The organism is Mesorhizobium sp. B3-1-8, assembly GCF_006439495.1.
GTDB lineage: Bacteria > Pseudomonadota > Alphaproteobacteria > Rhizobiales > Rhizobiaceae > Mesorhizobium.
Map to the genome: position 1 here is coordinate 54,624 of NZ_VFTK01000012.1, position 56,326 is coordinate 110,949.

Below are 56,326 nucleotides of genomic sequence, written 5' to 3' on the forward strand. Positions count from 1 at the left end.
CGCGGGCACGAAAGTCAGCGATCGAAAACGGCGCCGGCGTCACTTGGTCCATCACGCGCTCAGCCGCTTCAGTTTCTCGGCCGGCATGATCGGATAGACCTCGCCGCCCGAGCGGACGGCGAACATCGCCCTGCCGTCGATGTCGATCTCCTCGCCATGCTCGACCAGTTCATACATCACCGGCCGCGCCACCAGCGCCTCCAGCCGTCCGCGCACCAACACATAGGGCTTCAGTCCGCCGGTTTCGTCTTCGTCGACGAAGCGCAGCGGATGGCCGGGGCCGGCGGCGACGACGTCGCCGACATTGGTGCGGAAGGTGATAACCTGGTCGTTCCCACTTCCGGACACGTTCATTTCGACGGCGATGAAGGGGGCGTCGACGACGCGGATCCCGACCCGCTCGACCGGCGTCACAAGGTAGGTCTTTCCGTCGGCATCCTTGCGCAGCACGCTGGAAAAGAGCTGCACCAGCGGCATGCGGCCGATCGGCGTGCCGAGATAGAACCAGGTCCCGTCAGCCTTGATCTCCATGTCGAGATCGCCGCAGAATTCCGGATTCCAGCGCTCGACCGGCGCCGGCCCCTTGCCGGCCCGGGCCGCGCGCGAGATCAGCGCCTCCAGGCCGCGTGCCTCGGTGGCGCCGGTCAGGCTCTGCTCGCCCGGGCTCCGTTCGCCCAGTGTTTGTTCACGATGTTCGCTGCGTTCGGCCATGGTCACGAAATAGTCACTGTTGTCCCGATTGTCAGCCTTGTCCGTCCAAGTCTGTGATTTAAGTTCGAATACAGGCGCCAGGCGAGGCCGAATCGCGGCATTCTGCGGCATTGAGAATGCAGGCCGGTATTTCCAACCACAAGGATCGAACGGCATGAGCGTGATGATCAAGGAAAGCCCGATCAGCGAAAAAGCGATGATCGAGGAAGCCGAAAAGGCGCTGGCCGACATCTCCAGGGTCCGCGACGCGGTTGGCCGGGTGATCTTCGGCCAGGAGGCGGTCGTCGAGCGCACGCTGGTGGCGCTGCTGGCGGGCGGCCATGCGCTGCTGGTCGGCGTGCCCGGCCTCGCCAAGACCAAGCTGGTCGAAACGCTGGGCATCGTGCTCGGCCTCGATTCGCGCCGCGTCCAGTTCACGCCCGACCTGATGCCGTCGGACATCCTCGGTTCCGAGGTGATGGAGCAGGACGAGTTCGGCAAGCGCTCCTTCCGCTTCATTTCCGGACCGATCTTCACGCAATTGCTGATGGCCGACGAGATCAACCGCGCCTCGCCGCGCACGCAATCGGCGCTGCTGCAGGCGATGCAGGAATATCACGTCACCATCGCCGGCGCCCGCCACGACCTGCCCGCGCCCTTCCACGTGCTTGCGACGCAGAACCCGCTGGAACAGGAAGGCACCTACCCGCTGCCGGAAGCCCAGCTCGACCGCTTCCTGATGCAAGTCGACATCCTCTATCCGGAGATCGAGGCGGAGCGCCGCATCCTGCTCGAAACCACCGGCGTCGACGAAGCCAAGGCCGACAATGTGCTGCAGCCGGCCAGACTGAGGGAAATCCAGACGCTGATCCGTCGCATGCCGGTGCCGGAAAGCGTCGTCGAGGCGATCCTCAAGCTGGTGCGCTCGGCCCGGCCCGGCCAGGGCAATGCCGAGACGGACAAGCACGTCGCCTGGGGGCCAGGGCCCCGCGCCAGCCAGGCGCTGACCCTGTGCGCCCGCGCGCGCGCCCTATATGATGGCAGGTTGGCACCTTCGGTCGACGACGTCCGCGCCTTGGCCGAACCGGTGCTGCAGCATCGCATGGCGCTGACTTTCGCCGCCCGCGCCGAAGGCACTTCCGTGCGTGACGTGGTGGCGAAGCTGGCAAAAGGCATCTGATGGGTCGAATAGGCGAGGTCCAGGCACCGGTTGCGACGCGCGATGCGCTCGCCCGTGGCCGGTTGCGGGCTTCATTGGTGCCGGACCTGCTGGTCGAGGCGCGCCGTATCGTCAACACGGTGATCGCCGGCTGGCACGGCCGCCGCAAGCGCGGCATCGGCGAGAATTTCTGGCAGTTCCGGCCCTATGTCGAAGGCGATTCCTCGCGCATCGACTGGCGCCGCTCCGCCAGGGACGACCACACCTATGTGCGCGATCGCGAATGGGAGGCCGCGCACACCGTCTGGCTGTGGGCCGACCCATCGCCTTCCATGCTCTACAAATCGGCCGGCGCCGGCGTTTCCAAGGAATCGCGCGCGCTGGTGCTGGCGCTCGCCTTGGCCGAGCTCTTGTCGCGCAGCGGCGAGCGCATCGCCTGGCCGGGCCTGACGGACCCGTTCACAGCCCGCAACGGCGCTGAGCGCATCGCCGCCCAACTGAGCCACGCCGCCGCGCTTCCCGCCAAGCCCGATCTGTCGGCCATCCGCCGTTTCTGCGACATCGTGCTTGTCAGCGATTTCCTCGATCCGGTCGAGGAAACCATGGCCTGGCTCGACGTGCTGGCGCGCCACGGCGTGCGCGCGCATCTGATCGAGGTGGCCGATCCGGCCGAGGAAACCTTCCCCTATGCCGGCCGCACCGAATTCACCGATCCCGAGACCGGCGACAAGCTGACCGCCGGCCGCGCCGAGATGCTGGCCGAGGAATACCGCCTGCTTTACCGGGCCCGCCGCGAGGAATTGGCCGCCTGGTGCAAGCGTCTCGGCTGGAGCTATACCGTCAACCACACCGACCGCCTCGCCTCCGAGGCGCTGGTGCGCATCCACATGGCGCTGACCGCCGACGGTAGCAATAATGTCGGAAAGGCGGTCGCATGAGCTGGCTGCCGCTTTCCTTCGGGGCGCCCATGGTGCTGTGGGGACTTCTGGCGCTGCCGGTGATCTGGTGGTTGCTGCGGCTCACCCCGCCCAAGCCGCAAACGGAAGTGTTCCCGCCGTTGAAAATCCTCGCCCGGGTCCTGAGGCGCGAGGAAACCCCGCAGCAAAGCCCGTGGTGGTTGACGCTGCTTCGGTTGCTGATGGCGGCGCTTGTCGTGATGGCGTTGGCCGAGCCGGTCTTCAATCCGCGCGAAAAACTGCCGGCGGAAGGCGCGGCCCTGGCGCTTGTCATCGACAATGGCTGGGCAAGCGCCGCCGACTGGAACAAGCGCGTGGCCACCGCCGAACGGCTGATCGCCGATGCCGGCTCGAACGGCGTGCCGGTCGTCATCGCCTTCACCGCCGAGAAGCCCAATGCCGAGATCGGCCCCTTCGATGCCTCGGCCGCGCTCGACCATCTGCGCGCGGCAAAGCCGCGGCCAATCCCCACCGACAGGCCCGCCGTCTACGCCCGCGTCGCCGCCGCGTTGGAGCGCCTGCCCGGCGCCAGCGTTGCCGTGCTCGCGGATGGCCTTGCCGCCAAAGGCGACGAGGCCGCTTTCAAGACGCTGCTCGAAAAGAACGCGACACGGCTGGTTTGGGCCATTTCCGACCGGCCTTCGCTGACCGGCCTGATTGGCGCCGACAACCAGGTCGACGGCTTCGCGCTGACCGCCATCCGCGCGCCGGGCGATCCGGCCCCGGCGCAGGTCACCGCGGGCGCCTTCGACGACAAGGGCCGCCGCATCGCCGATGCGACGCTGACCTTCGCGCCTGGCGAGGCCGCGACCACGGCCACGATGGCGGTCCCGTTCGAACTGCGCAACGATTTCGCCTCGATCGCGCTCGACGGCGAGCACCAGGCCGGCGCCGTGCGCGTGCTCGACGAGAGTTCGAAACGCCGGCGCGTCGGCCTGCTGTCGCAGGCCGAGGCCGACCAGGCGCAGCCGCTTCTGTCGCCGCTCTACTATATCCGCCGCGCCCTGCAGCCCTTTGCCGATCTGGTCGAGCCGTCGAGCGCCGATCTCGCCGACGCCATTCCGCAGCTTCTCGACCAGAAGCCGGCGATGATCATCATGGCCGATGTCGGCACCATCCCGGAGCAGGTCAAGCAGCGGCTGGTCGACTGGGTCGACAAGGGCGGCACGCTGGTGCGCTTTGCCGGCCCGCGTCTTGCCGCGGCCGGCAACGACGACGACCTTTTGCCGGTCCGGCTGCGCAGCGGCGAGCGCGCGCTGGGCGGCGCGCTGTCGTGGACGACGCCGCAGGCGGTGACCGAATTCCCGAAGAACGGCCCTTTTGCCGATCTTTCACCGCCCTCCGAGGTGACGGTCAGCCGGCAGGTTCTGGCCGAGCCGACGCCCGACATCGTCGAGCGCACCTGGGCGACGCTTGCCGACGGCACGCCGCTGGTGACGGGCATGAAGAAGGACAAGGGCACGCTGGTGCTCTTCCATGTCACGCCCGAGGCGACCTGGTCGAACCTGCCGATCTCCGGCAGCTTCGTCGAGATGCTGCGGCGTGTCGTGCAATTGTCGCGCAACCAGGGCGCCGCGATCGCCAATGCCGAAGCCGCCGCGGCATCGCTCGCGCCCTACCGCATGATCGGCGCCGACGGCACGCTGACGCCGCCCTCGCCCGATGCGCGACCGCTGGTGCCCGGCGCCGGTCCGCTGCCGGTGACGCTGGAAAACCCACCAGGCCTTTACGGCTCGGAGACCGGTGTGTTCGCGCATAATCTTCTCAACGCTTCGAGCACATTCGCGCCGCTGGCGCGCCCGCAGGTTTCGCTGCCGGTGACAACCGTCCCCTATGCCTTCGACGAATCGGAGAACCTCAAAGGGCCGTTGGTCGCCATCGCGCTCCTGTTGATGGTGCTCGACACCTTGGCGGTGTTCTGGATGGGCGGGCTGCTGGCGCGCCGGCCGCGCCGCGCTAGAGCTGTAGCAACCGCCGCGGCCGTTCTGGTCGTGCTCGGTGGGCTCTTCGGCCACGCCGACGTTGCCCGCGCCGACGATTCGAAACCAGGCGACGCCCAGGCGATCGACGACATTTCGAAAACCCGCATCGCCTATGTGATCACCGGCGAGCCCGGCGTCGATTCGATCAGCCGCGCCGGCCTCGAAGGCCTCACGCGCTTCCTCATCGAGAAGACCGCGCTTGAGCCCGGTCCGCCGGCGGGCGTCGACATCGCCAAGGACGAGCTGTCCTTCTTTCCGCTGATCTATTGGCCCATCGACGCGTCGGCGCCTATGCCCAGCCAGGCGGCGATCGCCCGCATCGACGCCTATATGCAGCAGGGCGGTACGGTTCTGTTCGATACGCGCGACCAGTTCTCGAACGGCATCGGCGCCGGCTCGGCAAGCCCGGCGACCGAGCGGCTACGCGACATCCTCGGCAATCTCAACGTGCCGCCGCTGGAGCCGGTGCCGTCGGACCACGTGCTGACCAAATCCTTCTTCATCCTTCCGGAGTTCCCCGGCCGCTTCAATGGCAGCCCGCTCTGGGTCGAGGCCTCGCTCGAGGCCAGCAACACCGAGAACCGCCCGGTGCGCACCGGCGACGGCGTCTCGCCGATCATGATCACCGCCAATGACTTCGCCGGCGCCTGGGCCATCGACGAGAACGGCGATCCGATGCTGCCGACCGTACCGCCGGATCCGATGCAGCGCGTCTATGCGCTGCGTGCCGGCGTCAACATCATGATGTACATGCTGACCGGCAATTACAAATCCGATCAGGTGCATGTGCCCGTGCTGCTCGAACGGCTGGGGCAGTAGGTCATGAACTGGTCGATCTCCTTCGAACCGCTGGTTTCCTGGCCGCTGTTTGGCCTTCTCTTCGTGCCGTTGCTGCTGCTGGCGCTGGTCGGCCTGTGGTTCCGCCAACGCGGCTCGGCGCTGCGCTTCATCGCGTTGCTCGCGCTTGCCGCGGCATTGCTCAACCCGGTGTTCCTCGCCGAGGAACGCGAGGCGCTGAAGAGCGTCGTCGCTCTCATCGTCGATCGCAGCCAGAGCCAGGACATCGGCGACCGCGCCAAGCAGACCGACGAGGCGCTGGCCGGGTTGCAGCAGCGTCTTGCCCGCTTCAAGCAGTTCGATGTCCGTGTCGTCGAGGCCGGCAAGTCCGAAGCCGCCGACGAGCGCACCGAAACCAGGCTGTTCAGCGCGCTCGAGGGCACTTTCCGCGACGTGCCGCCGTCGCGCATCGGCGGCGCGATCATGATCACCGATGGCGAGGTGCATGATGCGCCGGCCGGCGCACCGGAGTTCAACGCGCCGCTGCATGCGCTGATCACCGGCAACGAGCACGAGAAGGACCGCCGCATCCGCTTCGAGAACGCGCCGCGCTTCGGCCTCGTGGGAAAGCCGCTCGACATGACCTACCGCGTCATTTCGACGGAAGGCGATGGCGCTCCGGTGGACGTGCGCGTCTCGGTCAATGGCGAGCAGGTCTCGGTCGAGCACGCGACCGTCGGCCAACCGATGAAGCTCTCGGTCACCATACCCAATGCCGGCCGCAACATCGTCCAGCTCGGCATCGACCGGGAGCCCGGCGAACTGACCGACGCCAACAACCGGGCGATCGCTTTGGTCGACGGCATCCGCGAGAACCTGCGCGTGCTCTTGGTTTCCGGCGAGCCGCATGCCGGCGAGCGCACCTGGCGCAATCTTTTGAAGTCGGACGCATCGGTCGATCTCGTCCACTTCACCATTCTGCGCCCGCCGGAAAAGCAGGACGGCACGCCGATCAACGAGCTGTCGCTGATTGCCTTCCCGACGCGCGAGCTGTTCGTCGAGAAGATCAAGGATTTCGACCTGATCATCTTCGACCGCTACCAGCACCGCGACGTGCTGCCGATCCTGTATTACGATTACATCTCCGAATATGTCGAAAAGGGCGGCGCGCTGCTGATTGCCGCCGGCCCCGAATATGCCGGCGAAAACTCCATTGCCCGCACGCCGCTGAACGCCGCGCTGCCGGCCATGCCGACCGGCGAGGTGGTGGACAAGGCATTCTATCCGCGCCTGACCGATCTCGGCCAGCGCCATCCGGTGACGCGCGGGCTCGACGGCTCGGCGAGCGAGCCGCCGCATTGGAGCCGCTGGTTCCGCACCATCGGCGTCAAGAATCCGGAAGGCGAAGTGGTGATGAAAGGCGCCGACGATCGGCCCCTGCTCCTGCTCGACCGCAAGGGCGAAGGCCGTGTCGGCATGCTGCTCTCCGACCAGGGCTGGCTGTGGGCGCGCGGCTTCGAGGGCGGTGGACCGCATGTCCAGCTTTATCGCCGCATCGCCCACTGGCTGATGAAGGAGCCGGAACTGGAAGAGGAGCGGCTGACCGCCGACGGCCGCGGCATGATGCTTGAAATCCGCCGCCAGACGATGAGCGACGACCCGGGTCCCGCCCAGGTCATCACGCCGTCCGGCAAGGCGATGACGGTCAAGCTCGAGAAAGCCGAGCCCGGCATCTTCACCGGCAGTCTGCAGACCGGCGAGATCGGCCTCTACCAGATCGGCAATGGCGACCTTACCGCGCTTGCCCATGTCGGCCCGATCAACGCGCCGGAATTTTCCGACGTGATCTCGACCGAGGACAGGCTGAAGGCGCCTGCCGAGGCGACCGGCGGCAGCGTGCGGCGGCTGGCTCCGTCGTCGACGCTCGGCAATCTCGCCGGCGGCGTGACGCTGCCGTCGATCATCCCTGTCCGCTCTTCCGCGGCCGCTTCGGGCGACGACTGGATCGGCCTGCGCACCACCGACGACAGCACGCTCAAGGCCGTATCGCGCGTGCCTCTGTTCGGCGGCTTCCTAGGCCTCGGCCTGCTGCTGCTCGCCATCGGCTCGATGTGGTATCGCGAAGGGCGGTGACACCACTTTCTTCCTTCTCCCCTTGTGGGACCCCCTGTGGGAGAAGGGAAACTTCTCCGCCCTACTCTTCGGGCTCGGTGGTGAACAGCAGCGGATAGCCCTTGGCCTTGCCGGCGTCGGTCGCCCGCGTCGCCTTGGTCTCGGCGATATCCTTGGTGAACACCGCGACGACGCAGACACCGCGCGTATGCGCGGTGATCATGACGCGGTGCGCCTGGTCCTCGCTGAGTTTGAACTCGCCCTTGAGCACTGTCACCACGAACTCGCGCGGCGTGAAATCGTCATTGACGAGGATGACCTTGTAGAGTTTGGGCCGCTCGGTCTTCGGCTGCGGCTTGACGCGGGGCTTGATGACGGTTTCTGGCATCGGATCCGGCGGCGAGGAACTGAGTTCTCGCTCTCATTTTGTCACGCTGAAAAACACCCGTCCAACCCTCCGCGTGGATAGCGACGGATTGGACGTTCGATATTATGTGGGGAAGCGCCGCCGATGGGTCAACGGTCCTGGCGTCCGACCGGACGACGCAACGGGGTGCCCGATCTGCCTGAACCGACGTCGCCATCCATGCCCGAGCCGCGCTCCATGAAAGCAAAGAATATCCAGCCGGCCAGGCCGATCAGCGTTATGCCGGTCAGCACGAGCAGCATCCAGGACTGTGCCGGGGTGATGTAGTCGAAGCTCGAGGAGATCAGTGGAGCGAAAAGCTCGGGTTCGGTCCTGCCGCTGGCGGGATCCGGCACGGGGCTTGCGGTAAAGATGATCAACGATCGTGCCGCCCCGGTGGCGATCAGGCCGCCGAGCGTCAGCGAGCGCATCAGGGACGAAAACCGCTTCCTCATGCGGATTGTCCTACAGCACCGGCATTGCGATCGGGTTAAGGATCGGGAGCGGCGCGGCGAAATCTGCCGACGTCAGGCTTCGGTCGCCGGAAGACCGCCCCAGCCGGAACTGGCCGGAGCGGTCTTGAAGGATCAGGAGTGAAAGCCTGGATTAGGACTTCTTCGCCGGAGCCTTCTTGGCCTTCTTGACCGGGCACTTGTGCGTCTTGGTCACCTTGCAGGCCTTCTTGGCAGCGACTTTCTTCATCGGCTTCGCAGCGGTGCTGTCGGCCGGAGCAGCCGTGGTGGTCGCGGTCGAGGCAGCCGGGGCGGCGGTCGTCGTGGCGGCGGCGTTGCCGAGAGCCGGCATCGCGAAAGCGAGAGCAACACCGAGGCCGAGGGCGGAGAGGATGGACTTCTTCATGGCTTCATTTCCTTTTTCTTGCAGGTCTGGATGAGCGTCACTGAGCAGGATCGATCGGTGTCACTCCAAGCAGCTTCAAAGCGTTTGCGAGCATCCGGATTCCCTGCGCCTGTTTCTTGTTGGCGCAGAACCGGTTTCCCTTTCTTTGCAGTGCTTTCGCCGCGGTGACCTGCGTTGCCGCGGCATGGGTTTCGAGGGCTTCGTCAACCTGACGGCTCAGATTGGTGCAACGCTCGGTCCGGGTGAGCGGCGCGACCTTAGCGGTGGAGGCGCCGGCCGCTGCTGTGATGAGCGATATGCTGAGCAAAGCACCCGTCACGCTGATCCAGAACCTCTGCATTGGTCTTGTCCGTTACTCCGGAAACTTGCGTCGCAGCCGATGACCTGACCGCCACGGCACCGGTTATGCTCTTGAAATTTTTCACCAGTTTTTCCCGACTGTAGAATTTTGTTTCTGGATTGTTTCTGGGGAATCCGGCCGGCGCGACGATCGAGGCCACTGGCCAAGATGTGGCCCGAATTCTATCGTGTGAGAGACCGGCGAGGGATGCACGGCCAACAGAATCATAGGTTTCGAGTGAAATCGGACGCACACATACTGATCGTCGACGACGACAAGGGCATACGCGACCTGCTGCAGGAGTTCTTCCAGAAGCGCGGGCTGCACACGACGGTGGCTGCCGACGGCATCGAAATGGAAGCGGTCCTGCGCCGCACGCCGGTGGACCTGATCGTTCTCGACGTGATGCTGCCAGGCAAAAGCGGGCTTGAGCTTTGCCGCGAGATCCGCGCCAACTACACCACGCCGATCATCATGCTGACCGCGGTCACCGAAACGACCGACCGCGTTGTGGGCCTTGAAATGGGCGCCGACGACTACGTGCCAAAGCCCTTCGACCCGCGCGAGCTTTTGGCCCGCATCCGCGCCGTGCTGAGACGCAACGGCAGCGCCGAGCCGCGTCGCCCCACGGCCAAGCAGATTTACCGCTTTGCCGGCTGGACCATGGATTGCGCGAGGCGCCGACTGACGGCGCCCGACGACGTCCGGGTGGAACTGACGATGGCGGAGTTCAACCTGCTGCAGACCTTCGTCAAGAGCGCGCAGCGCGTGCTTACCCGCGAGCAGCTGATCGAGCTCTCCGGCGGCGACACCGGCTACAGCTTCGACCGCAGCGTCGACATTCTGGTGAGCCGCCTGCGCCGCAAGATGGAAGACGATCCGAAGACGCCGAAACTGATCCTGACCGTGCGCAGCGGCGGCTATCAGTTCCTGCCCGAGACGACGTCCGAATGAGACGCTTCCTGCCGCAGACCCTGCCAGTCTGGGTGCTGCTCATCGTCATTGCCGGCCTCATGCTCAGCCAGGTGACGACGCTCTACATCGTCGCGCGCGACCGAGCCGCCGCCAACGGCGTCGTCGATCTCTACCGGCTGAACGACCGCGCCTATTCGCTGGTGCAGCTGATGCATGACGCCACGCCCGAAGAGCGCAAGGCGACCGCGTCCGGCCTGTTCAACTCGACCTACGCGCTGACGGTTTCGGACACGCCCGCCGTCACCTCTTCGATCGCCGGCGACGACCAGCTTGCCGAGTTGGAGGACATCCTGGTCGGCCGCCTGTCGAAGTTCGGCATCACCGATGCGCGCGTGCGGCGCGATCCGGCCACCCAGGAGGCCGATGTCCCGGACGGGCAGGCGGTGAACAAGGATGTCGGCCAGGTCGAGCGCGACCTGCTGGTCCTGGCCGCGGATTTCGCGCAAAGCGATAAGCTGACCGCCTCGCTGCGCTTTTCCGACGGGCAGTGGCTGAATTTCACCGAACCGATCACGCCGGCGGGACCGATTCTGAGCCTCGACAGCCTGCCGCTTTACTCACTGATCGCCGGCTTGATCATCATCATGTCGATCTGGTCGCTGCGCCGGCTGACCGCGCCCTATCGGATGATGGAAACGGCGGTGACGCGCATCGGCAATGACCTGAAAAGCCCGCCGATCGCCGAGAGCGGAAGCCGCGAGATCCGCGCGGCCGCAAAGGCGATAAATGCCATGCAGATGCGGCTGCGCGATTATGTCGAGGACCGCGAGCACCTCGCGGCGGCGCTGGCGCATGATCTGCGCACGCCGCTGACCCGGATGCGCCTGCGCCTCGAACTGTTGCGCAGGTCGCCCGCGCGCACGGCGCTGGCGCACGACCTTGCCGATATCGAAAGCATCGCGAGCTCGGTCATCGACTTCGCCAAATTCGAGGTAACCGAGGAAAAGGCCGAGCGGATCGATTTCTGGTCGCTGGTGGAATCGGTCGCGGACTCCTTCGACGGCGCATCCTTCGACGAAGACGTGGTCCCGTCGCGCGGCCTGATCTGCATCGCACGGCCGGTGGCGCTGCGGCGCTGCATCACCAATCTCATCCAGAACGCGGTGACCTACGGCAAGAAGGCGCATCTCGGCGTGCGGCGATCGGGCGACACGATCACGCTTTCGATCCGCGACGAAGGCCCAGGCATCCCGCAGGAGAAGTTGGCCGCTGTGTTCGGCTCCTTCGTGCGGCTGGAGGAATCGCGCAACCGTACCACCGGCGGCCTCGGCCTCGGCCTCACCATCGCCCGCAACATCGCCCGCGGCGCCGGCGGCGAGGTCGATCTTTCCAATCACCCCGGCGGCGGCCTGCTGACGGAGCTGCGGCTGCCGGTGGCAGCTTGAGTCAGGAGCGGCGTCGGTCCGCCGTCCGCGCCTCTGGATCAGTCGAACCATCCTTGTGATAGTGTGGTTCCGCCTGATCACGAGGGAAGACACGCCCATGTTCTACGCCGTCCTGGCCTATCACGTGGAAGACACTGTGCAGTCCTGGACGCCCGACGAGGACGCGGCGCTGATGAAGGACCTGCTGGAGGTCAACGACAGGCTGACTCGCGACGGCAAGCTTGGGCCTGCGGCAAGGCTTGGCCCGACGGCACAGGCGGTAACGTTGCGCGGCCCGGCCGACGCCATGGTGATCGATGGCCCGTTCGCCGAGACCAAGGAGCAGTTGCTTGGCCTCTATGTGCTTAACTGCGCGAGCCTTGACGAGGCGATCGCCGCCGCGCGCGATCTCAAGCGCGTCAACCCAAGCGCCGTCTACGAGATCCGACCGATCGCGCTTTATCTGCCCGGCGCGCCGCTGACGGTAAGCTGAGACAGGTTCCCGAGCGTGCCTCAGGCCGGTGTCGCGGCCTCGATTTCCCGTCCCAGCCGGAGCATCTCGCCGACCACCAGGTCGAGATCGTCGCGGCGCGTGCGGTGATTGGCAATCGCCACCCTCAGGCAGTGCCGGCCGTGCACGGTCGTGTCGGACAGGGCTGCGATGCCCTCCTCCTGAAGTCTCAGCATGATCTCGGTGTTGAAAGCCTTGAGCCGCTCTTCGGACGCGCCCGCCAGCCGGTGGCGGAAGCTGACGATGTTGATGGTGGTCGGCGCCATCAGCTCCAGCGCCGGCTCAGCCTCGATCAACCCGGTGAGGTGGCGGGCCTGGGCGATGTTCTGGTCGATCAGCCGGCCGAACTTTTCGACGCCATGCTCCTTCAGCGCCATCCAGATTTTGAGCGCCCGGAAGCCGCGCGATGTCTGCAAGCCGTAATCGTGCAGCCACTCTCCGGACGCGAGGCCGCGCGGCGTCGATTCCAGATATTCCGGCGTGACGGCAAATGTGTTGCGGTGCGCGGATGCGTCCCGCACCAACGCGCAGCCGGCTTCGAACGGCGCGTGCAGCCATTTGTGCGGATCGAGCGCGATGGAATCCGCCCGCTCGATGCCTGCGACGAGCGATCGGCTCTCGGGCGCGATCGCGATCAGCGCGCCGATGCACCCGTCGACATGGAACCAGAGGTCCTCTTCGGCCACCACGCTCGCCAGCGCCTGAAGGTCGTCGACGGCGCCGGTGTTGACGGTGCCGGCGGTGCCGATCACGCAGGCCGGCTTGAATCCCGCCGCGCGGTCCTCCGCGATTGCCGCCTTGAGCGCGGCGATATCGATGCGCAACGCGGCGTCGGTCGGGATCCGCCGCAACGCCCGATTGCCGAGGCCCAGCAGCTCCATGGCCTTGCGGTGGCAGGAATGCACCTGGTCCGAGGCATAGTAGCGCAGCGGCCTGGGGATGGCGCCGACCCCACGTTCGCGCACGTCGACGCCTGCCTTGACGTTGCGCGCCACGGTCAGGCCGATGATGTTGGCCATCGAGCCGCCGCTGACCAGCGTGCCGCTGGCAGAGGTCGGGAAGCCGACCATCTCCTTCATCCAGTTGACGACCTGGCTGTCCATCAGTCCGGCGGCATGGTTGCCGCCGCCGAGATTGGAACCCTGGATCGCCGCCAGGAAGTCGCCGAGCGCGCCGGTGAAGTTGCTGGACCCCATGTACCAGGACCAGAAACGCGGATGGACGTTACCCATCGGGTAAGGCATCAAATTGCAGGCGACGTCGTCATAGACGTCGGCCGCCGGCGCCGGCGAGCGCGGCAAGGGTGCGCCGAAGAATGCCCGCACCTCGGCCGGCATCCCGCGCCAGACCGGTCGGTCGCGGACATCCTTGAGATAGGCGATGGCATCGTCGAGGATCCGGTGCGACAGCGCTCCCACCTCGGCCCAATCCGGTGGATCGAGCGTTTCTTCCGCGTTCGTCGCTTCCTGAAATGTATCCATCTCGCCTCTCCCGCCGGCGCGGGTCGACCCGCGCGTAAAAGAATGACGCCGCCATGTGGGGCGGCGTCGCGGTCGGCGTTGTCAGGCTTCGAATTGACAGCTCGGCGTCGAGCGCGACAGCGCCGTTTCCTCGGCGTCCATGTCGGCCTCGATGCCGTCGAAAAGCGGCGTCGACATGTAACGCTCGCCTGTGTCGGGCAGCATGCACAGGATCACCGACCCGGCCGGCGCGGTGCCCGCGATCTGCCGCGCCACCGCAAACGTGGCGCCTCCGGAGATGCCGGTGAAAATGCCTTCCTGCTGCGCCAGCGCCTTCGCCCATTTGATGCCTTCGGGACCGGAGATCGGCACCACCTCGTCATAGTAGCGCTGGTCGATCGCCTCCTGCAGCACATTGGGAATGAAGTCCGGCGTCCAGCCCTGGATCGGATGCGGTTCGAAGGCCGGATGGCTGGCGGCCGGCGCGCCGCCGGCACCGCGCTCTTGGCGCTTGCCGCTGCCGATCAGCTGCGCATTCGCCGGTTCGGTCAGCACGATCTTGACCTCCGGCCGCTCTCGGCGCAGCACGCGGCCGACGCCGGCAACCGTGCCACCGGTGCCGTAGCCGGTGACCAGATAGTCGAGGCGCGACCCGGCGAAATCATTGATGATCTCGCGCGCCGTCGTCGCCTCGTGGATGGCGGCATTGGCCTCGGTCTCGAACTGGCGCGCCAGGAACCAGCCATTGGCTTCGGCGAGCTCGACCGCCTTCTTGTACATGCCGAAACCCTTCTGGGCACGCGGCGTCAGCACCACCTTGGCGCCAAGCATGCGCATCAGCTTGCGGCGCTCGATGGAGAAGCTGTCGGCCATCGTCACCACCAGCGGATAGCCCTTCTGCGCGCAGACCATGGCAAGGCCGATGCCGGTGTTGCCGCTCGTCGCTTCGATCACGGTCTGGCCGGGCTTGAGCTTGCCGCTGCGCTCGCCTTCCTCGATGATGTTGAGCGCCAGCCGGTCCTTCACCGAGGCCGCCGGGTTGAAGAACTCGGCCTTCACATAGATCGTCGCGTGACCCGGACCGAGATTGTTGATGCGGATGACCGGCGTGTCGCCGACCGTATCGAGAATGCTGTCGAACAAACGGCCGCGCCCGGACGTGGTTCTGATTTTCAATTGATGCAACATGGCTTTCTCCTCGATGTCCTCACGTGCCGGTTACAAACCGGCAGCTTTGGCGGCGCGGTTTCGACACCTGGCCGCGATAGGTTGCTTGATCTGCCGCAAAAGCGGCAACGGCGGCGTTCCGGCACGGAATGGGGCTGCCGGCTGCCTCCTGTCATCTTTGGTGATAGACTATGGACCAACTGGCCAGCGTTGGAGAAAGCGTGGAAACATACGTGGAATCCACCCGATCGAGCCTGAACGGCCCCGTTGGCCTGTCCGTAAGGCTGCTCGGGCAACTGACGATTGCACGCGATGGAGTGCCCGTTACCTTGCCCTCGTCGCGCAAGCTGCGCGCTCTGCTTGCCTATCTGGCGCTGGCGCCCCACCCTGTCAGCCGCAGCCGCCTTTGCGAACTTTTCTGGGACGTGCCCAACGATCCGCGCGGCGAGCTGCGCTGGTGCCTGAGCAAGCTGCGCGCCGCGCTTGACGACCCGGATCGGCGCCGGGTCGAAACCCATGGCGATACGGTGACGCTTCGCCTCGACGGTGTCCACGTGGACGCGCTGGATGCCGCCGCGGCGGTGGCCGAAGGTGTCGAGACGCTCGATCTCATGCGGTTAGAGGCGCTTTCGCAACATTTCGCCGGCGACTTTCTCGACGGTCTTGAGCTCGATCGCAGCCCGCATTTTGGCAGTTGGCTGACGGCGCAGCGCCGCCGTTTCAGCGCGTGCCATGTCGCCGTCCTGGAGCACATCATCGGTCTTGTCCCGCCCGGAGCCGACGAGGCCGGCGCCTATATCGACAAATGGCTGGAGCTCGCACCCTTCGATGGCCGTGCGCATGTGGCGCTGCTGGAAAATCTGGCCCGGCGCGGACAGATCGGCGCCGGCGAGGACCATCTTGCCACGGCGGCGGAACTGTTCCACTCGGAAGAGCTGGATTTCACGCCATTGCGCGAGGCGTGGCAGGAGATAAAAGCCCGGAACGCCGGCGCAATGCCATGCGCCCGCTCCGGGCCGGCTTTCCCGGTCTCGGAGCCGCCCGTCGCCGCTATCGAATCCGAGCCTGTTGCGACACGCCGGGCGTCGCTTGCGGTGATGCCGTTTGCGGAGAGCGCCGGCGCTGGCGACTTCCGCGGCGGGCTCGCCGACGGCCTCACGCATGACATCATCACGCGGCTTGCCAAGCTTCGCGATTTCTTCGTCATCGCCCGCGGCTCGGTCTTCGCGCTCGCCGAGAAGAATATCGCGCCGGAAGATGCCGGACGCAGGCTGAATGTCGACTATGTCACGACGGGCTCGGTGCGCAGCCGGCCGGGCCGTATCGTCGTTTCCATTGAGCTCGTCGAGGTGCGCACGGCGAGAATCGTCTGGGCCGAGACCTTCGAGCACAATCCCGACGACATCTTCATCGTTATCGAGGATATCGGCAACAGCATCGTCTCCTCGATCGCCGCCGAGATCGCGACGGTGGAGCGCAACCGCGCATTGCTGAAAGCGCCAAACTCGCTCAATGCCTGGGAGGCCTATCATCGTGGCCTCTGGCACATGTATCGCTTCACCCGCCAGGAAAACGAGCTGGCGCAGCATTTCTTCGGCGAGGCGTTGAAGCTCGATCCCACTTTCGCCCGCGCCTATGCCGGCATGTCCTTCACCCATTGGCAGAATGCCTTCCAGCGCTGGGGCGAGCGCGATCGCGAGACCGCGCTTGCCTTCGAAAGCGCCGGCCGGAGCCTTTTGGTCGACGACCGCAACCCTTCCGCCCATTGGGCCATGGGGCGGGCGCTGTGGCTGCGCGGCGAGCAGGACGGTTCATTGCTCGAGCTGGCGAGCGCCGTCGACCTCAGTCCCAATTTCGCGCTCGGCCACTATGCGCTGTCCTTCGTCCATTCGCAGTCGGGCGACCCGCAATCGGCGATCGGTTCGTCCGATCATTCGCGTCATCTCAGCCCCTTCGATCCGCTGCTGTTCGGCATGATGGGCGCCCGCGCCATGGCGCATGCGCGGCTCGGCGAACACAACGAGGCCGCGGAATGGGCGCTGAAGGCGGCCGCGAGGCCAAACGCTCATGTCATCATCCTGGCGATCGCCGCTCATTGCCTGGCGCTGGCCGGCCGGCGGGACGAGGCGCGGAATTACGCCGCCATGATCCGCAACACCTTTCCGAATTATCGCGCCGACGACTTCATCGCGACATTCCGTTTCGACCGGGATGGTGAGGCTCTCTTCCGGAATGGCGCGAAGCTGATCGGGCTGAATTGAATCCAATCGGGCCTAATGCATGTCGCGCGAAAGTGACCTCGGTTTTGCGACAACGACATGCATCAAGCAACGACCTAAAGCGCGTCGCGTGAATCCGTTTCGACGCGACGCGCTTTAATGTGACAGCGGCCCGCTGGCCTTGCGCCAGGCGTCGATGCCGCCCTGGATGTGGCGGGCACTGGCAATACCGACATCCTGCGCTGCCTGCACCGCCATCGCCGAGCGCTCGCCGAAGGCGCAATAGAACAGGATCTGCTTGCTGGTAGACTTCGCCAGTTCATGCAGCATGCCACCGGCGGCGATGTTTTCCTGCAGCCGCGCATAGGGCAGATGGATCGCGCCGGGAATGACGCCGTGCCGCTCGCGTTCTGTCTGCTCGCGCAGGTCGATCAGCGCCACGTCGGGCCGCCCGATCATCGCCAGCGCCTGCTCCGCGCTTACCGCCCAGCCGCGGCTGGCGATATCGTCCTGGTGCAGCCCGACCCGCATGTTGGCCGGCACGGCCACATCCATCATTTTCGGGTTGGACAGATTGAGATTGTTCATGATGTTCACATACTCGTCGACCGACTTGACCTGCAGGCGCGGATTGAAGGCCTTTTCCTCGCCGATCGTCGACACGGTCTCACCCTTGTAGTCATGTGCCGGGAAGATCAATGTCTCGTCGGGCAGCTTGAGCAGGCGGCCGAAGATCGATTCATATTGCTGGCGCGGATCGCCGTTCTGGAAGTCGGTGCGGCCGGTGCCGCGGATAAGCAGCGTGTCGCCGGTGAAGACCCGGTCCGGCAGGATGAAGCTGTAGGAATCGTCGGTGTGGCCGGGTGTGTAGATGACGTCGAGCGCCAGTCCCTCGATGCCGAGCTTGTCGCCGTCGGCAAGCCGCATCGACACCACGTCGGCCTTGGTCTGCTCGCCCATCACGGTCACGCAATGCGTCTTGTCGCGCAGCGCGCCGAGGCCGGTGATGTGATCGGCGTGAAGATGCGTGTCGACCGCCTTGACCAGCCTGAGGTCCAGCTCATTGACCAGTTGCAGATAGCGCTCGACCTTCTCCAGCACGGGATCGATGATCAGCGCCTCGCCGCCGCGCCGGCTGGCAAGCAGATAGGAGTAGGTGCCCGAAACGGAATCGAAGAGCTGACGGAAAATCATCGTCGCATACCCCACTTCATTTACACCGCCGGGCATCGCCCGCGCGGTCATAGCAATATTCTACTGCACGGGCTTCTGGAATCAGAATGGATTTCGAAAAATATATGGCGGTAGACGACCTTCCCTGCGGCGGCGGGATGCCAGCCTTCAAATGCGGTCCGGGCTGGTCGATCAGCTCCCTCAAAAAGCCTTGCTGAGACGGGCCTGGCCGCGGACGGTGAAGGCATTGTCGGTCTCGTAACCCGCCTCGAAGCCGGCATTGAGCGTCATGCCGGCGCCCACCTCCGCGGCGACGTCCGCGCCGGCAAAGCCGCGCAACACAAATCTTTTGCCGCCCGCGGGAAAAGAGATGTCCTTGCCGAGCAATGTCGCCGAAACGTCATCGCTGCTTTGCGCGATCGCGTCGATCCCCGCTCGAAGCGTGGTTTGCCAGGTCTGGCTTGGCATGCTGACGGGCGCCAAAGCCAGCGCGAGCTGGCCACGCGCCTCGAAGACGTTGACGTTGCGCCGCGCGACCGCGAGATCGCCGTCCGAACCGGTCTCGGCGTAATCGTCGAAGAACAGCCCGGCGTAACGCAGCCGCACGCTGGGTATCAGCGTACCGGACGAAACCGGCAGCCGCGTGCCGAGCGTAACCGACGGGCTGAGGAAGACGCCGTTGAAATCCGCCTGCGCCGTCTCGATGCCGTCGAGCACCAGATTGTTCGCGACACGGCGGCGGCTGCGCTCCTGGAGCACGCCGGCGACGAATGCCGCTTCGGCAAAATTGACCCCTCCGTCATAGCCGAGATAGCCGCCCGCGAACACGCCGCGATGGACGATCTCCTGCGCGTCGTCGTCGACCTCGGTCGATCCGGCGGCGCCTCCGATGAACAAGCCACCGAGGAACCCGTCGCCCGAGCGCGTTTCGGCGCCGGCGACCATGCCGCCAAGCGCCTCGCTGAATCCGGCCGATGCGCCGGAACCGCCCTGGGAGCGTAGCCCGCCGAATGTCGAGATCCAGGCGTCTGGACCTTTATGCGGCGCAGGCAAATCGTCGCTTGGAGCGGACATGCGCGCCTCCGCAACACCGGCTATGCCGTCGACAAGGTCCTCGACCAACGGCCCGCTGCTGGCAAACCCGGTGATGTCCACCACCGCCACGCTGGAGCCGCTCGTCACGAACGGCCTGCCGCCGGTCAGCACGGTTTGCGGCAGGCCGCTCCCTGAAAAGCTCATGACGGCATTCAGTGCAGGGCCGAAGGTGACGGTGTTGCCGCCGCCGGAAAAGACGATCGGCCCCTGAATGGCCGTCCCGCCCAAAAGATTCAGCACCGCGTCGGGCGCGCCGAAATAGATCGCCACGCTCTGGTCGCCGAAGACTCGGCCGGAATTAGTGACGACAGAGTTGCTGCCCTGGGCGGCGATGGCAACACCGCCCACGCCCCCCACGATGACCGAACCCGAATTGACGATCGTGGCGTTGCCGAACAGGGTGCCTATGCCTGTCGAGGCTGTCCCGAAGACATCGACCGTGCCGCTGTTGGCAATTGCGATGTCATTGCCGCTGGCGCCGATGCCGACGAAAGCCAGCCCCGACACAACGATCGACCCGGAATTTTGCAGTTGAAGACCGTTGCTCTGCCAGATGATCCCGGCGGCGGCGGTCCCATAGGCCTCGATCGAGCCGCTGTTGTCTATCTCCAGGTCCGGCCCATCGCCGATTATGCCTGCGGCGGCCGTGCCTGAAACGCCGATAAAGCCACGGTTGTCCACCCGCCCGCCCAGGGCGTCGCTGATGATGCCGTATGTGGCGACGCCAAGCGCTTCGATCGAGCCGTTGTTCACGATGTGCGCATTGCCGCCCTCCGACAAGATGCCGATGGAGGCATCGCCTATCGCCAGGATGGCTCCGTTGTTGAGGATGGTCGCGCTGCTGCCTTGCGAATGCACATTGGCGGCGGCGCCGCCCAAGGTTGCAATCAACCCGTCATTGGTGAGCCGCTGGTTCGAGTTGAGCATCCGCACGGCATCGATGCCGGCGCCGAATGTCTCGATCGCCCCGTTCGGCTGCACGATGCCGGTATCGCCGGCAGCGGCCATCGTCTGCTGGCTGGCGACGACGCCATTGCCGATGACAAAACCTTGGGAAAACGCCGCGCCGCTTGCGAGCGAGATCCCGGCGAACATCGACAGCGCTACCGCGCCTGGAACCCCTGTGCGCGACGTCGGCATCACCCTCTCGGCGCATGGGCATACAACAGATAGATTCTGCGCTGGAAGGAACCGGAAAACAAGCCGCGGGCCGCGCGCCCGGACCGGAGACCGGGCGCCTTCGAAGAAGCCTATCGCCGCAGCACCGCGCTCAGCACGTCGCGGATGCCGATCGCGCCGACGAAGCGCGAGCCTTCGTCGAACAGCGCCACCGGCGCCGTCTGCGAGCGGTGCATGGCGAGCATTACCGTCTTCAGCGGCGTGCCGGGATTGGCCCAGAACACCTGGGCCCCCTCCTCCGGCTGGGCCTCGACATCGGCGCAGGAGACCCATATCGCCGGCTTGCCGTCGCGTTCGGCCGCGGCCACCAGGCCGTGGTCGTCGATCTTGAAGCGCGTCGTCTTGCGCCGGTCGAGCCACACCCAGCCGTCCTCGCCCTGTTCGAGATCGCGGCGATCGCGCATCACATTCCATGCCGTCAGCACCGAGAGCGGATTCACATTGGCGATGAAGTCGCGGACATAGTCGTTGGCGGGCCTAAGCACGATGTCTTCCGGCGCGCCGGTCTGGACGATGCGGCCGCCCTCCATGATCGTGATGTGGCTGCCGATCTTCAGCGCCTCCTCGAGGTCGTGGCTGACGAAGATGATGGTCTTCTTCAGCTCGGCCTGCAGTTGCAGCAACTCATCCTGCAGCTTGGTGCGGATCAGCGGGTCGAGCGCCGAGAACGGCTCGTCCATCAACAGGATCGGCGCTTCGGTGGCGAAGGCGCGCGCAAGACCGACGCGCTGCTGCATGCCGCCCGAAAGCTCATGGGCGTATTTCTTCGACCATTGGTCGAGATGGACCAGCTGCAGCTGCTTCTGCACGCGCGCCTTGCGTTCCACCTCCGGCACGCCGGCAAGCTCGAGGCCGAAGCCGACATTTTCCTCGACCGTGCGCCAGGGCAGCAGGCCGAACTGCTGGAACACCATCGCCACCTGCTTCTGGCGCAGCCGCCGCAAGGTCGCCTCGTCGCAGGTGACGACATCGACCGTGTGGTCGCCGTCCTTGACCAGCACCTGGCCTCGCGACACCACATTGAGCCGGTTGACGGCCCGCAGCAGCGTCGACTTGCCGGAGCCGGACAGGCCCATCAGCACCGATATCTCGCCTTCATGCACGGTGAGGCTGGCGCCGGCACAACCCAGCACGTTACCGGTCTTCTCGAGGATTTCGGCGCGCGTAGCGCCCTTGTCGATCATCGCCAGCGAACCTGCCTGATCGGCGCCGAAGACGATGTCCACATTCTTGAAATCAACCGCGACGGTCATTTCTTGCCTCCAACGCCGATGCGGGTCATGCGGTCGAGCACGATGGCGAGCACGACGATGGCGAGGCCCGCCTCAAGCCCGAGATCGATGCGGCGCGAGCCGAGCGCGCGGTTGATTTCCGTGCCGAGGCCGCCGGCGCCGATCAGGGCGGCGAACACCACCATCGACAGCGACAGCATGATGGATTGCGTCAGGCCGGCCATGATGGTCGGCAGCGCCGACGGCAGCTCCACCTTCCACAGAAGCTGGCGCTTGGTGGCGCCGAACGCCTCGCCCGCTTCGACGATCGCCTTGGGCACTGAAACCACGCCGAGATGCGTGAGGCGCACGGCTGTCGGGATGACGAAGATGATGGTGACGATCAGGCCGGGCGCGTTGCCGAGGCCGAACAGCGTCAGCACCGGGATCAGGTAGACGAAGGTCGGCAGCGTCTGCATCAGGTCGAGCACCGGCAGCATGACCCGGTAGACCTTCGGCTTGTGCGCGGCCCAGATGCCGAGCGGCACGCCGATCGCCATGGCCATGGCGGCGGCGGCAACCACCAGCACCAGCGTCTGCACCGTCTGCTTCCACAGGTTCTGGTTGATGATGAAGATCAGACCCAGGAAGACGCCGATGGCGAGCGGCCGCGAACGCTGCAGCAGCCAGGCGATGATCGCGATGACCAGCGCCAGAAGCACGGGCGGGACCACCAGCAGCAGATCCACCGCCCCGTCGAGGATGAAGTTCAGCCCGTTTGAAAACGCCCGGAAGATGGTGTCGAAATTGTCGGTCAGGAAGCCGAAGAAGGCCTTGCCCCACGGCCCGATGGGGATTTTGTAATCGGTCAGGAATTTCGAAATCGGATCCATCTTTCCCCTCTCGGCTTTGCCGCGCTTGCCGCACGGTCAGCTTCTCGCAGCTTAACGCATGTCACCCAAAAGTGTGCAGCGGTTTTGGGAAAATGGCATGCGTAAAACAGAGACTTAAAGCGCGATGCGCTTTAAGAAAAAGGGCAGCCTTTTCTACCTGGCTGCCCTCTTCCGGATCATCGTTCCGGATTCAAAGCAGGCTCAGCCTCCGAGCGCGGTCTTGACGGCAGCGGCCGCGTCGCCGCCGTCGAAAGTGGTGACGCCGGCAATCCAGGGCGCGACCGCGTCAGGATGCTTCTTCAGCCAGTCCGTCGCCACCGTCTGGGCGTCGCCGCCCTTCAGGATCGCGTCCATCATCTCGCCTTCCATGTCGAGATTGAACTTCAGGTTGGCGATGAACTTGCCGGCGTTCGGGCATTCGGTGGTGTAGCCCTTGCGCACATTGGTATAGACGGTGGCGGCGCCGAAGCCGCTATCGCCCATGCCGTCGAGATAGGTGATCTTCATGGCGCCCATCACCGGATGCGGCGTCCAGCCGAGGAAGGCGATCCACTCGTTGTTCTTCATCGACTGCTCCGCCTGCGTCAGCATGCCGGCTTCGGACGACTCGACCAGTTCGAAGCCTTCGAGGTTGTCCTTCGGGTTCTTGATCATGTCGAGGATGATGCGGTTGCCGTCATTGCCGGCCTCGATGCCGTAGATCTTGCCGTTGAACTTGTCCTTGAACTTGCCGAGATCGGTCAGTGTCTTGACGCCGGCATCCGCGACATAGGTCGGCACGACGATGCCGTAGCCTGCACCGGTCAGGTTGGTGCTGATCGTCTCGACCGACCCGTCGGCGGTGTAGTCCTTGATGTCGTTGGTCATCGACGGCATCCAGTTGCCGAGGAAGACGTCGAGGTCCTTGTTCTTCAGCGAAGCCATGGTCACCGGCACCGAGAGCTGGATCACCTGCGGCTCATAGCCGAGCGCGGTGAGCAGCACCGAGGCCAGCCCCGTGGTGGCCTGGATGTCGGTCCAGCCGACGTCGGAGAGCCGAACCGCCTTGCAGCTCGCCGGATCGCCGGCATAAGCGGCGGTCGTGGACAGAAGCGCCGCGAGGCCGAGGCCTGCGACGAAAGATTTCATACGCGACATGAACTTTCTCCCATTGCAATTCTTAAGGCAAAGCGAAGTCACGGTTCTTGCGCCCGCCTTGTTTCGTCAGCCAAACACCATTTTGATGTTGTTTCAAGCGGTTCAACATCACGATGAACGGCGCGCGCTGGTCATTAAGCGACATGACACCCTTTTGAGCGACATGGAGTTTTTGAACGGCAGGGAGTTTTTGGTGGACGGAGCCGGTGCCCTCTCCCCGCGCGGCGGCAAGTCGGCTTAAAAGCACCTATGGCCAAGCTTTATTTCCACTACGCGACGATGAACGCCGGCAAGACGACCATGCTTTTGCAGGCATCCTACAACTATCGCGAACGCGGCATGTCGACGATGCTGTTGGTCGCCGGCCATTACTGCAAGGGCGACACCGGATTGATCTCGTCGCGCATCGGCCTCGAATCCGAGGCCGAGATGTTCCGCGGCGGCGACGACCTCTATGCCAGGGTCGCCGAGCACCACCGGCATGCCCCGGTGCATTGCATCTTCGTCGATGAGGCGCAGTTCCTCGAGGAGGAGCAGGTCTGGCAGCTCGCCCGCATCGCCGACCGGCTGAATATTCCGGTCATGTGCTACGGCCTGCGCACCGATTTCCAGGGCAATCTCTTCTCCGGCTCGCGAGCGCTGCTCGCCATCGCCGACGACCTGCGCGAGGTGCGCACCATCTGCCGTTGCGGGCGCAAGGCGACGATGGTCGTGCGGCTGGGTCCCGAAGGCAAGGTGGCGAAACAGGGCGATCAGGTGGCGATCGGCAAGGATGTCTACGTCTCGCTCTGCCGCCGGCATTGGGAAGAGGAGATGGGCCGCGCCGCGCCCGACGACTTCATCGGTTTTGTGAGCCGCTGAGCCGGAAGGCTGCCTAGAGCCGGATGTCGTCCGAAAACCGCTTCAAGCCTTGACCGGCGCCGGCGAAACGGGCATCGCCGCTGCAAGATATTTGCCGGCGCTGTTTCATGGCCGTTCGCAAAAACAAGACCTTAAGGCATATCAGCCAAAGCTGTTCGATGATGGTGCGCGTTACTAGGCACCATGCGCATGCTTGCCTTGCCTTTCAAGGACCAAACCAATTCTTTTGTTTCGACGCTTCTCCTTGTCTTCCTTCTTTCAATCCCTTGAAGCCCCACATATATTCGCCGCCACGACACGGAAACGGATGCCGAAGCGGGAGGCCCCAATGGCGACATTGCAGAATTTCGATGCCGAAATTGCCAAGACCAAGCAGGTCGTGCAGGACATGCGCACCAAGATCGAGCAGTCCGGCACCGTGCTCGACACGCTCGCCCAGGCCGACAAGAAGATCGGCGACGCCAATTTCGACATCGAGAACGCCCGCATCGAGGACGTGCTCAAGCAACAGAAGGTCATGGAAGGCAACATCGCCGACCTGATCATCGGGCTGGAGGACGCCACCAATGTCTTCGGCGCCGAATTCGAAAGCATGAAGAACTACACCGGCTGGGAAAACTTCGTCGGTGTCTTTTCGGCGCAGCGCAAGCAGCGCATGCGCACCGACCGCGTCCGCAACATGTCGCTGGCCGGCAATCTTCAGGAGCTGCTGGCAAAGTCGGATACCATCGTCGGCATATTGAAGGCGCAGAAGCAGGTCCTCGACCAGCGCTACAAGACCTCGGAGACCAGCCTGTCCCAGGTTATCGAGCGCCGCAAGGTGACGATGACCAATCTTGAAGCGGTGCAGAAGCGCATCGAGGAATTGAACCCTCAGCTGCTCGATATCGAAAACAAGATCGCCGCCTCCACGACCCAGAAGGAGCGCACCGAGCTTGAGGGCGAACGCTCGAAAATGGCGACCGAGTACAATGAAAAGCAGGCCAAGGAACAGGAGCTGCTGGCCGAAAGCCAGACGCTGGAGCGCTACACTTCGATGTTCCAGACCTTCGTCGATTCGCTCAACAACCAGATCGCCGCGCAGTCGACGCTGATCAACAAGCTGACCATCGACACCGAGCAGCGCATCGTGCTGTACAAGGCGCTGGAGGATTCGCTGAAGACCGCCGCCCAGCAGGACGTCGCCCACAAGATCAACACGCTGGGCAGCCAGGTCGATAACACCGCCGAGGAGACGATGGCCGGCATCGGCGCCGCCTCGCAGAAGCACATCGGCGACCTCTTGGAGATGCACGAGAAGAACATGGTCGCCAGCGCCGACATCCAGCGCCGCAAGAAGCTCGCCGACGATGCTTTCGCCCGCCGCTTCGACGATGTGATGAAGAAGCACAATTCGGCAAACTACGTGCAGTCGTAGGCGGCGCCGCTGACTTCATTTCCACGGCAGCCACATGACACCTGAAAACGACGCCGCGGCACGCTATTTCTCCGCCATCACGGCGGCGCTGAGCGGGCTGGAAGTGTTCATGCGCGACGACCGCTCGCCGCTCTACCGGCACGGCATCGTCGCCAGGATCGTCGCGGAGTATATCGCGCGGCTGGACAAGTCCTTTGCCTGCTGGCGCAACCGGCTCGGTTTCATGGACACCTTCCGCATCTCGCGCGCCGAAAGCGGCTACCCCGTCTTCCAGAACCTGCTGGAGCTGGAAAACGACCGCCAGCAGGCCGATGCGCGGCTGGCCAACATCCCGCAGGCCGGCGAACTGCGCGAGGAGATGGCCGACTTCATCCTTCGCCACAAGGAATTCCCAGAGGCGCTGCAGAAGTCGATGGCAGAGCGGCTCTATCTTGAGGACGTCAAGAGCGAGGCGACCTTCGGCCCCTTCACCCTGGCGCAGACGGCAAAGGTCTCGGTCAACCCGAAGACAATGCGGCCCTATTATCTCGTCCACTGGGCCGCTTTCGACGGCAGCGCCAACCTGCCGCTGGTCTACATGGTGACGGTGGAGGACTCCTCCGAAAGCATGGTGCGCCAGCTGGTCGACGTGAACGGCAAGCTCAACGAGCGGGTCGATATCCCGCTCCCCGTCGACGGCTTGCTCAACCCGGAGCTTGCGCACCGCTTCGACGATTTCACCGAGAAGAACTCGGCCTACACGCTGTCTCCGGCGACGATCGCGGTCAATCTCGACAAGGATTTCGAGCCGCTGCATCCCAAGCAGCTGCGGCGCGTGGTGCTGGGACCCTTCTACTCGGCCGGCATCACCGACAACAATTCGACGGTGGCCGAGGTGCTGGCCAAGGTGCGCAGGCCGCAGAACGCCTGGCTGCTCACCTGGACCATCCAGGAAGTCTTCTCCAAGAGCGAGAAGCCCGGCCGCAGGGGCCTGTTCTCCAGCGAGAAGACGACGCAGGAATTCTTCATCAACACCGACGATCTCGAAGCGGCGCGCCAGGGCGTGTCGAGCTACGAGAACCACGCGCTGATCCCGCACGAGGCCTACCAGGCGCTCTACGCCGCCGGCGAGGCGCAGAAGATCTTTTCCGGTTACAAGGTCCACATCCTGTCCAACGGACAGGTGATCAGCGACGTCTGACCGTCAATCGCGGAGCATCCTTCATGGACACCGGCCTGACAACGATCTCGGAAGCCGCAATTGAAAAGCACCGCGCGACCGCGCAGAGCTTCATCACCCGCATCGTCGTGCTGGAGGACCCCTCGCGCGAATCCGGCACCGCGCTTGCCGGCACCAACCGACGCTTCGTCTCGACCGTGTCGGTCGGTTCGGTGCGCCGCACGCGCGAGGTCGAGCTGTCGAAGACGGTCGCGGCCATCCATCCCGACGACCAGCTGATGAGCATCCCGCAGCACACGCTGCTCTACCGCGCCCGCCGCGGCCTGGCGATCGCGCTCGCCATATCCGACGTCTTCGCCGAAGGCTCCGACCTCGAAAGCCTGCAGGCAAGGAACGTCCGCGCGCCGCTCGAAGGCGACGAAGCCGCGAGGTTCAAAAAGCTTCTGTCGGCGTCGGCTTACGTGTCGGCCTTCAGCTTCGCTTCCTACCTGTTCCAGCTGATCGACAGCGACAGGGAGGCGCCGAACGACAGCCCCGAACCCGACTTCCTGTTCGATACCCCGCAGGACGCGGTGAAGTCGATCGTCGCCGGCCTCGACAAGGCGATCGCCGGCTCGAAGGACGATGCGGACCTGATGACGCGGGCGCGGGCCTTTGCCCGGGTCGCCATCGACGGGCTCTTGGCGCGCAAGGGCCGCTTCGACGGCATCGGCCCATTCGAGAACGCGCATATCCGCATCGATGTCGACGATTTCATCCTCGATGGCTTCGACGTCGCGCCCGGCAAACGATCCAAGCCGCTGGTGATGACCTTCAAGAAGCCGGAGGAAGTCGTCGGCAACCACATCGCCAAATACCAGTCGGTCAAACTGGCCAAGATGCTGATGGCCTATGATTTCGAGCGCGAGCTCAATCCCTTTGTCGAGCTTGGCGGCTTCCTCTTCACCTTCATCGGCGACGGCGCGCCGGGCACCGGCAAGACGACGCTGATCCAGATGATCGCCGGCCTCGTCAATGGCTACTGTCAGGTCGCAGGCTATCCTTTTGCTTACGAGAATTTCGGCGTCGACCAGATCTCGTCCTATCAGGGCAAGTCCGGCCAGAACTGCCGCCAGTTCATCAACAACGTGCTCAATCCGCGCGTCATCGGCTTCGGCACCATCGACGACATCGACCAGGTGGCGGCGCGCCGTTCCGACGACCGCGCCTCGGCCGGCCAGCAGGAGATCACCGGCGTGCTGATGGACGCCTTCGCCGGCGCCTCGACGGTCGTGCGCGGCAACTGCTCCTTCGGCATGTTTTCCAACTATCCGGAAAATGTCGACGATGCGCTGCGCCAGCGCGCCGGCGCGCGATGGCTGGTCGATGGCCCGCAGACCCGCGACGACTATATCGACATCTTCGTGCTGCTTGCCGGCAAGAACCATAAGATCCCGCTCGGCGAGCACGAGCTCTATGCCGCGCAGGAGATCCAGCGCGCCGTCGAGGAAGCCTATGAGGAGCATGAGAAGCCGCAGGAAGACGGGCTGATGAAGGTCTATGAGCGCTACATGAAGGAGAATGGCGCGCCCAAGACCATGGCCGATGTCGGCACCTACCTGCATATGATCAAGGACGCCGAGCCGCGCTTCACCGGCCGCGCCATCAAGAACGTCACCGATGCCATCAAGATGCGCGCCATGGATATCGAGCTGCCGGACGACTGGTTCGAGAAGCCGGAAGCCTTCATGCACAAGAGCTACGACGACAAGAAGGCGATGATCGAGGAACTGCGCGGACCGTTCTCGATGGACATGGTCATGCAGGAGATCAACCGCTACGCCGATTCCGAGTTCCGTTATTCCGACAAGTCCGACGATGCCGCGGTGGAGAAGCTCCTGCGCGACGCAAGGCTGCGCGAGCGGGCGGCGCGCGAGATGGAGGAATTGAAGAAGAAGGGGCTTTGGTGATCTTTTCCTTCTCCCCGTTCACGGGGAGAAGGTGCCCGAAGGGCGGATGAGGGGCAGCGCCATGCGTGGGAGGAATGAACCGAAAGTGGCGAGAGCCCGTCAGCTTCGGAAAGTCGAAAACGATGCGGAGGAACGGCTGTGGCATGAACTGCGAGGACGGCGATTGAACGGCTACAAATTTGTTCGCCAACTGCCGATCGGCCCTTATTTTGCGGACTTCGCCTGCCGCGATGCCAATCTGGTTGTGGAGGTGGACGGCAGCCAGCATGCAGGCCGCTCTCGGGATCGATATAGGGACGAAACCATGAACGAAAACGGTTGGTCGGTGTTGAGAGTATGGCACGCAGATGTTTTGACCGGCCTTTCGAGCGTGCTGGACACAATTGTTGCAGCCCTGGATGGTCGGCTGGATCGCAAAATGATCGGTGTCGATGCGAAATTTCTGCCGGCCGCACCCTCGGAGCAGGGACGATGAGCGTCGGCGCCGCCCCTCATCCGCCCTTCGGGCACCTTCTCCCCGTGAACGGGGAGAAGGAAGAATGACCCACGCCAAAAAGCCTGATCTTCTGCGCGACAACGAGCTGATCTACGGCCGCTTGCTCGCCATCGACGAGCCGCACCTCATCCAGCGCTACAACAAGGCGCTTGCCGCCTTCGGCCTCGAACCGACCAAGCTTAAGAGCTTCCAGATCGACCGCACCGGCTTCTCGCCGGAGATCGCCGAGGAATGCGGCGACTATGACTATCTCGACCCCAACGAGGTCAACCGCCGCTTCATCATCCTGACGCCGTCGCAGATCGACCTGCCGGTGGTGCATACCGCCTTCTCCAACACCTCGCAGCTGATGTTCGAGTTCATGTCGAAGAACCAGCGCGCCATCGACGCGCTGACCATCAAGGACGTGATCTACGGCGAGATCGAGGACTCGGTTCCCAAGGTCAACGACATCGAGGACCTGCTGTCGATCAACCAGGTCGAGTTCAAGGTGCTGTCGGCAGAGGACGTGCTGGGCAAGGCGGCCGAGCTCGGCAAGCTGGTCGACCGGCTGAAGCAGGAGCCCGACGCCTGGCGCGACAACGCCATGCTCCAGCGCATGGTCGATCTTGCCAAGGTCTGCGGCGACATCCGCGAGAACGCGCTGGTGCCGGACCAGGTTATCTTCCGTCACAACGCCTACTGGACCAGCCATTTCGGCGGGCTCTACGTCTTCGTCGACCCCGATATGACGACGGTGATCAGCGATCCGGCCGCCCCCGGCTTCCGCCGCTCGCGCCCCTGGCAGGTAAGCTATCTGTCGATCAACGACGCCGACAAGGTGTTCCGCTTCCTGGCCGCCACCGGCCGGCTCGACCTGCCGCGCGCCTCATGGATCGAGGCTTCCGGCTATCTCGAGCATCGCGCAGAAATGGTCGTGCGCGCGCTGATCCGCGACGCCGAGCCCAACCGCAATCTGACCGATGTCGACAAGGTGTGGCTGCAGACCTGGATCCACGGCCATGCCGACCTGATCGCCCAGGACGGGAACTTTCCCTTCCTCAATGCCGCCAAGCGCGAAATCGCCCAGTTCGGCCATCTCAAGATCGAGGATGTGCCGCCGCGCCAGCGATTCCTGGTCGTGCGCGCCAAGCCCGACCATCCCGATGCCTGGCTGACCAACCAGTTGATCTCGGATTTCGTGCCGCAGGACTTCGTTTCGCGTTACGTCTTCAACAAGCCGGGTTTCTACAAGGACTATGACGGCTTCAGCGACGCCTGGAGAAGCCATGTTGTGGACGTTCTGAAAACCACATATTTGAAGGAAAAGGCGGCGTTCCGCGCGCGCCTTTACGGCCTGACTGACTAGAGCGAAATGAGCCGTCATTTCGTTCTCACTTGTTGTTTTGGCGCATGATGTTATCCAAAAAGTCTGCAACTTTTTGGCATCATGCTAGGGGGTGCCACAGCCATGCTCGACCCGATCGTGAACTTCTTCACCCAGATATTCCAGTGGATCGGCCGCGGCATCGGCTTCGTCATCGGCGTCATCCTGTGGCCATTCATGTGGGTCGGCCGCTGGTACGGGCAACGCGGCTGGATTCTGAAGGCCGTGGTCGGTCTTGCCCTCCTGGTGCTGATCGGCCTCTACGCCAATTTCTTCTACGCTACCCAGTGGTGGAACAATTTCAACCCGAACTATCCCGACACCTACACGTTCGAGAAGCGGAACGTGTCGGCGGGCGAGCAGGTTTCGGCCGGCAGCGGCACCGATACGGCCAAGACCTGCGGCAACTCCGCCATCGCCCAGGTTGCCGCCGATCTGACGGACTTCAACGTCAACCAGAATGCCTGGATCTCGTCGATGATCCTCTACAAGCTCGGCCTGTTCGGCATCGATTGGGACAACACGCCCTGGATGGACAACAAGGCGTCCTTCCAGCGCGGCATCAACCAGGCGGTGCGGCGCACCGCGACCGAGCTTGCCGACAATCTCGGCCGCGTGCGCACGACCTCGCAGATCGACGCCGACCTGCAGGACGCGCGCGGCAATCTGCAGTTCGACGAATACACCTGGTATTTCGGCCTGAACCCGTTCGGCCCCAAGACGCCGACGCCGAGCTATTATCGCGACGCTGTGCGCAAGCTGCGCTCCTTCAACGCCCGTCTCGCCACCTGCCAGGCGACCTTCGACGCCCGCGCCGACAATCTGAAGCAATATATCGACCGCATCGCTTCGGACATCGGCTCGACCTCGGCCATCCTCAAGGAACGCGCCGAAAACCACAACAATGGCTGGTTCGATACCCGCGCCGACGACCGCTTCTGGTTCGCTTATGGCCAGCTCTACGCCTATTACGGCCTGATGAGGGGCGCCCAGGCCGACTTCGAGGATGTGATCAAGGAAAAGCACCTGCAGAATCTGTGGGACACGATGGACCAGCAATTCGTCTCGGCGCTGCGCATCCAGCCCTTCATCATCGCCAATGGCCGCGAGGATGGCTGGCTCCTGCCGACGCATCTGACGACGATGGGTTTCTACATCCTGCGGGTGCGCTCCAACATGGTCGAGATCAGCAACGTGCTGACGCAGTAGCAGCCTCTTCGGCCAAGACAGGGATGGTGGATTTGCGCCGTCGCTTCTGTCGCTTTTCGCGTATTCAGCGGCTGTTTTGAGACGGCGGAACGGCCTTCGCTCTGGCTTCTATACGCCGCAAACGACTGGGGTCGAAGACCCGAACAGGGTCGCACCGGGAACAGCAATATTCTTTCTTTACAGGAAACATAGTTGCATGAAAGTTGACGCCCAGGCAGCGACAGGGTTAGAAAACACCCTTGCGCCCGTGCGGCGTTCCAAACATGCACAATTGATCAAAACAGTCCCTTCCAACGCCCAATCCAGAGGAAAGCCGTCATGGCCGAAGTGAAGTCCGACATCGAGATCGCGCGCGCCGCCAAGAAAAAACAAATCCAGGAGATCGGCGCCAAGATCGGCATTCCGACCGAACACCTTCTGCCCTACGGCCACGACAAGGCAAAAATCTCGGCCGAGTTCATCAAGTCGGTCAAGGGCAACAAGGACGGCAAGCTGATCCTGGTCACCGCCATCAACCCGACGCCGGCCGGCGAAGGCAAGACCACCACCACCGTCGGCCTCGGCGACGGCCTGAACCGCATCGGCAAGAAGGCGATCATCTGCATCCGCGAAGCCTCGCTCGGCCCGAATTTCGGCGTCAAGGGCGGCGCCGCCGGCGGCGGCTACGCGCAGGTCGTGCCGATGGAGGACATGAACCTCCATTTCACCGGCGACTTCCACGCCATCACCACCGCACACAATCTGCTCTCGGCGCTGATCGACAACCACATCTACTGGGGCAACGAGCTCGGCATCGACACCCGCCGCGTCGCCTGGCGCCGCGTCATGGACATGAACGACCGGGCGCTGCGCGAGATCATCTGCTCGCTCGGCGGCGTCGCCAACGGCTATCCGCGCGAAGCCGGCTTCGACATCACTGTCGCCTCGGAAGTGATGGCGATCCTGTGCCTGGCCACCGATCTCAAGGACCTTGAGAAGCGCCTCGGCGACATCATCGTCGCCTACCGCCGCGACAAGTCGCCGGTCTATGCCCGCGACCTCAAGGCCGACGGCGCCATGGCGGTGCTGTTGAAGGACGCCATGCAGCCCAACCTGGTGCAGACGCTGGAGAACAACCCGGCCTTCGTGCATGGCGGCCCGTTCGCCAATATCGCGCATGGCTGCAACTCCGTCGTCGCCACCACGACGGCGCTGAAGCTCGCCGACTATGTCGTCACCGAAGCCGGCTTCGGCGCGGACCTTGGTGCCGAGAAATTCTTCGACATCAAATGCCGCAAGGCGGGCCTGAAGCCTTCCGCTGCGGTCATCGTCGCGACCGTGCGCGCCATGAAGATGAATGGCGGCGTCAAGAAGGAAGACCTCGGCAAGGAAAACATCGAGGCGGTCAAGAAGGGCTGCGCCAATCTCGGCCGTCACATCGAGAACATCCGCCAGTTCGGCGTGCCGGCTGTGGTTGCCATCAACCACTTCTATTCCGACACCGAGGCCGAGATCCAGGCGATGAAAGACTATGTCGCCTCGATGGGCGAAGAGGCGATCCTGTGCAAGCACTGGGCCAACGGTTCGGCCGGCATCGAGGACCTTGCCAACAAGGTGGTGGCGCTCGCCGAATCCGGCGCCTCCCAGTTCGCGCCGCTCTATCCCGACGCAATGCCGCTGTTCGAGAAGATCAACACCATCGTCCAGCGTATCTATCGCGGCTCGGAAGCGATCGCCGACAAGTCGGTGCGCGATCAGCTCAAGGCGTGGGAAGAAGCCGGCTACGGCAATCTGCCGGTCTGCATGGCCAAGACCCAGTATTCCTTCTCGACCGACCCGAACCTGCGCGGCGCGCCGACCGGCCACACCGTGCCGGTGCGCGAGGTCAGGCTCTCGGCCGGCGCCGGCTTCGTCGTCATCATCTGCGGCGAGGTCATGACCATGCCCGGCCTGCCCAAGGCGCCGTCTTCGGAAAAGATCTTCTTGAACGAGGCCGGCCAGATCGAGGGCCTGTTCTAAAACTTCGTTCGAATTGAACGACCAAGGGCGCCGCCTCATCGCGGCGCCCTTTTTGTTTCGCCGGCCTTCATGCCACCGTGGGCGAGCCGAACTTCTTGATGCCGGCGACCGACATCGAGACGAACTGGTCGAGGATGGCGAAGAAGATATCGAGGCTGAAGCCGAACAAGAAAGCGAAGGTGAACAGGCTGAATCCTATGCCGGTCACCTCGCCGCCGAGCTTGGTCCCCGGCGCCATGAACCAGGCGAGGATCATGCCGGCAAGCCCGCCGAGCGCGATGCGGTGAATGAGCCGGGACAGCGACGGATTGGGCAAAAGCGGGTTCAGGATCATGCGCATGTGGAACATGATGCCGCCAAGCGCGCCGTAAAGCGCGGGCAGGATCCACAGCGCATAGGGGCTGAGGACCTCGCTGAGCGTCTTGGCCTGCAGTGTCAGCGTCGAAATCGAATTCGGCGTGATGGTGATGACGCCTTCGCACTGCAGATCGCGCGTCGCCTCATCGAAATCGGCGTTCACATCTTCGGCCTGGCCGGCGATGCCGGTGGCGCTTACGGCTTGCGTGCCGCCTTCGGTATTGCCGTTGTTCTTGCAATCGAAATCCGACTGCTTGAGCGGCTGGCTGTTCCCGGCCCCGCTTTGCTGTTGCGCCAGCGCGATTTGCTGACCGCAGAACTGGTCTATGGCCATCTGCCGGGGGTTGGAGAAATCGATTGGCGCGCCCGCCTTGGCCGACGAAGCCGAAAGCTTGCAATAGGCCCATTGCATGCCCCAGAGCGGGAATGGCGCTTCCTGTGTCATGAACCCCTGCGCCCGCACCAGCAGCGAGGAAAAACGTTGATCGAGCGAATGCAGGCTGTCGACGGAATTGTAGTAGGCATCCTTGAGAAGCGTCAGATCGGTCGCCGACGCCTGCTGGGCGGCGGCCGAGCTCAATTGCTTCTTCGTCGCCCAGACCTGCCGGATCGACTGTCCGAACCGGGCGCTGAAATCGTTGTTATCGATCTCCTGCAGTTCCGCATTGATCGAAACCCCCCTGTTGTAGACATAGGTCAGCTTGCCGATGATGATCATCATCGTCACCGACAGGGCGATCAGAAAATAGGTTGCCAGCGCGGTCCGCCGCGACATGTCGCCGGGCGACCAGCCGGTGCGGAGCGCGGCCAGCGTGGAAAACGGCACGGTGTTGGAGCAGTCGTTGAACACTGTCTGAAGCTTGACGACCTCGGGCTGGCTTGCGGTCGCGCCATTGAGCTTTTCCGCATCGCCGATGGCGGCGAAGAGGGCGCTGTCCTTGAACACGCCGTAGCGGCCATAGCCGGCAACCAGCTTTGCGTCGGCGAGCAACCCTGAGACAAGAGGATCGTGGGACGTCGTCATCGCTTCCCCCGACGACTAGCCCAGATAGCCCGGCACGAAGCCATATTGCGACGGGCATCCGCAGGGATAGCCGGGCGGCCCGGGCGGCTGCGCCCAGCACCAGAAGAATTGGGTGACGCAGATCGTCCCCGGCGCATGCGGCGGGACTTGCGCAAGAGCGGGCCATGGCAGCAGCGCCGCGCCGACGGCGAGGGCCAGGGCCAGGACGACCATGGTTCGTGCAACGCGCGCCTTCAATCCAGCCCCCAAAAAGCCAACCGCGCTTACTCACATGCGCGGTGACTTTCCGAAAATACCGGAGCGACGTCCGTGAAATGGCTCACGCTCTGCTGGATATTTGGCGCCAAGAAAAAGGCGCCGCATGCAGGCGGCGCCTTGCCGTCCGAAAGCGGTTCAAGCTAGGCGGCATTACGCTGCAAGGCACGCTGGTTCGATGCATAGATCGTGTCGCGCTCAGGCAGAGCGCCGGTCTTCAGGCAATCGATCCACTCGGCGGTCTTCAGCACCGCGGCGAAGCGCGACTGCAAGACGACGCTCACCACCCGGTGGATGTCCTCTGCCGATGCATAGCCGGCGTTGTTGGCATAGGGCACCGAGCCGCTGGCATCGGAAAGGAACTCGACGGCAAAGCCCATGTGAACCGCGTGGATGATGGTCGACAGATCGCAATTGTGGGTCATGTAACCGACGACCGCGATCGTATCGATGGCGTTGGCGCGCAGCCACGCTTCGAGATCCGTGCCGGTGAAGGCCGAAGGCAGCATCTTTTCGACATAGTGATCGCGGCCGCGCCTGGCGATCTCGGGATGCAACTCGCCGCCATGGCTGCCCTTGGCGAAGATCGGCGAGGTCTCGGGCGCCATCTGCCTGACGACGACGATCTTGATGCCGGCCGCCGCGGCGGCATCCATGGCGCGCGCAACATTGGCGATCGTCTCGGTGAATGGCGGATGTTGGATGGCGAGATTGCCGCCATTGTAGTCGTTCTGAACATCGACGACGACAAGCGCGCGGCGTGGCTGGGTGGCGGGAGCTGACATGGCGGTTTCCTTTCGATCGTGTTGATGGGTCAAAGCTAGTCGGCTGGTTCGGCTCCAGAAAGTGGCCCGATTGACATCATTCGAAAGAATTGGGACATTCGACTTTCAACGGAACGATATTTGTCATGAAGAACCCGATCATCGCCGCCGTCGCCTTCGACGGCATCAGCCCGTTTCATCTCTCCGTGCCGTGCCTGGTGTTCGGCGCGGACCGCACCAAGCTCGGACTGCCGCGCTTCGACTTCCGTGTCTGCGCGATGGAGGAGGGACCCATTCATACCGATGCCGGGCTGAGCATCCTGGTGCCGCATGGACTTTCCGCGCTAGACGAGGCCGACATCGTCATCATTCCGAGCTGGAAGGATCTCGAGGCTCCGCTGGCCGCGCCGTTCAAGGATGCGCTGCGACGCGCGCATCGGCGCGGCGCGCTGATCGTCGGCTTGTGCCTCGGCACCTTCGCCATTGCCGGCGCTGGATTGCTGGCCGGGCGCAACGCGACCACCCATTGGGCTTATACCGACCGGTTGCAGGCGCTGCATCCCGATCTCGCGATCGACGCGGACGTGCTCTATGTCGACGACGGCGACATCATCACGTCGGCCGGCGTCGCCGCCGGGCTAGACTGTTGCCTGCACATCGTGCGCGCCCGCTATGGCGCGGAGGCCGCCCTTCGGCTTGCCCGCCATGTCGTGCTCTCGCCGCACCGGCAAGGCGGGCAGGCACAGTTCATCGAGCGCCCGCTTGCGCCGACGCCGAACGCGGACCGGTTCACGCGTGCTCTCGACCGGGTGCGGGCAACGCTCGGCGAAACGCACAGTCTCGACAGCGTCGCCGATAGGGCCGGCCTCACGCGCCGTACCTTCACGCGCCGCTTCCAGAACTCGATCGGCACCAGTTTCGGCGGCTGGCTCGCCGACCAGCGCGTGGCACTGGCGCAAAGGCTGCTGGAGCAGACGGACAAATCGATGGACATGGTGGCCTTCGAAGCGGGCTTCGGCAGCGCCACGTCGCTGCGCCAGCATTTCGCCGCGCGGCTCGGAACCTCGCCGATGCGGTACAGGCGCGAGTTTTCGGGGCGGGTCGATCAGGACGAGCACATGAAGCAAGCGTCTTGAGAACAGCAAGGGGCACCACGTCAACGCGGCGCCCCTTGCATTCTCCAGTCTCATTCTTCAGGCAACGTCTTCCGGTGATGGCGCGCGTTTCCGGCCGGTGACCATCGCCCGAACCAGGTTCTCGCCATGGCGCAGGCTTGCCAGAACCACGCCGCCGACATGCAGGCCGATCAGCACCAGGATACCATTGCCCAGAACCTTGTGCGTGTCCTCAACCCAGGCCACGCCCCACCAGGCGTCGGTGGTCTGCATCCATCCGGTCAGCGCAATTCCCGCGATGCAAATCACAAGCGCCAACACCATGGCGCCGCCAGCAGGATTGTGGCCGAGATATCGCCTCTCACGGCCATGCGCCACGTCGGCGAGATACGATCGCACCATGCGCGGTCCGCGCACGAATTGATCGAAGCGCGTATACCCGGACCCGGCCAGCCCCGCGACCAGGCGCGAGGCGATCAGGACTCCGGCGCAATAGCCGGCCAGCTCATGCACCTTCATGATTTCCCCGGAAGAAAGCCACGCCACGGCAATGCACAGAACCAGCGACCAGTGGAAGAGGCGAACATAGGAGCTCCAGACCCCGACCGAGGTTTCCTGTGTCGAAACGGTGGCGTTCATGGCGATCAACCGTCGTCGGAATCGGCGCCGACCGACTCCAGCGTCTTGGGATTGAACACGCCTTCCAGCCTCTTGCCGCTGGCGTCGACCGCCTTGGCTTCGTAGCAGCCGTTTTCGGTCTTGATGCTGCGGACCTTCCAGCCCTCTCCTTCCAGCTTCTTCTGCAATGCCTCGCGCGGCTGCCACTGGTCGGTCGGCACGTTGCATCGGTCTGCTGCGAAGGCTGGCGCGGCCAGGCCCAGCGCCAGCGCGGTCAGGACGATTGTTCTCATATCGGTTTTCTCCATCGGTTGATTCCGATGCCGAAAACCTGCGACCGGAAGCTGACAGCAGCCTGAATGCCGGCCTGTTCGTGCAAATGCCGCACTTGGAGAGCAGACGCGCCGATTGATGGGGCTGGCGTTCAGGCTACTGTCAGTATCGTTCTGCATGGGATGGATGGTTAGGCTGCGGAGGCGGCGTGCGTGTTCTGTTGATCGAGGATGATCGCGTGCTGGGTGAAGCCGTGCGCGACCACGTGGCCGCCGATGGCCATGCCGTCGATTGGAGCGGCACACTTGAGGAAGCCCGTGAGCATTTGCGTGTCGTGACGTATCAGCTGATGCTGCTCGATCTGCATTTGCCGGACGGCAAGGGTCTGGAATTCCTCAAGGTTTTCCGCCGCGACGGCCACCGCACTCCGGTCATAATCCTCACCGCTCGCGATCAGCTCTCGGACAGGATAGACGGGTTGAATTCCGGTGCGGACGATTATCTGGTCAAGCCATTCGATCTGGGCGAATTGTCCGCCCGCCTGGCGGCGGTGGCGCGCCGCTATGTCGGGAACCCCAACCCGCTCATCCGGATCGGGCCGGTCGAGGTCGACACTGCCCATCGCCGCGTTCTGGTCGGCGGCAAGGAGATCCAGTTGACCGCCCGCGAATGGACCGTGCTGGAACAATTTCTCGGCCGGCCAGGCGTCACGGTCAACAAGGGTCAGGTAGAGGACGCGCTTTACGCTTTTGGCGCCGAGGTGGAGAGCAATACCGTCGAGGTCTATGTGAGCCGCCTGCGCAGAAAACTCGGCCGCGACGTGATCGCGACCGTGAGGGGGCTGGGCTATCGCCTTGTGGCCCGATGAGCTGGCGATTCAGCCTTGTCGGACGGCTGGTCGCCTCGTTGATCTTCGTAACCGTCATGTTTGGAGTTGTGGCAGCCGCCACCGGAACCTTCACGCTTCATCGCGAAATCAACGAGGCCATGGACAATTCGATGCAGGAGGCGGGCCGCAGGTTGCTGCCGCTCGTCATTGACGACCTCTTTGGACGCGAAACGCTTCAGCCTCCGCGCGAACTGGCGGAGGCCGTCTCGCAAGAAGAAGATGGCCAACGGCTGATCTACCAGGTGCGGGACAGCCAGGGTCGGATAATGCTCCATTCCCACGGCGCGCCAGCCACTCCGCTGACGACCGGGCTCACGCGAGGCTTCTCGCAAGAGGCGGGATGGCGCGTCTACACCGAGCCGGCGGTAAGCGGCACCTTGTTCGTCCAGGTCGCCGAGAGCGACGAGCGCCGCAACGAAGAGACGTTGGAAGCCGCCGCCGGCTTCCTCGTGCCGATGATTGCCCTGACACCGCTCAGCGCGATACTTGCCTGGCTGACCCTGACACGGTTCATGCGCCCGATCGGAAAGCTGCGTGCCGACATCAGCGCCCGCGATGGCGACAATCTCGCCGCGATCGACACCGAGCATCTCCCCGTCGAGCTTGCGGCAATCGCCAAGTCGGTCAACAGGCTGATGCGGCGGCTCCACATGGCAATGGAAGCCGAAAAGGAATTCACCGCCAACGCCGCCCACGAACTGCGCACTCCGATCGCCGGAGCGTTGGCCCAGGCCGAGCGGATGATCGCCGAGGCAACCGACGATGCGGGTATGAAGCGCCCGCGACAGATCAAGGCGGCGCTCGTCAGCCTGTCCAACCTTTCGGAGAAACTCATGCAACTGGCGCGCGCCGATGCCGGAATTGCCGCCGGAAAATCGGCTGATCTGGGCGCAGTGGTTGCGCTTGTGGTCGCGGATTTGGAGCAGCATGCCGAGAACAAATCCCGGTTGAGCCTCGAAAGGCCGTCAAAACGCCCGGTGGAGGTGGCCATCGACCCCGATGCGCTGGCGATCGTGACGCGCAACCTGATCGAAAACGCCCTTCGACACAGCGCCCAGAATCGAATGGTGGTGATACGGATCGACGACAGCGCGGGGTTACGCGTGATCAACGAAGGTCCCGTCGTGCCGGCGCCCGACAAGTTGCTGCGACGCTTCGAACGCGGAACGACGCCTTCTGGCGGCTCGGGTCTCGGCCTGGCGATCGTCGGCAAGATCCTACAGCAGACTGGCGCGGCACTGAGCCTGAATTCGCCGGCATCGGGCCGCGAAGACGGTTTCGAGGCGACGATCCGGTTTGCTCCCGCCGCGGCAACTCCTCCCGCCGCGGCAATTCCAGGAACCCTGCGCGACGGTTTTCCGTCAGGAAGCGCATAGAACAGCATACCGGAACGCTCGAACCGCAGTGCGCTCAGCGAGGCGCAACGCCTCGCGCCGGGTTGCCGACGACGGTGGTGTTCGCCGGCACGTCGCGCGTCACCACCGCACCCGCGCCAACGATGGCGCCCTCGCCTATGCTGACGCCGGCGAGGATGACCGCGCTGCCGCCGATCCAGGCATTGTCGCCGATCGTCACGGGCCTGGCGATCTCCAGTCCGGCCAGCCGGCCGGAGGCCTCGCGATGATGCTCGGCGCAGTAGATCTGCACATTGGGCCCAAGCAGCGATCCCTTGCCGATGCGCACCGGCGCGGTGTCCAGGATGGTGCAGGCGGCATTGAGGAAGACGCCATCGCCGAGGAACAGGTTGAAGCCATAGGCGCAATGGAACGGCGCCTCGATGCGAGCCCCCTCGCCCGCGCCGCCGAGCAGCGCCCGCAAGGCCGGAGCGATATTGCCGCGCCGCCGGGGCGGCAGGCCGTTGTGCTCGAACACCGCATCGCGCGCGGCAACGCGCAACGTCTCCAGCTCATCGTCGATGCAGGTGTACCATTCGCCCGCCGCCATCTTCATGCGTTCGCTTGTCGTCATGGTGGCACCTCCAGGTTTCGTCTGCTGCCAAAGCATAATCGCCAAAGCATAATCGATCGTCTGACAAAAGCCCCGTAGCCAAACGCTTGGCTTATGCTAGCCTGCCGTTGCGAGACCATGCGACGGTCTCAATTTGGGGGGTCGATCATGCTTTACATTCTTGCACTGCTGATAGGCGTCATTGCCGGCCTGCGCGCCATGACCGCGCCCGCCGCCGTCGCCTGGGGTTCCTATCTCGGCTGGCTCCCGGTCGCAGGCACCTGGGCGAGCTTCATGGGTCACTGGATTGCCGTCGGCATCTTCACCATCCTGGCCATCGTTGAGCTGGTCACCGATCAGCTGCCGTCGACGCCGAGCCGGAAAGTGCCGCAGCAATTCGGCACCCGCATCGTCGTCGGCGCCTTCTGCGGCGCAGTCATCGGCGCGACCGCCGGCGCCACCATCGGCGGCCTGGTCGCGGGCGCGATCGGCGCGGTGATCGGCACACTGGGCGGCGCCGAAGCGCGCGGCCGGCTGGCCGCCGCTTTCGGCAAGGATCCGCCCGCCGCCTTCATCGAGGACGCGGTCGCGATCATCGGCGGGCTGCTCATCGTGGCGGCGGTCGCATGAGCGCAAAGAGCTTCGACGCCATCGTCATCGGCGCCGGCCAGGCCGGCCCGCCGCTTGTCGGCCGGCTCGAGGCCGCCGGCATGAAGGTCGCGCTGGTCGAGCGCAAGTTCATCGGCGGCACCTGCGTCAACACCGGCTGCATGCCGACCAAGACGATGGTGGCGAGCGCCTATGCCGCGCATCTCGCCCGCCGCGCCGCCGACTACGGTGTCGCGCTCTCGGGCCCCATCGGCGTGGATTACGAGCGGATCAAGGCGCGCAAGGACAAGGTCACCAACGACGCCCGCGGCAATCTCGAAAAATGGATCGCCGGCATGAAGGGCTGCACGCTCTATCGCGGCCATGCGCGTTTCGAATCCGCCGACACTGTGCGCGTCGGCGATGAGTTGCTCACGGCGCCAAAGATCTTCCTCAACACCGGCGGCCGCGCCTCGGTGCCCAACCTGCCCGGCGTCAACGACGTACCCTATCTCACCAATGCCTCGATGATGGACCTCGATGTGCTGCCCAGCCATCTGATCGTCGTCGGCGGCAGCTACATCTCGCTCGAATTCGCGCAGATGTTCCGCCGCTTTGGCTCCGAGGTCACGGTGATCGAGAAGGCGCCGCGGCTGACCGGCCGCGAGGACGAGGACACGTCTGCGGCCATCCTGTCCATCCTCGAAAACGAAGGCATCGACGTCCATGTCGGCGCCGGCGATATAAGCTTCGCCAAACAAGGCAGCGACATCGCCGTCACCTTCTCCGCCGACAAGCCGCCGGCCATCGGCTCACATGTGCTGCTGGCGCTCGGACGCGTTCCGAACACCGACGATCTCGGCCTCGACAAGGCCGGCGTCGCGGTCGATCAGCGCGGCTTCGTCGTCGTCGACGACCAGTTGCGCACCAATGTGCCCGGCATCTGGGCGATGGGCGACTGCAACGGCAAGGGCGCCTTCACCCATACCTCCTACAACGACTTCGAGATCGTCGCCGCCAACCTGCTTGACAACGATCCGCGCAAGGTCAGCGACCGCATCGAAGCCTATGCGCTCTATATCGATCCGCCGCTTGGGCGCTGCGGCATGACGGAAGCCGCCGTGAAGAAATCCGGCCGCCGCGCGCTGGTCGGACAGCGGCCGATGACGCGTGTCGGCCGCGCGGTCGAAAAGGGCGAGACGCAAGGCTTCATGAAGATCCTGGCCGATGCCGACACCGGCGAAATCCTCGGCTGCTCGGTGCTCGGACCGGGCGGCGACGAGGCTATCCACTGCGTGCTCGACCTCATGTATGCCAAGGCACCGATCTCGACGCTGGCGCGCGCCATGCACATCCACCCCACCGTCTCGGAGCTGCTGCCGACCATTGCCCAGGAGCTGAAGCCGCTGGCTTAGAGTAAGTCCAGGAAAAGTGCGAAGCGGTCAGGCTCGGCGACTTCGCCGCAGCCGTGAAACAAAGATCTCTGAGCCCAGCCGGGCGCTCTTCCGTTTCTGCATTGCTGCGTTGCAACAATGGCGCTTGTGCGCCGGGCATATCCAGCCCCAGTCTAAATTTTGAACCGATTCAGTCCGGACATCCCATGCCGCTGCCGATCCTAGCGCTCGCCATTGCATCCTTCTGCATCGGCACCACCGAATTCGTTATCATGGGCCTGCTGCCGGAAGTCGCGGCCGACCTCGGCGTCTCGATCCCGTCCGCTGGCCTTCTGGTAACCGGCTATGCGCTGGGCGTCGTCTTCGGCGCGCCGATCGTCGCCATGGCAACCGCCCGCCTGCCACGCAAGCCGGTGCTTGTCGGCCTTGCCACCCTCTTTGTCATCGGTAACCTCTTCTGCGCCATCGCGCCGAACTACTGGCTGCTGATGGCCGCGCGCGTCTTCACCGCTTTCGGCCACGGCGCCTTCTTCGGCATCGGCTCCGTCGTTGCAGCGAGCCTCGTGCCGCGCAACAAGCGGGCGAGCGCGATTGCGCTGATGTTTGCCGGGCTGACGCTCTCCAACATACTCGGCGTTCCGGCCGGCACGGCGCTTGGCGAGGCCTTCGGCTGGCGCGCCACTTTTCTTGCCGTCGTCGGCATCGGGCTGGTCTCGGTCGCGGCCATCGCCTGGCTGGTGCCTTCGGATGTCACCGAACCGAGCGGCGGCGGGCTGATGGGCGAACTGCGTGTGTTGCGCAGGTTGCAGGTCTGGCTGGCGATGCTGATCGCCTCGCTCGCCTCCGCCAGCCTGTTCGCCGTCTTCACCTACATCAAGCCTTACCTCACCGACGTCTCCGGCCTGTCGACGGCGACCGTCACCTGGGTGCTGCTACTCTTCGGCGCCGGCATGACCATCGGCAATATCATCGGAGGCAGGCTGGCGGACTGGAAGCTGATGCCGACGGTGATCGCCACGCTGCTCGCCATGGCCCTGCTCTTCGTCGTCTTCACCGAGCTCGGCGCCATCGCAAGCGTGGCTGTCGCCATCGTCTTCCTGTGGGGCATGCTGATCTTCATCGTCGTGCCGCCTTTGCAGATACGCGTCGTCGAAGCGGCTGCCGAAGGACCGAACCTTGCCGCCACGCTCAACCAGGGCGCCTTCAATGTCGGCAATGCCGGCGGCGCCTGGATCGGCGGCCTCGCCATCTCCTGGGGCGTATCCTACGCCAACCTGCCGCTGGTGGGCGCGGGGCTCGCGCTTCTGGCCGTCGCCGTGGCCGTGCTGTCGCAGGCGCTCGACCGCCGCACGGTCCTGCAGCCACAACCGGCTGAATAAGGCTCGGCGTCTTCGCCGTAGCAGCTCGGCGTCTTCGCCGTAGCCACCCTGCCCCGACAGCACGGCACGGCTGGACCACTCGACAGCCCAATCGCAAAAATGCATGGGTGAAACCTCTTCACGCGGAGGTATCCCATGCAGAAGACGATCGAGCGCATCGCCGGCGACAGCGAGGGTGTCGTTTACGAATTTCCGGTCCTGCGCTTCGAGGGCAAGGACAAGGCGGCTCCTTCCGCCTATCTGCAGGCGGCGCTGCATGCCGGCGAGCTGCCGGGCGTCGTCGCCATCGACGCGCTGATGCCGATGCTGGCCAAAGCGGAGGCCGAGGGCCGCATCAAGGGTCCGATCACCATCGTGCCCTGGGCCAATCCGATCGGCCGCGCGCAATATCATTTCGGCGAGCATCAGGGCCGCTTCAATCTCGGCACCCGGACCAACTTCAACCGCTCCTTTCCGTTGCTTGCCGCGCCCGACGCCAGGCTGTTGCCCGATGTCAGCCTCGGCGGCGCCGATCGCCGGCTGAAGAACCGGCTCGTCCAGCTCTCCCTCGGCAACGACATCGTCCTTGACCTCCACTGCGACGACGAAGGCCTTGCCTATCTCTACATCCACACCAGCCTGTGGCCGCATATGGCCGACTGCGCGGCCGCCATGGGCGCCGAAGCCGTCCTGCTGTGGAGCGAAGACAACACCGGCACCTTCGAAGGCGCCTCGATCATGCCCTATCAGAACGTGCCAGCGAGCGTCGCGCGCTTCGACCGCCGCGCCGTCACCACGGTCGAATATCGCGGCATACTCGACGTCGATGGCGCCCTGGCCGCGGCCGATGCCGCAGGACTCTACCGCCTGCTGGTGACGCGGGGCGTCGTTCGGGACCCGTCCGTACCGAAATTCGAGAAATTTTCCGGCCCTGTCGTGCCGCTGGAAAACATCGACATGATGCCTTCGCCCAGGGCCGGCGCGATCCTCTACGACGTCAAGCCCGGCGACCGCGTCAAGAAAGGCGACAGGCTGGCGACGATCGTGCATGCGCCCGGCGAGGCCGGCGGCCGCACGGAAGTGTTTGCGCCGCAATCAGGCTTCATCCTGACCCGCCGCGCGCGCCGCATCATCCGCGCCGGAGAGGATCTTCTGAAGCTCGCCGGCGACGCCAGGAGCAGCGACGCGCGCTCCGGCACGCTGGAAGACTGAGGATCTCATCCATCGATGAGCACCTCGGATCAGAGACCGCGCAGGCTCTCCAGATGTGCACATGGACATGGTCGCCGGCGGCGACGGGCGCCGTCGTCGGCAGATCAAATTCATAGTTGCTGAGCCTAAACACGATCCCTCACCAGTCCCGCCGCGCTGAATGGCTGCTCGCCTGTCTCGGCCGGACCGCGCGAGATATCGAAACCGGCTCCCGCTCTCTCGCGCCGCGCACGAAGGTGGCAGGCGATCTGCGTCGTCCGGTGAGTTTCCCGATTCCGCTTGCCGATCCAGTCATTCGCCGCTATGGGAGTCGCCATGAACATGCGTTCGAACAAGACCGTTTGGTGGTGGGCTCGCTGACAGCGGCCTGTTCGTGCGTGTGCGCGTGAAAGTAGAGGGTGGCCGCAACGGAATGTCCGGGCGGCCATTTGTTTTTTAAAGCCATTCCCGGGTCCGTTGCCCAAAACGCTGATGGAGACGGCAATGACGACTAAAGTTCTGGACAACGGGGCGGAGCGTTTCGTCACCGCGGGTGGCGTGACGATCACCCGTGAACGCCACGACCGGCCCTATGAAGGCGCGATCGATGCCTATGTCGACGGCCTGAATTCTCGCCGGGGCGCAGTGTTTTCCTCCAACTACGAATATCCGGGCCGCTACACGCGCTGGGATACGGCCATCATCGATCCGCCGCTGGTCATCTCCGCGCGGGGCCGCACGATGCGCATCGAAGCGCTGAACAAGCGCGGCGAAGCGCTGTTGCCCGTGATCGGCAAGGCGCTTGCCAGCTTGAGCGAAGTGACGATCTCCGAGACCTCGAAGACGCTCATTCGTCTCGATGTGGCGAAACCCGGCCGCGTCTTCACCGAGGAGGAGCGCAGCCGCGTTCCGTCGGTCTTCACCGTGCTTCGCGCCATCACTGCGCTGTTCAAGACCACCGAGGACGCCAATCTCGGCCTTTACGGCGCCTTCGGCTACGACCTGGCCTTCCAGTTCGACCCGGTCGACTACAAGCTCGAGCGCAAGGAAAGCCAGCGCGACCTCGTGCTGTTCCTGCCCGACGAGATCCTCGTCGTCGACCATTATTCGACCAAGGCCTGGACCGACCGCTACGACTATTCGGGCGAGGGTTTTTCGACCGAGGGCTTGCCGCGCGACGCCCATGCCGAGCCGTTCAAGACCGCCGACCGCATCCCGCCGCGCGGCGATCATGAACCGGGCGAATACGCCAACCTGGTGCGGCGCGCCATGGAGAGCTTCAAGCGCGGCGACCTGTTCGAAGTCGTGCCTGGACAGATGTTCTACGAGCGCTGCGAGACCCAGCCTTCAGACATCTCGCGCAAGCTCAAGTCGATCAACCCGTCGCCCTATTCCTTCTTCATCAATCTCGGCGAAAACGAATATCTGATCGGCGCCTCGCCCGAGATGTTCGTGCGCGTCAACGGCCGCCGCGTCGAGACCTGCCCGATCTCGGGCACAATCAAGCGCGGCGACGACGCCATTTCCGACAGCGAGCAGATCCTGAAGCTGCTCAACTCGAAGAAGGACGAGTCCGAGCTCACCATGTGCTCGGACGTCGACCGCAACGACAAGTCGCGCGTCTGCGAGCCGGGCTCCGTGCGCGTCATCGGCCGCCGCCAGATCGAGATGTATTCGCGCCTGATCCACACCGTCGACCATATCGAGGGGCGGTTGCGCGAAGGCATGGACGCTTTCGACGCATTTCTCTCGCATGCCTGGGCGGTCACCGTCACCGGCGCGCCGAAGCTGTGGGCCATGCGCTTCATCGAGCAGAACGAGAAGAGCCCGCGCGCCTGGTATGGCGGGGCGATCGGCATGGTCAACTTCAACGGCGACATGAACACCGGGCTGACCTTGCGCACCATCCGCATCAAGGACGGCATCGCCGAGGTGCGCGCCGGCGCCACGCTGCTTTTCGACAGCATTCCCGAGGAAGAAGAAGCCGAAACCGAACTGAAGGCATCCGCCATGCTCTCCGCCATCCGCGACGCCAAGACCGGCAACGCCACCGGAACCGAGCGCACCACCGCGCGCGTCGGCGACGGCGTCAACATCCTGCTGGTCGACCATGAGGACAGTTTCGTCCACACCTTGGCCAACTACTTTCGGCAGACCGGCGCCAATGTTTCCACGGTGCGCTCGCCGGTGCCCGAAGAGGTCTTCGAGCGGCTCAAGCCCGATCTCGTCGTGCTGTCGCCCGGACCGGGCACACCGAAGGATTTCGACTGCGCCGCCACCATCAAGAAGGCGCGCAGCCGCGACCTGCCGATCTTCGGCGTCTGTCTCGGCCTGCAGGCACTGGCCGAGGCCTATGGCGGCGAGTTGCGGCAGTTGCACATCCCCATGCATGGCAAGCCGTCGCGCATCCGCGTCTCGAAGCCCGGCATCATCTTCTCCGGACTGCCAAAGGAAGTGACCGTCGGCCGCTACCACTCGATCTTCGCCGACCCGGTGCGCCTGCCCGACGGTTTCGTGGTCACCGCCGAGACCGAGGACGGCGTCATTATGGCTTTCGAGCACCGCAAGGAGCCGATCGCGGCGGTGCAGTTCCATCCGGAATCGATCATGACGCTCGGTCACAATGCCGGCATGCGCATCATCGAGAACATCGTCGCGCATCTGCCGCGCAAGGCCAAGGAAAAGGCCGCTTAGAAAAGATGGCGCAAACGCTGGACACGACAGCGGCCGCGGCGAAAGCCGCGACCCGGGAGAAGGTCGCCAGGCTTGCCTTCTGGTCGATCGTCGTCGCCTGTGTCGTGCTCGTCTTGAAGCTTGCCGCCTGGTACATCACCGGCTCCGTCGCGCTATATTCCGACGCGTTGGAATCGATCGTCAACGTGATTGCCTCGGCCGCCGCCTTCTGGGCGATCCAGGTCAGCTACAAGCCCGCCGATCAGGACCATCCCTTCGGCCACCACAAGGCCGAGTATCTTTCAGCGGTGCTGGAAGGCGTGCTGATCGTCGTCGCGGCGCTGCTGATCCTCAACGAGGTCTGGCAGTCCTGGCAGCATCCGGCTCCGCTCGAACAGCCCTGGGAAGGCCTTGCGGTCAACGGCGTCGCGACGGTCATCAATGCGATCTGGGCCTGGACGTTGATCCGCACCGGCCGGAACGCGAAGTCGCCCGCGCTTGTCGCCGACGGCCAGCACATCATGACCGATGTGGTGACATCCGTCGGCGTGTTCGGCGGTCTTGTCGGCGCCGTGCTCACCGGCTGGCAGATCCTCGATCCGGCGCTTGCCGTCATCGTCGCGCTCAACATTCTGTGGCAGGGCTGGCATGTCATCGGCTCGTCGATGAACGGGCTGATGGACCGCGCCGTCGACAATCACGAGCACATGCAGATCCGCGACATCATCTCGGCCAATTCGAAGGGCGCGCTCGAGGTCCATGATCTCAAGACGCGCATAGCCGGGCGCGCCACCTTCATCGAGTTCCACCTCGTCGTCGATGCCGACATGACGGTCGGCGCCAGCCATGTCATCTGCGACCGCATCGAGGATGCGCTGAAAGCCGAAATACCCTCGGTGCGCGTCACCATCCATGTCGAGCCGGACGACGAGGCCAAGCTGCCGAAAGGCACCACGGCGGTGCCTTTCGCCTGAGCGCTAACCAAGGCCTGTCGAGATTCAGGTCAGGCCGAGTCGAGAACGATGGCTTCCGAGAACCGGCGCGGAGCGTACTTAAAAGTACGTGAGCACCGGAAGCGCAGGAAGCCACCGTTCGCAGGCCGGCCTCACCTGAATATCGGCAGGCCTTACGGCGCGCAGGCCGACTGTGGCAGTGGCTGCAGCCGATACACCTTGTCGTCGGACCTGGTCTTGCCATTCGCCGCCTTCGAGCAGAGATCGAGGACCGCCACCGCATTGTTGGGGTTCGCGACCATCATCGTGCCGTTGGCGCCGCGCTTGAGGAAAATCTCCTTCTGCGAGATGTCGCAGGAAAAGTCGCTCATCTTCGAGCTGGCCGAACAGCGCCACTGGTCGGCCTCGCCCTGGCAGGAATAGGTCTGCGTGACCTTTTTCCCTTTCTGTCTCGTCGTCACCGAAACGGCGATATCGGCGCCGTCGGGCCAGTTCGCGGCATCGCCGCCGGCGGCGAAGGAGGCAAGCTCGACAGGTCCGCGGAAGATGCGGATCGATTGCGTGAGCTGGTTGGGATGCGACTTCAGATGCGCATCGTCGTAGTCACGCCCGAAGCAGAAGGGCTGATCGGGCTTCAGCCGCACGCGCAGCGGATCGCCAAGCGCCGGGTCGATCGGATCGATGCGCGCGAACTCCGCCTTGCAGCTGTCGGCCGGCATCGGATCCAGTTTGAAATTGTCGTCCTCGCTGCCCAGCGCCTGCTTGGCGTATTCCGCTTTGCCGAGCTGTTCTTCCGAATCCGGGTCGAGATAGACGTCTTGCGACAGGCCGGACAGAAGCAGCTTTCCCTTGTCGTCGACTTTCAGCGAAGCCAGCGTGCGGTCGCAATCCATGCCGCAGTGGACGCCGCTCGCCTTGTCGCTTGGATCCTCCTTGTTGCACCAGCTGCTTGCCCATTCCGGCTTCTTGGCGCCGCGCGCCGTGGTGGTGAGGAAGCCGTTATAGGAAGTATCCTGGTTGGCGGCCGGTTCTTCGTTCGGCCGGCTCACCGGGTCATGGCCGTAGAGGAAGAAGATGCGAGCCACCTTCTGATGCGGATGCGCCTTGAGATGGGCGGCGTCGTAGACGCGGCCGAAGCAGGCGTCGGCGCCGGTCGGGCTGAGCTCGGGAAGCTTGGGCGGCTGTTCGGCGCGCGCCGCGCTGGCAAAAGCGGCAAGGGCGGCGCAAAGCGCCACGCCCGCCATGGTCCTCGCCACCATGGTCCTCGATGTCATGTGATCCTCCTCCACCGACAGGGCCGGGATATGCTAGTCTAGGAGTGCCGCCTGGACCACGCAAAATCGCGCGAGCGGGCGGGCGAACGGAGGATACGATGCTGCGCCGTGACATTTTTCGTGCCGGTCTCGCAGGCGCCACGGGCCTGTTCGGCCTGAGCCGGGCAAATGCGGCAACACCTGAGGGGCGGCTGAAAGTCGCCTATCACCTCAGCGACGCGGACAAGGTCAACTTCGTCCTCGGCAACATCAAGAACCACTATGAAGGCACCGGCGGCAATGTCGATATCGTGCTTGTGGTGCACGGTCCGGCTCTGGCTGCCTTCAAGTCCAAGGGCGCTTCCGGCGCTGTTTCCAGCCGCTTCGCCGGCCTGGTCCAGCAGGGACTTGTCCCGCAAGCCTGCGGCAACACCTTGCACGGCATGGATATCACACTGACCGACCTGCTGGCGGGCTTCGAGCTTGCCGAGAAGGGCGGCGTCGTGAGGCTCGCCGAGTTGCAGCACCAGGGCTATGTCTATCTCAGGCCCTGAATGCGCGCGGACTTGAAGGCCAGGCCGACAATGGCCTACGAAGGATGGCAGCCCGGAGGCCAGCCGACATGACGACACTTGCCATCCTCGATCTTGCCGGCAAGGCGGTGCTGGTCACCGGCGCTTCGACCGGCATCGGCGCGGCCCTTGCCCGTGCTTACGCGGCGCAGAAATGCCGCGTGGCGCTGCATTACAACGCGAGCCTAGCGCCCGCCGAAATCGTGGCCGGATCCATCCGCGACGATGGCGGCGAGGTGTTTCTGGTCCAAGGGGACTTTTCGAAACCTGCCGACGTCGAGCGTGTCGTCGAGGAGAGCGCAAACCATTTCGGCCGGCTCGACGGCCTGGTCAACAATGCCGGTGGCATGCTCGGCCGCGTCGCTTATGCCGATCAGGACGAGGCGCAGTACGACGCGGTCATGGACCTCAATGCGCGCTCTGTCCTGACCGCCTCGCGCAAGGCGATACCGTGGCTGAAGCGCCAGGGCGGCTTCATCATCAACACCACTTCGATCGCCGCCCGCAACGGCGCCGGCGGCGGCGCCGGCCTCTATGGTTCGTCCAAAGCCTTCGTCTCCAACGTGACGCGCGGCATGGCCAAGGAATTGATCGGCTTCGGCATCCGCGTCAACGCCGTGGCGCCGGGCACGATCCTGACGCCCTTCCACGAACGCTATTCGAACGCCGAGCAGATCAAGGCGATGGTCGCCACCATACCGCAGGGCCGCGCCGGGACGCCTGAGGATTGCGTCGGCGCCTATCTGTTCCTGTCGTCCGACCTGTTGAGCGGCTACATCATCGGCCAGGTGATCGAGGTCAACGGTGGCCAGTTGATGCCGTGAGCGGTCGACTGCATACTCGGTGCAGCGCGCAACCTGGAGGGAGAGCAAAGGCATGTACGGACTGATCGGCAAGATGCGGGCGGCGCGCGGCCAGCGCGATGCGGTCATGGACGTGCTGCGCGAAAGCACCGGCGCCCTCCCCGGTTGCCTGAGCTACATCATCGCCATCGATCCGGTCGACGCCGACGCGATCTGGGTCACCGAAGTGTGGACCGACCAGGCGAGCCACAAGGCCTCGCTGCAATTGCCGGAAGTCCAGGCCGCGATCGCCAAGGCGCGTCCCTTCATCGCCGGCTTCGAGTTCCAGGTCGAGACCAACCCGGTCGGCGGCTTTGGACTTCCCGCGCCGGAAAAGGCCGGCTGACTGGGGAACAGCTCTATCGTTTGTTGGAGCACCTAATGCGGACCGTGAGCATCCACCATGCAAGACTAATTTATCACGTCTGGTAGACCAGGCCGCCGGAGGTGAGCCGTTTATCATCACCAAGGCAGGCAAGCCGTTGGTCAAGGTCGTGCCTATCGGTCAACCTACCGCTGCACAGATACGGCGTGTGGGCTTTATGGCTGGCCAGTTTTCCAGCCCCGAAAGTTTCGATCGCATGGGTGGCGAAGGATCGAAGCGTTGTTTGGCATGGACAAGTGAGGGTGTTGCGGCCCTGCCAACGAGGTGCCACGGGGGTTCGCATTCCCGGCTCCGGGTCTAAGACCAAAAGGTGGACTCCTCACCAGAGCGCCCTCGGACGCGGCGCTTCTGGAGCGCATGGCGCGGAATCTCCTTCGTCATGGCCTTGCAGTCGGCGCGCTTCCTGGTCGTGCTGCTCATTGGGCCAAGCGTAGCCAGACTGGTGGCGCGAAACGTCAGGGGCTGATCCGGGCTATCCAATGCCAAAGCATTCCAGCAAAGTGCTCGGCGGTTTTCCGTCCGGAATTGCGTAAAAACAGAAAATTGGAGCAGGTCGGCAATCCTGTCGGGATGCTGAATTGCTCTAAAGAAGCAGGGGAATTGCCGATGAACCGCCGTTTGAACGCCGTCGATCTTTCCGGCCGCATCGCCGTGGTGACGGGCGGCGCGCAAGGCATCGGCCTTGCGGTCGCGCGACGCCTGCTGTCGTCGGGCGCCGGTGTCGCTATCTGGGACGTCGACCAAGCCGCGATGGCCAAGGCCGCCGCCGAACTCGCGTCGCTCGGCCGCGTCGAGGCCATCCTTTGCGACCAGTCGCAGATCGAGGCCGTCGACCGCGCCGCCACTGAGACCGAGCGGACGCTCGGCCCCGTCGATCTCCTGGTCAACAATGCCGGCATTGCCGGGCCGGCGGCGACGGTGGTGGACTACGATCCCGCCGCATGGCGCCAGATCGTCGATATCGATCTCAACGGCGTCTTCTATTGCTGCAAGCGCCTGGTGCCCGGCATGATCGCGCGCAATTACGGCCGCATCGTCAACATCTCCTCGGTGGCCGGCAAGGAAGGCAATCCCAATGCCGCCGCCTATTCCGCTGCAAAAGCCGGCGTGCTAGCGCTGACCAAGTCGCTCGGCAAGGAGCTCGCCGGCCACGACATCGCCGTCAACGCGCTGACCCCCTCGCCCGCTCGCACCCGCATTCTGGAGCAACTCACCGAGGCCCAGGTCGCCTATATGCTCGGCAAAGTGCCGCGCGGCCGCTTCGTCGAGGTCGAAGAGGCCGCCGCCATGATCGTCTTCATGCTGTCGGACGAGAACTCCTTCACCACCGGCGCGACCTTCGACCTCTCCGGCGGACGCACGACCTACTGACCGCAAACTCCGGCCTCAGCTGATAACCAGGCTTGCGATCCGGTCGCCGTCCAGCGTGAAGGCCATGTCGCCCTCGCCGTTGAAGCCGTTGCCCATCACGGCGACGCGGGCATGGTAGACGCCGTCGCGTTGCGCGACGCGCACGATGCGAAGGTTGGACTGCACGCCGATATTGTCCGACTGGTTCCACCGCGCGATCCCGTCGCGGCCACGGAAATCGCGACCCCAGTCGCTGAGGAAAGCATCGTCGGTAAATGCGGCCAGAAAGGCTTCGGTATCGCCAGCATTGGTGGCTTCGACAAAGCGGCGTATCGCGTCGGGCGTGGTCATCAGTCCAACCTGTGCATGAGGTCGTCATCCAGCCAGCGCCCGAAGAAATAGACAAGCTGCTTGTGCCACCACGGCCAGTCGTGGCTGACGTCGCCGCCCCAATAGTCGACCCAGGCCGGGATGGATTTGTCGCGCAGCACCTGTTCCAGTTCGCGCGTCTCGACCAGCATGCGCTCTTCCCAGGCGCCCTGCCCGCAGCAGAAGATGAGCCGCAGCGCCCTGAGCCGCCCGAGCAGCTTCTGGTCGACGATGCCGGGCAGATAGTCGAGCGGCGAGTTGAAATAGATGTTGCCTTCAAGCGTCCGGCCGAAGAAATCGCGGGCCGAATAGACGCCGGACAGCGAGATCACGCCGCTCGCCAGCTCCGGGAAGCGGAACACGAAGTTCGACGAGTGGTAGCCGCCCATCGAGCAGCCGCAAAGCAGCGGCTTCAAGGCGCGGCCGCCATTGGACTTGGCGGCAACCGCCTGCAGCTCCGGCAGCGCTTCCTCGCGCACATAGCGGAAATAGGCCTCGTGGCGGGCGATGCGATGCGCCGCGTCGGCATGCTTGTTGAAGAAGGATTCCGAATCGATGCCGTCGAGCGTGAACAGCTGGATGCGGCCGGTGTCGATGAACTCGGCGAGCGCGCCGACGCCGCCGGAATCCTCGAACTGGTAGAACCGCCCCTGCGAGGTCGGGAACACCGCCACCGGGCGCCCGGCATGGCCATAGCGCTTGTATTCCATGTCGCGGCCGAGATTGCGGGCATGGCCCTTGTGATAGGAGACGTCCATCGGCTCAGGCCTTTTCCGCGTGGATATAGTCGACCGCCTGGCGCAGCGCCTTCGGATCCTTCGAACGCATCTGGTAGGCGTAATTGCCCATGGCGCGGCTGAAGACCTCTTCGATGGCCTGGTGGTGGACGATCTTGTCGCCGTGGGCGGCTAGCACGTCCGCATGGCTGTGCAAATAGTCGATATGGCGTTTGCGGCTGGCATAGGCGGTGAAATACTTGCCCTTGTAAGGGCCGCCGGCGGCATCCTTGACCACCATGTCGGCCCAGGCGGCATAGACGTCGATGTCGAACGTGTAGTTGATGGCGTCCGTCATCCAGGCGCCGGGCGGGCGCATGTTGACCTCGAGCGCGATGATGCGCTTGTCCCTGGTTTCGAACAGCTCGATATGGAAGAAGCGCTCGCGCACGTCGAACGCTTTCAGGATCTTGCGCCCCGCCTCCTCGACCTCCGGGCTGATTTCGGGGAAGCAGGTGTAGCTCATGTGGCGGTCCTTGTTGACCGCATCCATGATGCTTTGGTCGTAACGGTGACTGGCCGCCAGCACCACCTCGCCGTCGCGGTTGACCAGCCCGTCGAAGGTCACCACCAACCCTTCGATGAACTGCTCCATGACGAAAGTGACGCCCTCCGGCTTGTCCCTGAAGAACTGGTCGAGCTCCCTGGCGTTGGAGATCTTGAAGGTGTTGGAAGCGCCGGAGCCCGAATCTGGCTTGACCACCACCGGGTAGCCGACACGGCGGATGAAGGTCATGGCGCCGGCGCGGTCGGAGCATTTGCGCTGCGGAATGGTCTCGACGCCGCTCTTGCGGAAGAAGGCGCGCATGCGGCTCTTCCGCTTCAAATTCTTCACGAAATCGACCTTGGTGCCGAAGATGTTGAAGTCGGTTCGGATGTTGGCTTCGAGTTCGAGCCAATGCTCGTTGAGCGACTCGAAGCGGTCGATGCGGCCCCATTTGTGGATGAAATGCCCCATCGCCCGGAACACGGCATCGTAACTTTCCATGTCGGCGATGCGGTAATATTCCGAAAGCGCCGCCTTCAGCTTGCCGTTCAAGATCTCGTAAGGCGCATCGCCGATGCCGAGCACGGTGGCGCCGGCTTTTTTCAGCCGGTCGCAGAACTCGGCGCCGTTGGCCGGGAAATGCGGCGAGAAGAACACGAAATTCATGGGCGACCCCTCCCCGAAGCTTCGCTCGGTAGCGAAGCCTTCGAAGCCAAGTCTGGCGCATTTGCGAGGCGCGGGGAAGAGCACCCGCAGCGGCGGCGTTGTCAGTCA

Annotated in this window: 53 protein-coding genes and 1 pseudogene (1 of these 54 running past the window's edge); 31 read left to right on the forward strand and 23 right to left on the reverse strand. The window is 64.3% G+C overall.

Annotation, left to right across the window (positions count from 1 at the left end; all coding sequences use genetic code 11):
• Positions 1 to 52, reverse strand: partial view of a CoA pyrophosphatase gene (locus FJ424_RS13375; protein ID WP_140645743.1) — the beginning only. Its footprint begins 581 nt before the window's first position; 52 of the gene's 633 nt are visible here — the first part of the coding sequence; the start codon lies at positions 50 to 52; its stop codon lies beyond the left edge, outside the window.
• Positions 52 to 711 (reverse strand): DUF1285 domain-containing protein, encoded by a 660-nt coding sequence (locus FJ424_RS13380; protein WP_140653392.1) that lies wholly within the window; start codon positions 709 to 711, stop codon positions 52 to 54. The genes FJ424_RS13375 and FJ424_RS13380 overlap by 1 nt, the downstream gene beginning before the upstream one ends.
• A 154-nt stretch (positions 712 to 865) precedes the next feature.
• On the opposite strand from FJ424_RS13380, the gene FJ424_RS13385 reads away from it, so the two are divergent.
• From FJ424_RS13385 to FJ424_RS13400, 4 genes are read left to right on the forward strand one after another with little or no spacing between them, the layout of a single operon-like run.
• A complete protein-coding gene (locus FJ424_RS13385; protein WP_140645742.1) occupies positions 866 to 1,870 on the forward strand; it encodes a MoxR family ATPase in 1,005 nt (334 codons plus the stop codon).
• Positions 1,870 to 2,787, forward strand: a complete 918-nt coding sequence (locus tag FJ424_RS13390; protein ID WP_140653323.1) for a DUF58 domain-containing protein — start codon at positions 1,870 to 1,872, stop codon at positions 2,785 to 2,787. The genes FJ424_RS13385 and FJ424_RS13390 overlap by 1 nt, the downstream gene beginning before the upstream one ends.
• Entirely contained in the window at positions 2,784 to 5,606 is a 2,823-nt protein-coding gene (locus tag FJ424_RS13395) for a DUF4159 domain-containing protein (RefSeq protein ID WP_140653322.1), read from the forward strand. The genes FJ424_RS13390 and FJ424_RS13395 overlap by 4 nt, the downstream gene beginning before the upstream one ends.
• Positions 5,607 to 5,609: 3 nt before the next feature.
• Positions 5,610 to 7,697: a hypothetical protein gene (locus FJ424_RS13400; RefSeq protein WP_140645739.1), complete on the forward strand. Its 2,088-nt coding sequence runs from the start codon at positions 5,610 to 5,612 to the stop codon at positions 7,695 to 7,697.
• Between the two features lie 61 nt (positions 7,698 to 7,758).
• On the opposite strand, the gene clpS is transcribed toward FJ424_RS13400, so the two are convergent.
• The 4 genes from clpS to FJ424_RS13420 form a co-directional block, all read right to left on the reverse strand.
• Positions 7,759 to 8,064, reverse strand: coding sequence for an ATP-dependent Clp protease adapter ClpS (gene clpS, locus FJ424_RS13405; protein WP_140645738.1), 306 nt, complete (start codon positions 8,062 to 8,064; stop codon positions 7,759 to 7,761).
• A gap of 128 nt (positions 8,065 to 8,192) precedes the next feature.
• Positions 8,193 to 8,537, reverse strand: coding sequence for a hypothetical protein (locus tag FJ424_RS13410; protein WP_140645737.1), 345 nt, complete (start codon positions 8,535 to 8,537; stop codon positions 8,193 to 8,195).
• 151 nt (positions 8,538 to 8,688) lie between these two features.
• Complete coding sequence (locus FJ424_RS13415; protein WP_140645736.1) at positions 8,689 to 8,940, reverse strand: hypothetical protein; 252 nt, start codon at positions 8,938 to 8,940, stop codon at positions 8,689 to 8,691.
• A 37-nt stretch (positions 8,941 to 8,977) separates the two neighbouring features.
• Entirely contained in the window at positions 8,978 to 9,280 is a 303-nt protein-coding gene (locus tag FJ424_RS13420; RefSeq protein WP_140645735.1) for a hypothetical protein, read from the reverse strand.
• Between the two features lie 237 nt (positions 9,281 to 9,517).
• On the opposite strand from FJ424_RS13420, the gene FJ424_RS13425 reads away from it, so the two are divergent.
• The 3 genes from FJ424_RS13425 (at position 9,518) to FJ424_RS13435 (ending at position 12,112) form a co-directional block, all read left to right on the forward strand.
• Complete coding sequence (locus tag FJ424_RS13425; RefSeq protein WP_140645734.1) at positions 9,518 to 10,234, forward strand: response regulator transcription factor; 717 nt, start codon at positions 9,518 to 9,520, stop codon at positions 10,232 to 10,234.
• The gene (locus FJ424_RS13430) at positions 10,231 to 11,640 is read left to right on the forward strand and encodes an ATP-binding protein (protein WP_140653320.1); all 1,410 of its coding nucleotides are present in this window, start codon (positions 10,231 to 10,233) and stop codon (positions 11,638 to 11,640) included. The genes FJ424_RS13425 and FJ424_RS13430 overlap by 4 nt, the downstream gene beginning before the upstream one ends.
• Before the next feature lie 97 nt (positions 11,641 to 11,737).
• On the forward strand, positions 11,738 to 12,112 hold the full coding sequence (locus FJ424_RS13435; protein WP_140645732.1) for a YciI family protein: 375 nt from the start codon (positions 11,738 to 11,740) through the stop codon (positions 12,110 to 12,112).
• Positions 12,113 to 12,132: 20 nt separating this feature from the next.
• On the opposite strand, the gene FJ424_RS13440 is transcribed toward FJ424_RS13435, so the two are convergent.
• Together FJ424_RS13440 and FJ424_RS13445 are read right to left on the reverse strand one after the other, a co-directional pair.
• A complete protein-coding gene (locus FJ424_RS13440) occupies positions 12,133 to 13,611 on the reverse strand; it encodes a pyridoxal-dependent decarboxylase (RefSeq protein WP_140653318.1) in 1,479 nt (492 codons plus the stop codon).
• An 81-nt stretch (positions 13,612 to 13,692) separates the two neighbouring features.
• Complete coding sequence (locus tag FJ424_RS13445; protein ID WP_140653316.1) at positions 13,693 to 14,778, reverse strand: pyridoxal-phosphate dependent enzyme; 1,086 nt, start codon at positions 14,776 to 14,778, stop codon at positions 13,693 to 13,695.
• Positions 14,779 to 14,948: 170 nt separating this feature from the next.
• On the opposite strand from FJ424_RS13445, the gene FJ424_RS13450 reads away from it, so the two are divergent.
• On the forward strand, positions 14,949 to 17,018 hold the full coding sequence (locus tag FJ424_RS13450) for a transcriptional regulator (RefSeq protein WP_246677234.1): 2,070 nt from the start codon (positions 14,949 to 14,951) through the stop codon (positions 17,016 to 17,018).
• Between the two features lie 114 nt (positions 17,019 to 17,132).
• On the opposite strand, the gene FJ424_RS13455 is transcribed toward FJ424_RS13450, so the two are convergent.
• The 5 genes from FJ424_RS13455 to FJ424_RS13475 all read right to left on the reverse strand — a co-directional run bounded on the left by FJ424_RS13455 (position 17,133) and on the right by FJ424_RS13475 (position 23,664).
• Complete coding sequence (locus tag FJ424_RS13455) at positions 17,133 to 18,170, reverse strand: MBL fold metallo-hydrolase (RefSeq protein WP_140653314.1); 1,038 nt, start codon at positions 18,168 to 18,170, stop codon at positions 17,133 to 17,135.
• Between the two features lie 180 nt (positions 18,171 to 18,350).
• Complete coding sequence (locus FJ424_RS13460; protein WP_140653312.1) at positions 18,351 to 20,384, reverse strand: autotransporter outer membrane beta-barrel domain-containing protein; 2,034 nt, start codon at positions 20,382 to 20,384, stop codon at positions 18,351 to 18,353.
• 110 nt (positions 20,385 to 20,494) lie between these two features.
• A complete protein-coding gene (gene choV, locus FJ424_RS13465) occupies positions 20,495 to 21,676 on the reverse strand; it encodes a choline ABC transporter ATP-binding protein (RefSeq protein WP_140653310.1) in 1,182 nt (393 codons plus the stop codon).
• A complete protein-coding gene (choW, locus tag FJ424_RS13470) occupies positions 21,673 to 22,527 on the reverse strand; it encodes a choline ABC transporter permease subunit (RefSeq protein WP_140645726.1) in 855 nt (284 codons plus the stop codon). Before choW ends, choV begins: the two co-directional genes overlap by 4 nt.
• Positions 22,528 to 22,728: 201 nt before the next feature.
• Positions 22,729 to 23,664, reverse strand: a complete 936-nt coding sequence (locus FJ424_RS13475) for a choline ABC transporter substrate-binding protein (RefSeq protein WP_140645725.1) — start codon at positions 23,662 to 23,664, stop codon at positions 22,729 to 22,731.
• On the opposite strand from FJ424_RS13475, the gene FJ424_RS13480 reads away from it, so the two are divergent.
• The 9 genes from FJ424_RS13480 (at position 23,663) to FJ424_RS13520 (ending at position 34,119) form a co-directional block, all read left to right on the forward strand.
• A complete protein-coding gene (locus tag FJ424_RS13480; protein WP_140645724.1) occupies positions 23,663 to 23,905 on the forward strand; it encodes a hypothetical protein in 243 nt (80 codons plus the stop codon). The genes FJ424_RS13475 and FJ424_RS13480 overlap by 2 nt on opposite strands.
• A gap of 8 nt (positions 23,906 to 23,913) precedes the next feature.
• The gene (locus tag FJ424_RS13485; protein WP_140653308.1) at positions 23,914 to 24,525 is read left to right on the forward strand and encodes a thymidine kinase; all 612 of its coding nucleotides are present in this window, start codon (positions 23,914 to 23,916) and stop codon (positions 24,523 to 24,525) included.
• Between the two features lie 328 nt (positions 24,526 to 24,853).
• Positions 24,854 to 25,942: a hypothetical protein gene (locus tag FJ424_RS13490; protein WP_140653306.1), complete on the forward strand. Its 1,089-nt coding sequence runs from the start codon at positions 24,854 to 24,856 to the stop codon at positions 25,940 to 25,942.
• Between the two features lie 34 nt (positions 25,943 to 25,976).
• Complete coding sequence (locus tag FJ424_RS13495) at positions 25,977 to 27,122, forward strand: hypothetical protein (RefSeq protein WP_140653304.1); 1,146 nt, start codon at positions 25,977 to 25,979, stop codon at positions 27,120 to 27,122.
• A gap of 23 nt (positions 27,123 to 27,145) precedes the next feature.
• Entirely contained in the window at positions 27,146 to 29,050 is a 1,905-nt protein-coding gene (locus tag FJ424_RS13500; RefSeq protein WP_140653302.1) for an ATP-binding protein, read from the forward strand.
• 61 nt (positions 29,051 to 29,111) lie between these two features.
• Positions 29,112 to 29,525 carry a DUF559 domain-containing protein gene (locus FJ424_RS13505; RefSeq protein WP_140653300.1) on the forward strand — a complete coding sequence of 138 codons (414 nt, stop codon included), beginning with the start codon at positions 29,112 to 29,114 and terminating at the stop codon, positions 29,523 to 29,525.
• Positions 29,526 to 29,589: 64 nt separating this feature from the next.
• Positions 29,590 to 30,894 (forward strand): DUF6638 family protein, encoded by a 1,305-nt coding sequence (locus FJ424_RS13510; RefSeq protein WP_140653298.1) that lies wholly within the window; start codon positions 29,590 to 29,592, stop codon positions 30,892 to 30,894.
• A gap of 102 nt (positions 30,895 to 30,996) precedes the next feature.
• On the forward strand, positions 30,997 to 32,121 hold the full coding sequence (locus FJ424_RS13515; RefSeq protein WP_140653296.1) for a DUF2333 family protein: 1,125 nt from the start codon (positions 30,997 to 30,999) through the stop codon (positions 32,119 to 32,121).
• Between the two features lie 318 nt (positions 32,122 to 32,439).
• Positions 32,440 to 34,119: a formate--tetrahydrofolate ligase gene (locus FJ424_RS13520; protein WP_140645716.1), complete on the forward strand. Its 1,680-nt coding sequence runs from the start codon at positions 32,440 to 32,442 to the stop codon at positions 34,117 to 34,119.
• A 67-nt stretch (positions 34,120 to 34,186) separates the two neighbouring features.
• Here the strand turns inward: FJ424_RS13520 and FJ424_RS13525 are convergent, their stop codons facing one another.
• The 3 genes from FJ424_RS13525 to FJ424_RS13535 form a co-directional block, all read right to left on the reverse strand.
• Complete coding sequence (locus tag FJ424_RS13525) at positions 34,187 to 35,500, reverse strand: hypothetical protein (protein WP_140653294.1); 1,314 nt, start codon at positions 35,498 to 35,500, stop codon at positions 34,187 to 34,189.
• A 15-nt stretch (positions 35,501 to 35,515) separates the two neighbouring features.
• Positions 35,516 to 35,749 (reverse strand): hypothetical protein, encoded by a 234-nt coding sequence (locus FJ424_RS13530; RefSeq protein ID WP_140653292.1) that lies wholly within the window; start codon positions 35,747 to 35,749, stop codon positions 35,516 to 35,518.
• 149 nt (positions 35,750 to 35,898) lie between these two features.
• On the reverse strand, positions 35,899 to 36,540 hold the full coding sequence (locus FJ424_RS13535; protein ID WP_140653290.1) for a cysteine hydrolase family protein: 642 nt from the start codon (positions 36,538 to 36,540) through the stop codon (positions 35,899 to 35,901).
• 125 nt (positions 36,541 to 36,665) lie between these two features.
• On the opposite strand from FJ424_RS13535, the gene FJ424_RS13540 reads away from it, so the two are divergent.
• On the forward strand, positions 36,666 to 37,655 hold the full coding sequence (locus tag FJ424_RS13540) for a helix-turn-helix domain-containing protein (RefSeq protein ID WP_140653288.1): 990 nt from the start codon (positions 36,666 to 36,668) through the stop codon (positions 37,653 to 37,655).
• Between the two features lie 57 nt (positions 37,656 to 37,712).
• Here the strand turns inward: FJ424_RS13540 and FJ424_RS13545 are convergent, their stop codons facing one another.
• Both FJ424_RS13545 and FJ424_RS13550 read right to left on the reverse strand, forming a co-directional pair.
• On the reverse strand, positions 37,713 to 38,273 hold the full coding sequence (locus tag FJ424_RS13545) for a cytochrome b/b6 domain-containing protein (RefSeq protein WP_140653286.1): 561 nt from the start codon (positions 38,271 to 38,273) through the stop codon (positions 37,713 to 37,715).
• A gap of 5 nt (positions 38,274 to 38,278) precedes the next feature.
• Positions 38,279 to 38,545 carry a PepSY domain-containing protein gene (locus tag FJ424_RS13550; RefSeq protein WP_140653284.1) on the reverse strand — a complete coding sequence of 89 codons (267 nt, stop codon included), beginning with the start codon at positions 38,543 to 38,545 and terminating at the stop codon, positions 38,279 to 38,281.
• Between the two features lie 188 nt (positions 38,546 to 38,733).
• On the opposite strand from FJ424_RS13550, the gene FJ424_RS13555 reads away from it, so the two are divergent.
• A complete protein-coding gene (locus FJ424_RS13555) occupies positions 38,734 to 39,393 on the forward strand; it encodes a response regulator (RefSeq protein WP_140653282.1) in 660 nt (219 codons plus the stop codon).
• A 68-nt stretch (positions 39,394 to 39,461) separates the two neighbouring features.
• Complete coding sequence (locus FJ424_RS13560; RefSeq protein ID WP_246677235.1) at positions 39,462 to 40,790, forward strand: ATP-binding protein; 1,329 nt, start codon at positions 39,462 to 39,464, stop codon at positions 40,788 to 40,790.
• A 34-nt stretch (positions 40,791 to 40,824) separates the two neighbouring features.
• On the opposite strand, the gene FJ424_RS13565 is transcribed toward FJ424_RS13560, so the two are convergent.
• Complete coding sequence (locus FJ424_RS13565; protein WP_140653278.1) at positions 40,825 to 41,382, reverse strand: sugar O-acetyltransferase; 558 nt, start codon at positions 41,380 to 41,382, stop codon at positions 40,825 to 40,827.
• Between the two features lie 147 nt (positions 41,383 to 41,529).
• Between FJ424_RS13565 and FJ424_RS13570 the strand changes: the two genes are divergently transcribed.
• From FJ424_RS13570 to FJ424_RS13595, 6 genes are all read left to right on the forward strand, one after another.
• The gene (locus FJ424_RS13570) at positions 41,530 to 41,991 is read left to right on the forward strand and encodes a DUF4126 domain-containing protein (RefSeq protein WP_140653277.1); all 462 of its coding nucleotides are present in this window, start codon (positions 41,530 to 41,532) and stop codon (positions 41,989 to 41,991) included.
• Complete coding sequence (locus FJ424_RS13575; protein ID WP_140653275.1) at positions 41,988 to 43,364, forward strand: FAD-containing oxidoreductase; 1,377 nt, start codon at positions 41,988 to 41,990, stop codon at positions 43,362 to 43,364. Before FJ424_RS13570 ends, FJ424_RS13575 begins: the two co-directional genes overlap by 4 nt.
• A gap of 185 nt (positions 43,365 to 43,549) precedes the next feature.
• The gene (locus tag FJ424_RS13580) at positions 43,550 to 44,722 is read left to right on the forward strand and encodes an MFS transporter (protein WP_140653274.1); all 1,173 of its coding nucleotides are present in this window, start codon (positions 43,550 to 43,552) and stop codon (positions 44,720 to 44,722) included.
• Between the two features lie 135 nt (positions 44,723 to 44,857).
• On the forward strand, positions 44,858 to 45,913 hold the full coding sequence (locus FJ424_RS13585; protein ID WP_140653272.1) for a succinylglutamate desuccinylase/aspartoacylase family protein: 1,056 nt from the start codon (positions 44,858 to 44,860) through the stop codon (positions 45,911 to 45,913).
• A 483-nt stretch (positions 45,914 to 46,396) separates the two neighbouring features.
• Positions 46,397 to 48,586 (forward strand): anthranilate synthase, encoded by a 2,190-nt coding sequence (locus FJ424_RS13590; RefSeq protein WP_140653270.1) that lies wholly within the window; start codon positions 46,397 to 46,399, stop codon positions 48,584 to 48,586.
• A gap of 5 nt (positions 48,587 to 48,591) precedes the next feature.
• Positions 48,592 to 49,539: a cation diffusion facilitator family transporter gene (locus FJ424_RS13595; protein ID WP_140653268.1), complete on the forward strand. Its 948-nt coding sequence runs from the start codon at positions 48,592 to 48,594 to the stop codon at positions 49,537 to 49,539.
• Positions 49,540 to 49,691: 152 nt separating this feature from the next.
• Here the strand turns inward: FJ424_RS13595 and FJ424_RS13600 are convergent, their stop codons facing one another.
• Positions 49,692 to 50,792 carry a hypothetical protein gene (locus FJ424_RS13600; RefSeq protein ID WP_140653266.1) on the reverse strand — a complete coding sequence of 367 codons (1,101 nt, stop codon included), beginning with the start codon at positions 50,790 to 50,792 and terminating at the stop codon, positions 49,692 to 49,694.
• Positions 50,793 to 50,890: 98 nt separating this feature from the next.
• On the opposite strand from FJ424_RS13600, the gene FJ424_RS13605 reads away from it, so the two are divergent.
• From FJ424_RS13605 to FJ424_RS13625, 5 genes and pseudogenes are all read left to right on the forward strand, one after another.
• Positions 50,891 to 51,325 (forward strand): DsrE family protein, encoded by a 435-nt coding sequence (locus tag FJ424_RS13605; RefSeq protein ID WP_140653264.1) that lies wholly within the window; start codon positions 50,891 to 50,893, stop codon positions 51,323 to 51,325.
• Between the two features lie 68 nt (positions 51,326 to 51,393).
• Positions 51,394 to 52,167 (forward strand): SDR family oxidoreductase, encoded by a 774-nt coding sequence (locus FJ424_RS13610; RefSeq protein WP_181182024.1) that lies wholly within the window; start codon positions 51,394 to 51,396, stop codon positions 52,165 to 52,167.
• Between the two features lie 52 nt (positions 52,168 to 52,219).
• Positions 52,220 to 52,531 carry a putative quinol monooxygenase gene (locus tag FJ424_RS13615; protein ID WP_140645698.1) on the forward strand — a complete coding sequence of 104 codons (312 nt, stop codon included), beginning with the start codon at positions 52,220 to 52,222 and terminating at the stop codon, positions 52,529 to 52,531.
• A gap of 35 nt (positions 52,532 to 52,566) precedes the next feature.
• Positions 52,567 to 52,810 (forward strand): annotated as a pseudogene (locus tag FJ424_RS13620) (type II toxin-antitoxin system prevent-host-death family antitoxin).
• A 378-nt stretch (positions 52,811 to 53,188) separates the two neighbouring features.
• On the forward strand, positions 53,189 to 53,941 hold the full coding sequence (locus FJ424_RS13625; protein WP_140653388.1) for an SDR family NAD(P)-dependent oxidoreductase: 753 nt from the start codon (positions 53,189 to 53,191) through the stop codon (positions 53,939 to 53,941).
• 15 nt (positions 53,942 to 53,956) lie between these two features.
• Here FJ424_RS13625 and FJ424_RS13630 read toward each other — a convergent pair whose 3' ends face one another.
• From FJ424_RS13630 to FJ424_RS13640, 3 genes are read right to left on the reverse strand one after another with little or no spacing between them, the layout of a single operon-like run.
• Positions 53,957 to 54,271, reverse strand: coding sequence for a nuclear transport factor 2 family protein (locus FJ424_RS13630; RefSeq protein WP_140645694.1), 315 nt, complete (start codon positions 54,269 to 54,271; stop codon positions 53,957 to 53,959).
• The gene (locus FJ424_RS13635; RefSeq protein ID WP_140653260.1) at positions 54,271 to 55,047 is read right to left on the reverse strand and encodes an alpha/beta hydrolase-fold protein; all 777 of its coding nucleotides are present in this window, start codon (positions 55,045 to 55,047) and stop codon (positions 54,271 to 54,273) included. The genes FJ424_RS13630 and FJ424_RS13635 overlap by 1 nt, the downstream gene beginning before the upstream one ends.
• 4 nt (positions 55,048 to 55,051) lie before the next feature.
• The gene (locus FJ424_RS13640; RefSeq protein ID WP_140653258.1) at positions 55,052 to 56,218 is read right to left on the reverse strand and encodes an ATP-grasp domain-containing protein; all 1,167 of its coding nucleotides are present in this window, start codon (positions 56,216 to 56,218) and stop codon (positions 55,052 to 55,054) included.
• Positions 56,219 to 56,326 lie beyond the last annotated feature (108 nt).

Coding starts and splice junctions, on each gene's coding strand:
- FJ424_RS13455 (WP_140653314.1), bottom strand. CDS start 18,170: ATGATTTTCCGTCAGCTCTTCGATTCCGTTTCGGGCACCTACTCCTAT.
- FJ424_RS13415 (WP_140645736.1), bottom strand. CDS start 8,940: ATGAAGAAGTCCATCCTCTCCGCCCTCGGCCTCGGTGTTGCTCTCGCT.
- FJ424_RS13420 (WP_140645735.1), bottom strand. CDS start 9,280: ATGCAGAGGTTCTGGATCAGCGTGACGGGTGCTTTGCTCAGCATATCG.
- FJ424_RS13520 (WP_140645716.1), top strand. CDS start 32,440: ATGGCCGAAGTGAAGTCCGACATCGAGATCGCGCGCGCCGCCAAGAAA.
- FJ424_RS13610 (WP_181182024.1), top strand. CDS start 51,394: ATGACGACACTTGCCATCCTCGATCTTGCCGGCAAGGCGGTGCTGGTC.
- FJ424_RS13385 (WP_140645742.1), top strand. CDS start 866: ATGAGCGTGATGATCAAGGAAAGCCCGATCAGCGAAAAAGCGATGATC.
- choW (WP_140645726.1), bottom strand. CDS start 22,527: ATGGATCCGATTTCGAAATTCCTGACCGATTACAAAATCCCCATCGGG.
- FJ424_RS13510 (WP_140653298.1), top strand. CDS start 29,590: ATGACCCACGCCAAAAAGCCTGATCTTCTGCGCGACAACGAGCTGATC.
- FJ424_RS13500 (WP_140653302.1), top strand. CDS start 27,146: ATGGACACCGGCCTGACAACGATCTCGGAAGCCGCAATTGAAAAGCAC.
- FJ424_RS13635 (WP_140653260.1), bottom strand. CDS start 55,047: ATGGACGTCTCCTATCACAAGGGCCATGCCCGCAATCTCGGCCGCGAC.
- FJ424_RS13475 (WP_140645725.1), bottom strand. CDS start 23,664: ATGTCGCGTATGAAATCTTTCGTCGCAGGCCTCGGCCTCGCGGCGCTT.
- FJ424_RS13535 (WP_140653290.1), bottom strand. CDS start 36,540: ATGTCAGCTCCCGCCACCCAGCCACGCCGCGCGCTTGTCGTCGTCGAT.
- clpS (WP_140645738.1), bottom strand. CDS start 8,064: ATGCCAGAAACCGTCATCAAGCCCCGCGTCAAGCCGCAGCCGAAGACC.
- FJ424_RS13505 (WP_140653300.1), top strand. CDS start 29,112: ATGCGTGGGAGGAATGAACCGAAAGTGGCGAGAGCCCGTCAGCTTCGG.
- FJ424_RS13435 (WP_140645732.1), top strand. CDS start 11,738: ATGTTCTACGCCGTCCTGGCCTATCACGTGGAAGACACTGTGCAGTCC.
- FJ424_RS13605 (WP_140653264.1), top strand. CDS start 50,891: ATGCTGCGCCGTGACATTTTTCGTGCCGGTCTCGCAGGCGCCACGGGC.
- FJ424_RS13600 (WP_140653266.1), bottom strand. CDS start 50,792: ATGACATCGAGGACCATGGTGGCGAGGACCATGGCGGGCGTGGCGCTT.
- FJ424_RS13440 (WP_140653318.1), bottom strand. CDS start 13,611: ATGGATACATTTCAGGAAGCGACGAACGCGGAAGAAACGCTCGATCCA.
- FJ424_RS13480 (WP_140645724.1), top strand. CDS start 23,663: ATGAACTTTCTCCCATTGCAATTCTTAAGGCAAAGCGAAGTCACGGTT.
- FJ424_RS13595 (WP_140653268.1), top strand. CDS start 48,592: ATGGCGCAAACGCTGGACACGACAGCGGCCGCGGCGAAAGCCGCGACC.
- FJ424_RS13485 (WP_140653308.1), top strand. CDS start 23,914: ATGGCCAAGCTTTATTTCCACTACGCGACGATGAACGCCGGCAAGACG.
- FJ424_RS13615 (WP_140645698.1), top strand. CDS start 52,220: ATGTACGGACTGATCGGCAAGATGCGGGCGGCGCGCGGCCAGCGCGAT.
- FJ424_RS13450 (WP_246677234.1), top strand. CDS start 14,949: ATGGACCAACTGGCCAGCGTTGGAGAAAGCGTGGAAACATACGTGGAA.
- FJ424_RS13400 (WP_140645739.1), top strand. CDS start 5,610: ATGAACTGGTCGATCTCCTTCGAACCGCTGGTTTCCTGGCCGCTGTTT.
- FJ424_RS13565 (WP_140653278.1), bottom strand. CDS start 41,382: ATGACGACAAGCGAACGCATGAAGATGGCGGCGGGCGAATGGTACACC.
- FJ424_RS13585 (WP_140653272.1), top strand. CDS start 44,858: ATGCAGAAGACGATCGAGCGCATCGCCGGCGACAGCGAGGGTGTCGTT.
- FJ424_RS13525 (WP_140653294.1), bottom strand. CDS start 35,500: ATGACGACGTCCCACGATCCTCTTGTCTCAGGGTTGCTCGCCGACGCA.
- FJ424_RS13445 (WP_140653316.1), bottom strand. CDS start 14,778: ATGTTGCATCAATTGAAAATCAGAACCACGTCCGGGCGCGGCCGTTTG.
- FJ424_RS13460 (WP_140653312.1), bottom strand. CDS start 20,384: ATGCCGACGTCGCGCACAGGGGTTCCAGGCGCGGTAGCGCTGTCGATG.
- FJ424_RS13545 (WP_140653286.1), bottom strand. CDS start 38,273: ATGAACGCCACCGTTTCGACACAGGAAACCTCGGTCGGGGTCTGGAGC.
- FJ424_RS13390 (WP_140653323.1), top strand. CDS start 1,870: ATGGGTCGAATAGGCGAGGTCCAGGCACCGGTTGCGACGCGCGATGCG.
- FJ424_RS13430 (WP_140653320.1), top strand. CDS start 10,231: ATGAGACGCTTCCTGCCGCAGACCCTGCCAGTCTGGGTGCTGCTCATC.
- FJ424_RS13575 (WP_140653275.1), top strand. CDS start 41,988: ATGAGCGCAAAGAGCTTCGACGCCATCGTCATCGGCGCCGGCCAGGCC.
- FJ424_RS13380 (WP_140653392.1), bottom strand. CDS start 711: ATGGCCGAACGCAGCGAACATCGTGAACAAACACTGGGCGAACGGAGC.
- FJ424_RS13630 (WP_140645694.1), bottom strand. CDS start 54,271: ATGACCACGCCCGACGCGATACGCCGCTTTGTCGAAGCCACCAATGCT.
- FJ424_RS13570 (WP_140653277.1), top strand. CDS start 41,530: ATGCTTTACATTCTTGCACTGCTGATAGGCGTCATTGCCGGCCTGCGC.
- choV (WP_140653310.1), bottom strand. CDS start 21,676: ATGACCGTCGCGGTTGATTTCAAGAATGTGGACATCGTCTTCGGCGCC.
- FJ424_RS13395 (WP_140653322.1), top strand. CDS start 2,784: ATGAGCTGGCTGCCGCTTTCCTTCGGGGCGCCCATGGTGCTGTGGGGA.
- FJ424_RS13580 (WP_140653274.1), top strand. CDS start 43,550: ATGCCGCTGCCGATCCTAGCGCTCGCCATTGCATCCTTCTGCATCGGC.
- FJ424_RS13590 (WP_140653270.1), top strand. CDS start 46,397: ATGACGACTAAAGTTCTGGACAACGGGGCGGAGCGTTTCGTCACCGCG.
- FJ424_RS13550 (WP_140653284.1), bottom strand. CDS start 38,545: ATGAGAACAATCGTCCTGACCGCGCTGGCGCTGGGCCTGGCCGCGCCA.
- FJ424_RS13495 (WP_140653304.1), top strand. CDS start 25,977: ATGACACCTGAAAACGACGCCGCGGCACGCTATTTCTCCGCCATCACG.
- FJ424_RS13640 (WP_140653258.1), bottom strand. CDS start 56,218: ATGAATTTCGTGTTCTTCTCGCCGCATTTCCCGGCCAACGGCGCCGAG.
- FJ424_RS13540 (WP_140653288.1), top strand. CDS start 36,666: ATGAAGAACCCGATCATCGCCGCCGTCGCCTTCGACGGCATCAGCCCG.
- FJ424_RS13490 (WP_140653306.1), top strand. CDS start 24,854: ATGGCGACATTGCAGAATTTCGATGCCGAAATTGCCAAGACCAAGCAG.
- FJ424_RS13515 (WP_140653296.1), top strand. CDS start 30,997: ATGCTCGACCCGATCGTGAACTTCTTCACCCAGATATTCCAGTGGATC.
- FJ424_RS13410 (WP_140645737.1), bottom strand. CDS start 8,537: ATGAGGAAGCGGTTTTCGTCCCTGATGCGCTCGCTGACGCTCGGCGGC.